Origin of the sequence: Rubellimicrobium mesophilum DSM 19309, assembly GCF_000600335.2 — a bacterium.
Classification (GTDB): Bacteria; Pseudomonadota; Alphaproteobacteria; order Rhodobacterales; family Rhodobacteraceae; genus Rubellimicrobium; species Rubellimicrobium mesophilum.
This window is the reverse complement of sequence record NZ_KK088564.1, coordinates 1-56,788: the sequence shown is the minus strand read 5'-3', so window position 1 is coordinate 56,788 and position 56,788 is coordinate 1. Positions and strand designations below refer to the sequence as shown.

Annotated in this window: 48 protein-coding genes and 2 pseudogenes (1 of these 50 cut by a window edge); 18 read left to right on the top strand and 32 right to left on the bottom strand. The window is 72.1% G+C overall.

Annotation, left to right across the window (positions count from 1 at the left end; translation table 11 throughout):
* The 4 genes from gmd to RUMESO_RS09005 form a co-directional block, all read left to right on the top strand.
* Positions 1 to 895, top strand: partial view of a GDP-mannose 4,6-dehydratase gene (gene gmd / locus RUMESO_RS09020; protein WP_037279753.1) — the 3' portion only. 224 nt of this gene lie to the left of the window's left edge; only the last 895 of its 1,119 coding nucleotides appear in the window; its start codon lies off the left edge, out of view; the stop codon is at positions 893 to 895.
* 20 nt (positions 896 to 915) lie between these two features.
* On the top strand, positions 916 to 1,875 hold the full coding sequence (gene fcl / locus RUMESO_RS09015; RefSeq protein WP_037279752.1) for a GDP-L-fucose synthase: 960 nt from the start codon (positions 916 to 918) through the stop codon (positions 1,873 to 1,875).
* Positions 1,866 to 3,335: a mannose-1-phosphate guanylyltransferase/mannose-6-phosphate isomerase gene (locus RUMESO_RS09010; RefSeq protein ID WP_051521161.1), complete on the top strand. Its 1,470-nt coding sequence runs from the start codon at positions 1,866 to 1,868 to the stop codon at positions 3,333 to 3,335. Before fcl ends, RUMESO_RS09010 begins: the two co-directional genes overlap by 10 nt.
* Positions 3,336 to 3,469: 134 nt before the next feature.
* Entirely contained in the window at positions 3,470 to 4,210 is a 741-nt protein-coding gene (locus RUMESO_RS09005; RefSeq protein WP_037279751.1) for a glycosyltransferase family 2 protein, read from the top strand.
* Positions 4,211 to 4,319: 109 nt separating this feature from the next.
* Here RUMESO_RS09005 and RUMESO_RS09000 read toward each other — a convergent pair whose 3' ends face one another.
* From RUMESO_RS09000 to RUMESO_RS08930, 16 genes are all read right to left on the bottom strand, one after another.
* Positions 4,320 to 4,850, bottom strand: coding sequence for an acyltransferase (locus RUMESO_RS09000; protein WP_051521160.1), 531 nt, complete (start codon positions 4,848 to 4,850; stop codon positions 4,320 to 4,322).
* Position 4,851: 1 nt separating this feature from the next.
* The gene (locus tag RUMESO_RS08995) at positions 4,852 to 5,916 is read right to left on the bottom strand and encodes a glycosyltransferase (protein WP_037279749.1); all 1,065 of its coding nucleotides are present in this window, start codon (positions 5,914 to 5,916) and stop codon (positions 4,852 to 4,854) included.
* 239 nt (positions 5,917 to 6,155) lie between these two features.
* On the bottom strand, positions 6,156 to 6,767 hold the full coding sequence (locus tag RUMESO_RS24065; protein ID WP_037279747.1) for a VanZ family protein: 612 nt from the start codon (positions 6,765 to 6,767) through the stop codon (positions 6,156 to 6,158).
* A gap of 24 nt (positions 6,768 to 6,791) precedes the next feature.
* A complete protein-coding gene (locus tag RUMESO_RS27780) occupies positions 6,792 to 7,310 on the bottom strand; it encodes a DapH/DapD/GlmU-related protein (RefSeq protein ID WP_051521159.1) in 519 nt (172 codons plus the stop codon).
* Positions 7,303 to 8,730: an O-antigen polysaccharide polymerase Wzy gene (wzy, locus tag RUMESO_RS25700; protein WP_037279745.1), complete on the bottom strand. Its 1,428-nt coding sequence runs from the start codon at positions 8,728 to 8,730 to the stop codon at positions 7,303 to 7,305. Before wzy ends, RUMESO_RS27780 begins: the two co-directional genes overlap by 8 nt.
* Positions 8,727 to 9,758, bottom strand: coding sequence for an MATE family efflux transporter (locus tag RUMESO_RS25695; protein WP_037279743.1), 1,032 nt, complete (start codon positions 9,756 to 9,758; stop codon positions 8,727 to 8,729). The genes wzy and RUMESO_RS25695 overlap by 4 nt, the downstream gene beginning before the upstream one ends.
* Positions 9,759 to 9,802: 44 nt before the next feature.
* Complete coding sequence (locus RUMESO_RS08970) at positions 9,803 to 10,201, bottom strand: hypothetical protein (protein WP_037279742.1); 399 nt, start codon at positions 10,199 to 10,201, stop codon at positions 9,803 to 9,805.
* 159 nt (positions 10,202 to 10,360) lie between these two features.
* On the bottom strand, positions 10,361 to 11,548 hold the full coding sequence (locus RUMESO_RS08965; RefSeq protein WP_037279741.1) for a glycosyltransferase family 4 protein: 1,188 nt from the start codon (positions 11,546 to 11,548) through the stop codon (positions 10,361 to 10,363).
* 305 nt (positions 11,549 to 11,853) lie between these two features.
* Positions 11,854 to 12,864: an NAD-dependent epimerase/dehydratase family protein gene (locus RUMESO_RS08960; protein WP_037279740.1), complete on the bottom strand. Its 1,011-nt coding sequence runs from the start codon at positions 12,862 to 12,864 to the stop codon at positions 11,854 to 11,856.
* Positions 12,865 to 13,152: 288 nt separating this feature from the next.
* Positions 13,153 to 13,593: a lasso peptide biosynthesis B2 protein gene (locus tag RUMESO_RS08955; protein ID WP_051521158.1), complete on the bottom strand. Its 441-nt coding sequence runs from the start codon at positions 13,591 to 13,593 to the stop codon at positions 13,153 to 13,155.
* A complete protein-coding gene (locus tag RUMESO_RS08950; RefSeq protein WP_051521157.1) occupies positions 13,586 to 13,864 on the bottom strand; it encodes a PqqD family protein in 279 nt (92 codons plus the stop codon). The genes RUMESO_RS08955 and RUMESO_RS08950 overlap by 8 nt, the downstream gene beginning before the upstream one ends.
* A 325-nt stretch (positions 13,865 to 14,189) precedes the next feature.
* Positions 14,190 to 14,345, bottom strand: a complete 156-nt coding sequence (locus RUMESO_RS25035) for a hypothetical protein (protein ID WP_156362788.1) — start codon at positions 14,343 to 14,345, stop codon at positions 14,190 to 14,192.
* A 183-nt stretch (positions 14,346 to 14,528) separates the two neighbouring features.
* Entirely contained in the window at positions 14,529 to 15,440 is a 912-nt protein-coding gene (locus tag RUMESO_RS08945; RefSeq protein WP_037279739.1) for a hypothetical protein, read from the bottom strand.
* Between the two features lie 4 nt (positions 15,441 to 15,444).
* Positions 15,445 to 17,364 (bottom strand): asparagine synthase-related protein, encoded by a 1,920-nt coding sequence (locus RUMESO_RS08940; RefSeq protein WP_037279738.1) that lies wholly within the window; start codon positions 17,362 to 17,364, stop codon positions 15,445 to 15,447.
* Positions 17,361 to 19,016, bottom strand: a complete 1,656-nt coding sequence (locus RUMESO_RS08935; RefSeq protein WP_051521156.1) for an ABC transporter ATP-binding protein — start codon at positions 19,014 to 19,016, stop codon at positions 17,361 to 17,363. Before RUMESO_RS08935 ends, RUMESO_RS08940 begins: the two co-directional genes overlap by 4 nt.
* On the bottom strand, positions 19,013 to 20,149 hold the full coding sequence (locus RUMESO_RS08930) for a nucleotidyltransferase family protein (protein WP_037279737.1): 1,137 nt from the start codon (positions 20,147 to 20,149) through the stop codon (positions 19,013 to 19,015). Before RUMESO_RS08930 ends, RUMESO_RS08935 begins: the two co-directional genes overlap by 4 nt.
* Positions 20,150 to 20,561: 412 nt before the next feature.
* Between RUMESO_RS08930 and RUMESO_RS08925 the strand changes: the two genes are divergently transcribed.
* The 4 genes from RUMESO_RS08925 (at position 20,562) to RUMESO_RS08910 (ending at position 26,700) form a co-directional block, all read left to right on the top strand.
* Complete coding sequence (locus RUMESO_RS08925) at positions 20,562 to 22,733, top strand: GumC family protein (protein ID WP_169791148.1); 2,172 nt, start codon at positions 20,562 to 20,564, stop codon at positions 22,731 to 22,733.
* A 328-nt stretch (positions 22,734 to 23,061) separates the two neighbouring features.
* Positions 23,062 to 23,322: a spike base protein, RCAP_Rcc01079 family gene (locus RUMESO_RS08920; RefSeq protein ID WP_037279735.1), complete on the top strand. Its 261-nt coding sequence runs from the start codon at positions 23,062 to 23,064 to the stop codon at positions 23,320 to 23,322.
* Positions 23,323 to 23,447: 125 nt separating this feature from the next.
* Entirely contained in the window at positions 23,448 to 25,562 is a 2,115-nt protein-coding gene (locus tag RUMESO_RS08915) for a right-handed parallel beta-helix repeat-containing protein (RefSeq protein ID WP_037279734.1), read from the top strand.
* 187 nt (positions 25,563 to 25,749) lie between these two features.
* Positions 25,750 to 26,700, top strand: coding sequence for an MYG1 family protein (locus RUMESO_RS08910; RefSeq protein WP_037279733.1), 951 nt, complete (start codon positions 25,750 to 25,752; stop codon positions 26,698 to 26,700).
* Between the two features lie 132 nt (positions 26,701 to 26,832).
* Here RUMESO_RS08910 and RUMESO_RS08905 read toward each other — a convergent pair whose 3' ends face one another.
* Complete coding sequence (locus tag RUMESO_RS08905) at positions 26,833 to 29,205, bottom strand: PAS domain-containing protein (protein ID WP_051521155.1); 2,373 nt, start codon at positions 29,203 to 29,205, stop codon at positions 26,833 to 26,835.
* Between the two features lie 4 nt (positions 29,206 to 29,209).
* Positions 29,210 to 30,691, bottom strand: a complete 1,482-nt coding sequence (locus tag RUMESO_RS08900; RefSeq protein ID WP_037279732.1) for an ATPase domain-containing protein — start codon at positions 30,689 to 30,691, stop codon at positions 29,210 to 29,212.
* A gap of 183 nt (positions 30,692 to 30,874) precedes the next feature.
* On the opposite strand from RUMESO_RS08900, the gene RUMESO_RS08895 reads away from it, so the two are divergent.
* From RUMESO_RS08895 to RUMESO_RS08880, 4 genes are all read left to right on the top strand, one after another.
* The gene (locus tag RUMESO_RS08895) at positions 30,875 to 32,353 is read left to right on the top strand and encodes a xylulokinase (protein ID WP_037279731.1); all 1,479 of its coding nucleotides are present in this window, start codon (positions 30,875 to 30,877) and stop codon (positions 32,351 to 32,353) included.
* Positions 32,354 to 32,440: 87 nt separating this feature from the next.
* Positions 32,441 to 33,364: a substrate-binding domain-containing protein gene (locus tag RUMESO_RS08890; RefSeq protein WP_037279730.1), complete on the top strand. Its 924-nt coding sequence runs from the start codon at positions 32,441 to 32,443 to the stop codon at positions 33,362 to 33,364.
* A 28-nt stretch (positions 33,365 to 33,392) separates the two neighbouring features.
* Positions 33,393 to 34,907 (top strand): sugar ABC transporter ATP-binding protein, encoded by a 1,515-nt coding sequence (locus RUMESO_RS08885; RefSeq protein ID WP_037279729.1) that lies wholly within the window; start codon positions 33,393 to 33,395, stop codon positions 34,905 to 34,907.
* Positions 34,904 to 35,848, top strand: a complete 945-nt coding sequence (locus RUMESO_RS08880) for an ABC transporter permease (protein ID WP_245639207.1) — start codon at positions 34,904 to 34,906, stop codon at positions 35,846 to 35,848. The genes RUMESO_RS08885 and RUMESO_RS08880 overlap by 4 nt, the downstream gene beginning before the upstream one ends.
* A gap of 134 nt (positions 35,849 to 35,982) precedes the next feature.
* On the opposite strand, the gene RUMESO_RS08875 is transcribed toward RUMESO_RS08880, so the two are convergent.
* The 3 genes from RUMESO_RS08875 to RUMESO_RS26235 all read right to left on the bottom strand — a co-directional run bounded on the left by RUMESO_RS08875 (position 35,983) and on the right by RUMESO_RS26235 (position 38,195).
* Entirely contained in the window at positions 35,983 to 36,747 is a 765-nt protein-coding gene (locus RUMESO_RS08875; protein WP_051521154.1) for an anti-sigma factor family protein, read from the bottom strand.
* Positions 36,744 to 37,658, bottom strand: a complete 915-nt coding sequence (locus RUMESO_RS27055; protein ID WP_082483508.1) for a sigma-70 family RNA polymerase sigma factor — start codon at positions 37,656 to 37,658, stop codon at positions 36,744 to 36,746. Before RUMESO_RS27055 ends, RUMESO_RS08875 begins: the two co-directional genes overlap by 4 nt.
* A gap of 135 nt (positions 37,659 to 37,793) precedes the next feature.
* On the bottom strand, positions 37,794 to 38,195 hold the full coding sequence (locus tag RUMESO_RS26235; protein ID WP_051521153.1) for a cupredoxin domain-containing protein: 402 nt from the start codon (positions 38,193 to 38,195) through the stop codon (positions 37,794 to 37,796).
* Between the two features lie 509 nt (positions 38,196 to 38,704).
* On the opposite strand from RUMESO_RS26235, the gene RUMESO_RS08855 reads away from it, so the two are divergent.
* From RUMESO_RS08855 to RUMESO_RS08845, 3 genes are read left to right on the top strand one after another with little or no spacing between them, the layout of a single operon-like run.
* Positions 38,705 to 38,968: a hypothetical protein gene (locus tag RUMESO_RS08855; RefSeq protein WP_037279773.1), complete on the top strand. Its 264-nt coding sequence runs from the start codon at positions 38,705 to 38,707 to the stop codon at positions 38,966 to 38,968.
* 38 nt (positions 38,969 to 39,006) lie between these two features.
* Positions 39,007 to 39,564 carry a YceI family protein gene (locus tag RUMESO_RS08850; protein WP_037279728.1) on the top strand — a complete coding sequence of 186 codons (558 nt, stop codon included), beginning with the start codon at positions 39,007 to 39,009 and terminating at the stop codon, positions 39,562 to 39,564.
* Positions 39,561 to 40,112 (top strand): cytochrome b, encoded by a 552-nt coding sequence (locus RUMESO_RS08845; RefSeq protein WP_082483506.1) that lies wholly within the window; start codon positions 39,561 to 39,563, stop codon positions 40,110 to 40,112. The genes RUMESO_RS08850 and RUMESO_RS08845 overlap by 4 nt, the downstream gene beginning before the upstream one ends.
* A 259-nt stretch (positions 40,113 to 40,371) precedes the next feature.
* Here RUMESO_RS08845 and RUMESO_RS27050 read toward each other — a convergent pair whose 3' ends face one another.
* The gene (locus RUMESO_RS27050; protein ID WP_281177549.1) at positions 40,372 to 40,863 is read right to left on the bottom strand and encodes a LysR substrate-binding domain-containing protein; all 492 of its coding nucleotides are present in this window, start codon (positions 40,861 to 40,863) and stop codon (positions 40,372 to 40,374) included.
* Positions 40,864 to 40,933: 70 nt separating this feature from the next.
* Positions 40,934 to 41,218, bottom strand: a pseudogene (locus tag RUMESO_RS28470) (LysR family transcriptional regulator); the annotation flags it as partial.
* A gap of 155 nt (positions 41,219 to 41,373) precedes the next feature.
* On the opposite strand from RUMESO_RS28470, the gene RUMESO_RS08835 reads away from it, so the two are divergent.
* Positions 41,374 to 42,249 (top strand): DMT family transporter, encoded by an 876-nt coding sequence (locus tag RUMESO_RS08835; RefSeq protein ID WP_037279726.1) that lies wholly within the window; start codon positions 41,374 to 41,376, stop codon positions 42,247 to 42,249.
* 271 nt (positions 42,250 to 42,520) lie between these two features.
* Here the strand turns inward: RUMESO_RS08835 and RUMESO_RS08830 are convergent, their stop codons facing one another.
* The gene (locus RUMESO_RS08830) at positions 42,521 to 43,777 is read right to left on the bottom strand and encodes a urate hydroxylase PuuD (RefSeq protein ID WP_037279725.1); all 1,257 of its coding nucleotides are present in this window, start codon (positions 43,775 to 43,777) and stop codon (positions 42,521 to 42,523) included.
* 95 nt (positions 43,778 to 43,872) lie between these two features.
* Between RUMESO_RS08830 and RUMESO_RS08825 the strand changes: the two genes are divergently transcribed.
* Entirely contained in the window at positions 43,873 to 44,790 is a 918-nt protein-coding gene (locus RUMESO_RS08825; protein WP_037279724.1) for a LysR family transcriptional regulator, read from the top strand.
* 284 nt (positions 44,791 to 45,074) lie between these two features.
* Here the strand turns inward: RUMESO_RS08825 and uraH are convergent, their stop codons facing one another.
* Entirely contained in the window at positions 45,075 to 45,428 is a 354-nt protein-coding gene (uraH, locus tag RUMESO_RS08820) for a hydroxyisourate hydrolase (protein ID WP_037279723.1), read from the bottom strand.
* Between the two features lie 143 nt (positions 45,429 to 45,571).
* On the opposite strand from uraH, the gene puuE reads away from it, so the two are divergent.
* A complete protein-coding gene (puuE, locus tag RUMESO_RS08815; RefSeq protein ID WP_037279722.1) occupies positions 45,572 to 46,984 on the top strand; it encodes an allantoinase PuuE in 1,413 nt (470 codons plus the stop codon).
* A gap of 92 nt (positions 46,985 to 47,076) precedes the next feature.
* Here puuE and RUMESO_RS08810 read toward each other — a convergent pair whose 3' ends face one another.
* The 7 genes and pseudogenes from RUMESO_RS08810 to RUMESO_RS08780 all read right to left on the bottom strand — a co-directional run.
* Positions 47,077 to 48,582, bottom strand: coding sequence for a nucleobase:cation symporter-2 family protein (locus RUMESO_RS08810; protein ID WP_051521152.1), 1,506 nt, complete (start codon positions 48,580 to 48,582; stop codon positions 47,077 to 47,079).
* Positions 48,583 to 48,634: 52 nt separating this feature from the next.
* Complete coding sequence (locus tag RUMESO_RS08805) at positions 48,635 to 50,908, bottom strand: NADP-dependent malic enzyme (protein ID WP_037279770.1); 2,274 nt, start codon at positions 50,906 to 50,908, stop codon at positions 48,635 to 48,637.
* Positions 50,909 to 50,999: 91 nt separating this feature from the next.
* Positions 51,000 to 51,866 (bottom strand): bifunctional allantoicase/(S)-ureidoglycine aminohydrolase, encoded by an 867-nt coding sequence (locus RUMESO_RS08800; RefSeq protein WP_051521151.1) that lies wholly within the window; start codon positions 51,864 to 51,866, stop codon positions 51,000 to 51,002.
* 229 nt (positions 51,867 to 52,095) lie between these two features.
* Positions 52,096 to 53,463, bottom strand: coding sequence for a guanine deaminase (gene guaD / locus RUMESO_RS08795; protein WP_082483504.1), 1,368 nt, complete (start codon positions 53,461 to 53,463; stop codon positions 52,096 to 52,098).
* Positions 53,460 to 54,248: a xanthine dehydrogenase accessory protein XdhC gene (xdhC, locus tag RUMESO_RS08790; RefSeq protein ID WP_082483502.1), complete on the bottom strand. Its 789-nt coding sequence runs from the start codon at positions 54,246 to 54,248 to the stop codon at positions 53,460 to 53,462. The genes guaD and xdhC overlap by 4 nt, the downstream gene beginning before the upstream one ends.
* Positions 54,245 to 56,569, bottom strand: coding sequence for a xanthine dehydrogenase molybdopterin binding subunit (gene xdhB / locus RUMESO_RS08785; protein WP_051521150.1), 2,325 nt, complete (start codon positions 56,567 to 56,569; stop codon positions 54,245 to 54,247). Before xdhB ends, xdhC begins: the two co-directional genes overlap by 4 nt.
* Position 56,570: 1 nt before the next feature.
* Positions 56,571 to 56,788: pseudogene (locus RUMESO_RS08780) on the bottom strand (xanthine dehydrogenase small subunit); the annotation flags it as partial.

Genomic DNA, 56,788 nt, shown 5'->3' with positions numbered 1-56,788 from the left:
CGAGGTGCGCCCCGACGAGGTCTACAACCTCGGCGCCCAGTCCCATGTCGCCGTGAGCTTCGAGGCCCCGGAATACACCGCCGACGTGGATGCGATCGGCACGCTGCGCCTCCTGGAGGCGATCCGCTTCCTGGGCCTCGAAAGGACCACCCGCTTCTACCAGGCCTCCACCTCCGAGCTCTACGGCCTCGTGCAGGAGACGCCGCAGACCGAGCGGACGCCCTTCCACCCGCGCAGCCCCTACGCCGTGGCCAAGATGTACGCCTACTGGATCACGGTGAACTACCGCGAAGCCTATGGGCTCTACGCCTGCAACGGCATCCTCTTCAACCACGAGAGCCCGCGCCGGGGCGAGACCTTCGTGACGCGCAAGATCACGCGCGGCCTCAGCCACATCGCCATGGGCCTCGAGCCCTGCCTCTACATGGGCAACATCGACTCGCTGCGCGACTGGGGCCACGCCAAGGACTACGTGCGGATGCAGTGGCTCATGCTCCAGCAGGACGAGCCCGAGGACTACGTCATCGCCACCGGCGTCCAGTACTCGGTGCGCGAGTTCATCACCTGGGCGGCCCAGGACCTCGGCATGACGCTGAGGTTCATGGGCGAGGGCGTGGACGAGGTCGCGGTGGTGGACCGCGTGGACGGCCACCTCGCGCCCATGGTCCGTGAAGGCCAGGTCGTGATGCGCATCGACCCGCGCTACTTCCGCCCCGCCGAGGTCGAGACGCTGCTCGGCAACCCCGCCAAGGCCAAGCAGAAGCTGGGCTGGACGCCGCAGGTCACCGCCCGCGAGATGTGCCGCGAGATGGTGGCGGCCGATCTCGTGGCCGCGCGCCGGCACGCGCTCCTGAAGTCGCACGGGCTCGACCTGCCGGTCAGCGTCGAGGCCTGAGCCGAGGGGACCTGAACCACATGGCACGCATCTTCCTGGCCGGGCACAACGGCATGGTCGGCGGCGCGATCCTGCGCCGCCTTCGGGCACGGGGGGCCGACGAGGTCCTGACGCGGACCCGGGCCGAGCTCGACCTCACCGACCAGGCCGCCGTGCGGGCCTTCCTCCAGACAGAGCGGCCCGACGCGGTGATCCTGGCGGCGGCGAAGGTGGGCGGCATCCATGCCAACGACGCCTACCCGGCGGACTTCATCTACGACAACCTCCTGATCGAGGCGAACGTCATCGGGCAGGCCCACGCGGCGGGGGTCCAGCGGCTCCTGTTCCTCGGGTCCTCCTGCATCTATCCGCGCCTCGCCCCGCAGCCCATGACCGAGGAGGCCCTCCTCACCGGGACCCTGGAGCCCACGAACGAGCCCTACGCCATCGCCAAGATCGCGGGCATCAAGCTCTGCGAAAGCTTCGCCCGTCAGCACGGCCGCGACTACCGCTCGGTGATGCCGACCAACCTCTACGGCCCCGGCGACAACTTCCACCCGCAGAACTCGCACGTCCTCCCCGCGCTGCTGCGCCGCTTCCACGAGGCCACGGCCGAGGGGCGCGAGGTGGTGACGATCTGGGGCACCGGCACGCCGCGCCGCGAGTTCCTGCACGTGGACGACATGGCCGAGGCCTCGCTCCACGTGATGGACCTTCCGCGTCCGGCCTACGAGGCGAACACCCGGCCCATGCTCTCCCACATCAACGTGGGCACCGGCGAGGACATCTCCATCGCCGATCTCGCGCGCCTGGTCGCCGAGGTCACGGGGTTCCGGGGCGACATCGCCTTCGACAGCTCCAAGCCCGACGGCACGCCGCGCAAGCTGATGGACGTGGGGCGCCTCGCCGCCCTGGGCTGGCGCGCCCGGATCGGGCTCCGGCAGGGACTCGAACAGACCTACGACTGGTTCAGGGCCGTGGAGGACCTCAGATGCTCGTGACGACTCCCTTCTCCGCGGACGCGGCCGGCACTCCGGCCCCGGCGATCCACCCCGTCCTGCTCTGCGGCGGCTCGGGCACCCGGCTCTGGCCCCTCTCGCGCAAGAGCTACCCGAAGCAGTTCGCGCCGCTCCTGGGCAAGGAGAGCCTCTTCCAGGCCTCGGTCCGGCGCCTGACCGGCCCCGCCTTCGCCCACCCCGTCGTGGTCACCACCGACGCCTTCCGCTTCATCGTGGCCGAGCAAGTCTCCGAGCTCGGCGTCGCCCCCGCCGCCCTCCTCATCGAGCCCGAGGGCCGGGACACGGCCCCCGCGATCCTCGCGGCCACCCTCCAGGCCGCCACGGGCGACCCCGCCGCGCTGGTCCTCGTCGCCCCCTCCGACCATGTGATCCCCGACGCCCAGAGCTTCCAAGGCACCGTGGCGGCGGCGGTCCCCGCGGCGCTCTCGGGCCGCATCGTCACCTTCGGCATCGCCCCCAGCCGTCCCGAGACCGGCTACGGCTATCTCGAGCTGGCCGAGGCTCCCGCCCCCGGCGCCGCCCCGACCGCCCTGCCCCTCCGCGCCTTCGTGGAGAAGCCCGACGCCACCCGCGCCCGCGCGATGGTCGAAGACGGCCGCCACCTCTGGAACGCCGGCATCTTCCTCTTCCGCGCCGACGTGATGGTCGAGGCCGCCCGCCGCCACGCCCCTGCCCTCCTCGCCGCCGTCGAGGCATCGCTGGCCCGGGCCAAGCGCGACCTCGGCTTCCACCGGCTCGATCCCGCCGCCTGGGCGCAGGCCCCGGCGATCTCCGTGGACTACGCGGTGATGGAGAAGGCCGACAACCTGTCCGTCGTCCCCTACGAGGGGCGCTGGTCCGATCTGGGCGACTGGGCGGCCGTCTGGCGCGAGACCCACGAGGAGGGCACCGCCGCCTCGGGGGCCGCCACCGCCATCGACTGCCAGGGCACGCTGCTGCGCTCCGAGGCGCCCGGCCAGCGCGTCGTCGGCATCGGCCTCACCGACATCGTGGCCGTCGCCATGCCCGACGCGGTGCTCGTCGCCCACCGCGACCGCGCCCAGGACGTGAAGGCCGTCGTCGCCACCCTCAAGGCCGAGGGCGCGCCCCAGGCCGAGACCTTCCCTCGCGACCACCGCCCCTGGGGCTGGTTCGAGAGCCTCGCCAAGGGCGACCGCTTCCAGGTCAAGCGCATCGTCGTCCATCCCGGCGCCGCGCTCAGCCTCCAGAGCCACCACCACCGCTCCGAGCACTGGATCGTCGTCCAGGGCACCGCGCGCGTGACCGTGGGCGACGAGGTCCGCCTCGTGACCGAGAACCAGTCCATCTACATCCCTCTCGGCGCGAAGCACCGGATGGAGAACCCCGGCAAGCTCCCCATGGTGCTGATCGAGGTCCAGACCGGCCCTTATCTCGGCGAGGACGACATCGTGCGATACGAGGACGTGTATGCCCGGCAGTGAGCGGGCGGCCCGAGGGATCGTCCCGCCCCCCGAGGCTCCGCCCCTGCGCCCGAGACCCTAGCCGAGGCCTGCGCCGCCGTGGCCCCCGCCCCCGACGGCACCGGACGCGACGGCCCGCCTCAAAGGAACCCGCCATGCTCATCTCCATCGTCACCGCCGTCTGGAACCGCGCCGACACCGTCGCCGAGGCCGTCCGGAGCCTCCATGCCCAGGACTGGTCCGAGTGGGAGCACGTCGTCCAGGACGGCGGCTCGACCGATGGCACCCTCGGCGTCCTCCAGGGCCTCGCGGACGACCGGACCCGCCTGGTCAGCGAGCGCGACGCGGGCCTCTACGACGCGATCAACCGGGGCCTCGCCCGCACCACGGGCGACGTCGTGGGCCTCCTCCATTCCGACGACCTCTACGCCGCCCCCGACATCCTCTCCTCCGTCGCCAAGGCCTTCGAGGACCCGGAGGTCGATGCCGTCTACGGCGACCTCCTCTACGTGTCGCGCGCCGACACCTCCAAGGTGATCCGCACCTGGCGGTCCCAGCCCTTCCGGCCCGCCCTCCTCCGGCGCGGCTGGATGCCCCCGCATCCCACCCTGTTCCTGCGCCGCCGCGTCCTCGACCGGCTGGGGGCCTTCGACACCAGCTACCGCATCGCCGCCGACTACGACGCCGTGCTGCGCTACTTCGGCCAGCCCGGCTTCCGCGCCGTCCACCTGCCCAAGACCTTCGTCCACATGCGCGTGGGAGGCGAGAGCAACCGCTCCCTCGGTCGCATCCTCAGGAAGAGCCGCGAGGACTTCCGGGCGCTGCGCCGCAACGGGGTCGGCGGGCTGCCGACCCTCGTCGCCAAGAACGCGAGCAAGATCGGCCAGTTCTTCTGAGCCTGGCCGGACCGGTCACGTCCCGCGCCATCCGCATGGGGCCGGTCGAGCTCGGCCCGGGCGGCCCTGTCCTGCCGGCGGTCGGATGCGCGCCCCGCCCGGACCCGGGTCATTTCGCGTCGACCTGAAGGCCGATCCCGGAGTCCTTGGGCGACCTCCACCGCATCGCCTTCTCGGTGAGCGTGCCGATCTGCACGGCCGGGTTCCCCATCACGATCGCGTTCGGCCCCACCGTCCCCCGGACGACGCTTCCCGCGCCGACGATCGTGTTCTCCAGCACCCTGGCGCCCGGCAGCAGCATGCTCCCCATCCCGATGAACACGTTGCTCTCGATCACGACCGGCCGCAGGAAGGCCTTGTCGGTCTCTGGCTGCTCGCCGATGGCGATGAGCCCCGTCGTGAGCGAGTAGTCGTGCGTGAGCAGCACCGTCCGGTCCGAGATCACGACCCGGTCGCCCAGCGAGATCAGGTGGAAGATGTCGAGCTTGCACCCCGGCGAGACGTAGCGCGGCGTGCCCGTCACCTTGACCCCGACGGCGCGCAGGAGCCGCAGGTAGATGCGCATGTAAAGCCTCGGGGATACGAAGTCGATCACCCGCAGTGGCCCCTTGGCGAGCCGGAAGACCGCACGAACCATCATGTCAGGCGTCCTCGCCCAGGGAACGGAAGATGCTCATGTACTGCCCTACGACGCGCTCGGGGCTCATCTCCCTCAGGCGCGCTTCGGCATGGTGGAGCGTCTGGCGACTCCAATCCTCCTGGGCCGCACGCTCAAGGACAGAGGCCACGGCCGTGGGATCGCCGTAGTCGGTGGCATAGAGGGGGTAGTCCTCTCCCAGGACCGCCACATGCTCCGGGATGCGCGAGGCCACGATCCGATTCCCGCAGGCGACGTTCTCGAGGATCGTGTTCGGGAGGCCCTCGTGGCGGCTCAGGTTGACGAAGGTCGGATTGCTCCGGAAGAGGCCCATGATGTTGGGGTCGTAGGACTCCAGGATCACGCGGCCCGACACGCCGTGCGAGGCGATGATCTCCAGGATCCGTCCCCGGAGGCCACCGTCCCCGACGATCCCGAACCTAAGATCCGGCCGGCGCGAGGCCAGGATGCAGAAGGCCTCGGCGAGGACCTCCACGTTCTTCTGGACTTCCAGGCGGCCCGCATAAAGGAAGTCGAACCGCCTCGCGGCCTGGGGAGCGCTCTCGATCCCGGGGGAGAGGACGTTGTTGGCGACGTGAACCCTCTCGCCCGGGTAGCCGGCTCCAAGCCAGTAGTGCCGCCCCTTCTCCGAGTTCGCGACGATCGCGTCGGCGTGCCGGCCGATGCGCCGCCGCAGCAGGTAGCGCCAGTTCCTGGGGTAGTTGGAGTCCCGCTCGGCGACGACCCATCTCGTCCCGCCCGGGAAGAAGGGCCTGGCCATGCCCACCACGACGTCCGTCGCATGCAGCCATGAAAAGACGACGCTCGGTCGCCTGGACCGAACGGCGCGCGCCACCTGGGTCACGTTGGCGAGGCTGTAGAGTGAGGACGTAGGCAAGCGGACGACCTCGACCTTCTCGGGGTTCACGAGGGGCAGGTTCTCGCCGTCGAGGAAGTGGAGCAGCCTCACCTCGATGTCGCCCTCTTCGGCCAAGGCATTCGCGAGCCAGGCGCATTGGCGCTGCGCGCCGCCTTGCCCGAAGCCCGCGATGATGATGTCGACCTTCATGGGATTAGGCTGCCGGAGTGAGCTGTCGGGTCGGTCGTCATGGGGCCGGATATCCTTGGAGCCTCGGGTCCGAGCGAGTCGGAGGCCGCGTTTTCGCCGCCGGCGGTTCCATAGACCAGGGGGGTTGTAAAGGGTGCCGGGCCCTCGGCCGGAGCCGGGGTCGCTCGGCATCCGGCGCGGGCGATCGCCCCTAGCAGGCGGCCGCTCCCCGGATGCCCTGGCCCGCCTCCCGCTCGGCATCAGGCTCGTCCGCATCGGCCCTCCGGCGTCGTGTCCCAGCCGCGCCGGGGCCCATGTCCTGTCGCCCAGCGCCTCGCGACCCAGAACCCCAGTGCGACCCCGACCGTGTTGAGGATCAGGTCGTCGACGTCGAACTTGCGATAGGCGCAGGGATAGAGTCCCCAGGTCCCGGTGAGCTGCGTGAGCTCCACCGCCAGGCTCAGGCCCAGGCCGAGCCCCGCCGCCGTCCGCAGGCGGATCGGATAGCCGGCCAGGAGCGCCCCGATGAGCGCGCCGACGATCAGGTTCATCGCGGCGCCGACGAAGCCGCTCTGGCTCGCCCAATGCGAGAGGTTCGGCGCGGTCTCCCAGACCCTCGCCATCCGCCCGAGAAGCGGGACGAAGGGAACCAGGCTCGGCTCGGCCGCGCGCAAGGGGCAGGCCAGCCGGTCGCGGTCGGGGAGCGGGAATTGGCTCAGGACGATCAAGTAGGTGCAGCCCGACAGCAGGAGGGTCCCTCGCCGCATCCGGCGCGTCGCCGCCCAGAGGCTCATGGCCCCGACGACGGCCAGGACCGCCGCGAGATAGGCCAGGGACCCGTCGATGTAGGCCCCGAGCGTGAGGGGCTTCATCCTCCGCCTCCCCCGCCAAGACCCCTACCGGCCATCGAAGGCGCGAAGGTAATAGGCCCTCTTGTCGGCCTCGCCCATGCCCTTGGTGTCGTGGGATTTCCCGAGCACGCCCGAGCGGTAGTCCTCCACCGACTTGATGATCCTCGCCGGCACCCCGGCCACCACGACGTCGGACGGCACGTCCTTGGTCACGACCGAGCCCGCGCCGACGACGACGTTGTTCCCGATGGTCACGCCCGGCATGATGATGCTGCCGTAGCCGATGAAGACGTCGTTCCCCACAGTGATCGGGCGGACCACGTCGATCCCGGGCATCTGGGGCCGGAAGACCCAGACCCCGCCGTCATGGGTCTCGAACCGCGTGGAGGTGGCGCTCACGCGGTCGCCGAGGGTGACCAGATAGGGCTCCGAGCTGAAGCGCACGTCGATCAGGCGGCAGCCTTCCCCGACCGTCACGCCGATGCTCCTCGCATGGCCGATCGGCGACAGCCGCCGATGCAGCGCGCCAAGAACCCGCCGGACCGCCCCGAATCCCCTAGGCATCGCCCCTCCTCAACTGCAATCGGCCGTGCGCCTTGCGGCGGCTCGCATCGACGAGCTTGGCGAACCACGCCAGGAGCAGGGCCCAGGCCACGATCCGCACCGGAAAGTCCGCCGCGTATCTCGGGAGCTCCGCGAAGAGCGCGACCGAGAGGCAATAGATCAGGGCCGGCGTCTCCGCGCGCGGGTTCCGCCGGGCGTATCTCTCCACCGCCCCCCCGATCCACCCGACGAGGAACAGCCCCAGGCCGACCCCGAGGATGCCGAAGTCCAGGTAGAAGTCCGATATGATGCCGGTGCCCACGCTCCAGCCCGCGTCCGGGGGAAGGACGAAGTCCGTCAGGGCCGCGGCCGTGGTGTCGTATTCCAGGCTGTCGCCGAAGATGATGCCCCGGACGAAGGGGACCGCCCCCAGCACGCCGACGAGCTTGTAGAGGCCGAGCGCGTAGTTGTGCTCGGCGGGCGCGAGGTCGAAGGTGGCCCGCAGCGCGATGGTGGTGATGTTGAAGCTCGACTCCCGGTCCGAGTCCTCCGCCTGCGACATGGCGAAGGCGTCGGACAGGCTCGCGCCCGGCTGCAGCGCCTGCTGCCGGTAGATCTCGACGGCGTTGTAGAGGACGAGCAGGGCGACGAAGCCGCCGACGAGCACGAGGCGCGACATCCTGAGGAGATAGGTCGAGGCGGCCACCGCCCCCGCCATCAGGATCAGGATGAACGAGTTCCGGTCGCCGAAGGACAGCAGCCGCAACGCCCACCACAGCGACAGCACGAGGCCCAGGGCCGTGAAGGGATCCAGGCGGCGCCTGGCGGCCAGGAGGATCACCGCGCGGGCCACGATCAGCATGCAGAGCATCAGGATCATCACCACGGCGCCGTCCGCCACGATCCCTCCGCTGGCCGTCTGCGTGTAGCTCCCCTCGCCCGAGCTGCGCCAGCCCATGGCGAAGTAGAGGCCCAGGAGCATCATCAGGAACGGGACCGCCACCCAGCTCAGCGTGGGGCTGATCCGCCAGCCCTCCCCGCCTGCGGGGGCGGAGGCCCGCCGCCGCGCGCTTCGGACCCCGCTGCAGAACGCCACGACCCCGATGGTCGCCGCGATGACCGCCAGGTTGCTGTTCTCCCGGAAGGTGTCGCGGACGTAGAAGCTGAAGCCGAGCCGATCGAGCCCGAGCACGTACTCCTGGTACGGCGAGAAGTAGAGCAGGTACGAGAAGGTCAGGAACCCCAACCGGAACGACAGGTAGGAGGGACGCCCGTCGACCACCGTCGTCGGCGAGACGAAGGCGAGCAGGAAATAGGCATAGAAGATCGCCAGGCAGATCCAGATCGTCAGGGGGTCGGCCCCGGGCTTGGCGAGGTAGAACCAGACGACCAGGCAGACGAGGAGGATCGTCTCGAGGATCAGATAGATCGAGACCTTCATCGCCGCAGCGACCTCCCGATGACGCGCCGAAGGGTGTCGGGCGAGGGAATCGCGACCAGGGCCGCCAGGGCCAAGCCGGTCATGCCGGCCACGGTGAGGACGAGGTTCCCGGTCTGCTGCAGATGACCGGAGGCGGCGACGGACAGCGCGACCACGGCGGCCGAGGCCAGCAGCGGCCTCATGGGATAGCCGAGGCCCGAGGGCTGCAGCCGGCCGACGAAGACCGGCAGGGCGAAGGACATGCCGAGGCGGCCGACGATCAGGCCGACGATCATCCACGGGACCCCGCCCGTCAGGAGGTAGGCCGAGGCCCCCGTCCCGATGGCCACCAGCGAGGACAGCAGGCCGATCCCGACCGCGCCCCGGATCGAGAGGCCGGATTCCAGGATCTGCGCGTCGCATCGGATCAGGGCGACCTGCAGGAAGGCGAGCGAGATGCAGACGTTCGCCCCCGGGCCGATGAACTGCTCGGGTCCGGCCCAGAGGGTCACGAAGGCGGCGTTGCCCAGGATGTTCATGCTGGCGGCCATCGTCGCGATGGTGAGCACCAGCTCGCGCGTGACCCGGATCAGCTCGGCGGCCTCGGCAGTCCGCCGCGCGCCCAGCGATGCCGCGATGGTGGGCGCGAGCGCGCTCGCGGTCATCAGGCACATCGACATGGCGAACTGCACGGCGAAGGCCGAGAAGGTGTACCTGGTGACCGCCTCCGGTCCGACCAGGACCGACAGCATGAGCACCTCGGTGGAGAGCATCAGGGTGGTGACGAACATCCAGCCGTTGATCCAGGCCCCATACCGGGCCACGTGCCGGACCTCGTCCCCCGTGGGCCTCGCGGGGCGCCACCATCCGACGGACCGCCGCACGGCCAGGAAGGTGACGACGCCCGTCAGGAGGCTTCCGCCGCAGGTCAGCAGCGCCATCGTGGCGAGGCCCATGCCGTAGGAGGCCGCGAGCACGATGCCCAGGTTCACCAGCGTCAGGCTGAGCGTCGTCACAAGCATCAGGACGTAGCCGCGGTTCACCGCCACCAGGATCGCGCTGGGAGTGTTGACGAGGGTCGTCAGGACCGCGTTCAGCGCGAGCAGGCCCCCGCGACGTAGACCTGAAGGGAATCCGCGGCCGAGACGTCCTTGATCGTGACGGGAAAGGTCGCGATCGCCAGGGCCAGCAGGAGGATCACGACCGGCGACCAGAGGAGCCAGACCATGGCGGCCGAGCCGATGGCGCGCTGCCTGTCCTCCGGCCGCGCGTCGTGGAGCCTGCCGGCGATGATCGACTTGAGCGCCTGCGCCGGCTTGCCGTCGAGCGAGGCGGCCACCTCCATGATGCGCTGCAGCGCCTTCCAGTGGCCGAAGGCGGCGGGGCCCAGGAAGGAGACGAGCAACGGGCTGGTCACGAGGGCGATGAGCGCCGCCGTGATGAAGTTGACATAGCCAAAGATGGCGTTCTTGCGGGCCGGGCCTAGCTTCACTTGGCGTTCGTCTCCATCCTCTGCGGGGGCGGCGTGGCGCGGGAGTTCAGCCGTTTGCTCTGCCGGCCTTCCCCTGTCCAGGGGAATGGGACCCGGAGGGGAGCGACCAATGGTCCCGCCGGACGGTCACGCGCGGCGCCCTCATCCTGCCCGGCCCGCTCAGCACGCCCGGCCCGGAGCCAGGCCGACCGGTTCCCTCCGCGCAGGGGACAGGAGAGCCTCCATCTCCCGGTCGAAGCGATCGGCCGAGAACCGCAGCCGGGCCTGGTCCGCCGCCTGGCGACGCCGTTCCGCGAAACCCCCCGCGCCGAGGCGCTTCTCCCGGTCCAGCCGCCTCAGCGCGTCCGCCAGGGACGCGACCGAGCGCAGCGGCACGTAGTCCGCCGGGTAGCCCGCGAGGGTGGCGCGCAGGGCCGGCGTGTCGCCGGCGACGATCGCCTTCCCGGCGCACATCGCCTCGATCAGCGCCAGCGGCTGGCACTCGCTCGAGTAGCGGGAGGGGAGCGCGACGGCATCCGCCCGGGCGACGATCTCGGCCGCGACCTCCGGGGCGACGCTGCCGTGGACGGTGATCCCCGGGTCGGGCACGAGCCTGGACACCCGTTCCCTCACCTCGGCCTCCGACAGCTCCTCGTCCCCGACCGGCCTGCCCAGGACGTGGAACTCGATGTCCAGGCCTTCGGCCCGCAACTCGCTCACGGCGGCATGGGTGTCGAAGAACCCCTTGCTCGCCATCAGGTTGGAGTTCCAGACCAGCCGCAGCGGGCCGCCCTGGTCCTGCGCCCCACGCTCCCGCGCGATGTGGAAGTTCTCGCAGACCCGCAGGTCGCGGACTCCCGCATCCCGAAGCTCCGGCCGCAGGTGCTCGGACGGGACCAGCAGGGCGGCGCGACGGTAGAGAAGCCGTGCCAGGGGCGACAGCGGCCGGCCGGTCAGGAGGTCCCCGATGTCCGACCCATGGGCATGGACGATCACCCTCGGGCCGGCTCGGGCGACAAGGAGGGCGGGTATGTCGCGGACGAAGCCGGCGTTGGAGCGGGAGCAGACCAGATACAGCGTCGCGACGCGCCCGCGCAGCACGTCCCGCCACAGGCGGAGCGACGCGGCGAGCCAGCCGGCGATGGCCCTCGGGCCGGACCCCGCGCCGAAGACATATTCGCGACGGCGCCCGAGGCGCGGCAGGACGTGCTCGGCGACGCGGCGCGTGACGATCGCCTGCCCGGTCCTCAGGCTGTAGTCGGCGGACCAGATGGCCACTCCCCCGTCGGAGCGGCCCGCTCCGTCCCGCCCGCCCAGGGCCGGGCCGTCCTGCGCCGTGATCGTGGCGGTGAGGGCACGTTTCGTCACGCGTCGGGACTCCGGTTGAGCATGGCGGGAGTGGCATCATGGCGGCCGCGCCGACGAGTGCCGGGTCGCCGCCGGAAAGGGGGCTGCGGGACTTCGATGATCGGATGCGCCTTGATTGCAGCCGCCTGTGGCACAGGTGCCTCCGACTGTCCACAGGCGGGTCGGGACATCTGCGCAAAGACCTGCCGAAGCGGTGGCGCCGGCGTTACGCCCCAGGCCCCGCCGTCGCCCGGACCGACGCGAGCCGGCCCCTCGACCCCGTGGGAGGCGGGCCGTCGGCCCCGGTCGGGACCTCGGGGCGCCGCCTACTTCCCCGAATAGTCGCGATACCAGTCCACGAACTCCTGGATGCCGTCGCGGACGTTCGTGGCGGGCCGGTAGCCGGTGAGGCGCTGGAGGAGCGAGGCGTCGGCCCAGGTCGCCGGGACGTCGCCGGGCTGCATCGGCATGTAGTTGCGGATGGCCTTGGTGCCGAGGCACTCCTCGATGGCGTCCACGAAGTCGAGAAGGCGCACCTTCTCGGAGTTGCCGATGTTGACGACGCGCCAGGGCGCCACGGGGGAGAGGCTGTCGCCCTCGGGAGCCGTGCCGTCCAGGGGACGCTCGGGCGGGACGTCGATCAGCAGGCGGATCGCGCGGACGAGGTCGCCCACGTAGGTGAAGTCGCGCCACATCTCGCCGTGGTTGTAGACGTCGATGGGCCGGCCCTCGAGGATGGCGTCCACGAACTTGTAGAGCGCGAGGTCCGGCCGCCCCCAGGGGCCGTAGACGGTGAAGAAGCGGAACATCGTCGTGGGCAGGTCGTAGAGATGCGCCCAGGCATGGGCCATGCTCTCGTTGGCCTTCTTCGAGGCGGCGTAGATGGTGAGCTGGCTGTCGGCCTTGTCGGTCTCGCGGAACGGCATCTCCGTGTTGGCGCCGTAGACCGAGGAGGTCGAGGCCATCAGCAGGTGGCGGACGCCGTGGCGACGGGCCGCCTCCATGACCGAGAGGGTGCCGATCACGTTGGACTCGAGGTAGGAGAGCGGCGCCTCGAGGCTGTAGCGGACGCCGGCCTGACCGGCGAGGTGGACGATCACCTCGGGCCTGAAGGCGTCGGCCATGCGGTCGAAGGCGGCACGGTCCTCGAGGAGCCCCTCGGCGGCGGCGAAGCCCGGGTGCTGGAGCAGCATCGCGTGCCGACGACGCTTGAGCGACACGTCGTAGTAGTCGGTCATCCCGTCGTAGCCCTGGACGGCGAAGCCCTCGGCCAGCAGCAGCCGGGACAGGTGGTAGCCGATGAAGCCGGCCGAGCCGGTGACAAGGACGCGGGTCACGGGGCGGGGTCCTCCTGAGGGGCGAGGGACAGGGCGGTGGGGGTCGTCGTGGCGCCCCTATCGGCGCTTGGCGCGGGGATCACAAGGGGCGGTCGGTCGGGCAGGCTGGCGAGGGGCATGGCGGCCTCTGGAGGTGGCGGATGCCGCAAGGGTGCCCGGCGGAGGTTAACGGATCGTTGCAGGCCCGAGCGTTGCATGGACCTCGAAAAGATCCAGCCGGATCAAGGGGCCAAAGGTTAACGGCCATCGACCTGCCGCCCGAAGGCCGGCGAATCGGCCTGCGCCGGGTCAGACCGGCGTGTCGGGCGTCACCAGGGGGACGAAGCCGCCGACCTCGCCGCCGGTGACGACCCGGCCGGACTGGGTGAGCCAGGCATGGGCCTCGAACCCGGGCGCGCGGTCCTGCCGCACGCCGATGTGGATGTCGCTGGCAAGGCCGGCGCGGGCGAGCCAGGCCTGCGCCGCCAGGGCCTGCACGAAGCAGTCGGCGCGCCAGGGGACATGCGCCGCAACGCGCCCGACGGCGAGAGCCACGCGGTCCACGACCGCCGAGGGATCGGCCGGGACCGCCCGAGACGTCGGCAGGGGCCGTTGCGAATGCCGGATCAGCTCGCGCGAGGGGTGCCGGCCCAGCCGCCAGCGGGCCAGCGCGAGCTCGAGGACGGCGCGAAGGAGGTCGGGCCAGGCGCGGGGCCCCAGCCGCAGGGCGCGGCGGAGCGGCCTAGCCATCCACGAGAAGGCCGTGGCGGAGGAGATCGTCGAGGAAGCGCCGCAGGTCGGCCTCCACGGTCGCGGCCGCGACGCCGTGCTGGGCGGCCAGACGGTCGCGGATCGCGGCGAGCGCGACACCCTCGCCGAGCATCGCCCAGATGCGCGTGCCCATGGGGTCGAGCCCGTAATAGGTGTCGTTGCCCAGGTGCAGGATCACCGTCTCCTCGCCGACCGGGCTCAGGAGCGCGTCGGCGGAAGGGATGAGGCGGCGCGAGAGGAGGTCGGTCATGCGCTGAACCTTCCAAGGGTCCGGCCAGGAGCGCGGCGGGAGGCTGTCGGTGGCGGGAGGCCCGGAACGCGAAAAGCGCCCCGTTCCGCGAGGGGCGCCCCGTTCCCGTTGCGGGAGAGACCCGAGGCTTCCCTCAGGGCCTGCGGCTGCTATCGGAGGACTGGTGGCCCTTGCCTTCCCTGCCCAGGCGCGAGCCGCTCGCGGTCAGCTCGACCATGCGGCCGAGGACGATCAGCCTCGGGGCGCGATAGGTCCGAAGACCGTCCCGCAGAGAATCCAGCCTGTTCGACATGGCCATCTGTCCGAAATCCGCGCCAGAAGCCTCTCAGGGCTTGCGCGTGTCGCCGATGGATTGCTGACCCTTGCCTTCCTTGCCGATCTTGGACCCGCTCGCGGTCAGCTCGACCACGCTGCCGAAGACCTTGAGGGTCGGAGCCCGGTAGGCCGACATCCCGCCCGTCGTGTTCACCGTATCCTTCATCGTCACCCTTCCCGCTTACGCCGCTGCTGGCCGGTCCCGCCGGGCGCGTGGCCGGCATCGTAGTCCCGAAGCGGATCGCTACAGCAGCCCCGAAGCATAGCAAGGAACATCGCTGAATCGATTGCATCCGTGCGAAAGAACTCCGATCTGTGGACGAACGGCCACAGCCCGGGCCTTGACGCCTCAGGCCGGGCCCGGGCCGTCCAGGCTCCCGAGGCGGCGCAGCACGGCCTCCGCCACCTCGGCCAGCAGCGCGTAGTCGCGGGGGTAGCTCAGGGCGAAGGCGGGCACCCGGGCGGCCAGCGCGCCGAAGCGCCCGAGCCGCCGGGCCCCCTGCGCGCGGTCCCCCGGGTCCAGCGCGAAGCTGTTGCGCAGCATCGCCATGCAGGCCTCCAGCGGGCTCAGCCGAGCGAGCTCGACCCGGCTGGCGGGGACGGGCGGGCGCAGGACCAGGATCATCGCCAGGGGGACCGGGCCGGGATCGTCCGGCGGCTCGACGGCGAGCCGGGCCTTGTCCGTGTATTCCGCCACCGGCGTGCCGCCCGTCCGGTCGAAGAGCGCGGCCAGGGAGTCCGGCAGGAGCCGCAGCCCGGCATAGACGGGCCGCGCTGAGGCCCCCGCCCCGGCCTCCTCGAGGATCATCGCGTCGTCGCTGAGGACGCGTCCGCCCGCCTGGCCCAGCCGCGCCGTCAGGGTGGACTTGCCCCAGCCCGAATCGCCCAGGACCAGCACCGCCCGGCCGTCCAGGACCACCCCGCCGGCATGGAGCACCAGCCGTCCCTCCTGCGCGAGCGCCCTCGGCAGGACCTGGTCGGCCAGGAGATGGACCACCGCCGCCGGCCCCAGCCGCCCGCCCTCGGGGCAGAGCCGGATGCGCCGGGCCTCCGGCTCGACCCAGGCGAAGTCCTCGCCGAAGAAGCGCAGGAGGAACGCCGCCGGGGTCCCGGTCCCCGCCCGCAGGACCTCGAGCGTGCCGGTCTGGTCCGTCCAGGCCGGCGCGGCCTCGGGCCCGGCGGAGGGCGGGTCGGTGGACAGGGACCAGCCGAAGGCCTCCAGAAGGCGGGCCGCGTCGTGGAGCGAGGGGGATTCCTGCATGGGGTCAGCCGGTTCGGGCCGCCGGATCGGCGGCGGCTGCGGTGGGCCCGTGGCGGTCGAGCCAGAGCGCGAGGAAGAGCGCCTCCCACTGGTCCTCGGCCATGGCCGAGCCGACGAGGCCCGGCGCCCCGCCGTCCGAGGCGAACAGCGCCGGATGGACGTAGCGCCCGAGGGCGGGCCGGGCCTCGGCCAGCCGGTCGGGCCAGCCCGGCCAGGCGGCGAGGACGGCCGAGGTCGTCGCGAAGCCCAGATGCTCCTTGCCGCGCCGCCAGACGACCTCGTCCGGCAGGAGCCCGGCCATGGCGCGGCGCAGGACGATCTTGGGCCAGCCGCCCGCCCTGCGCTGCCCTGGCGGCAGGCTCAGGCAGAGGTCGATCACCCGCCGGTCGAGGAAGGGGTCGCGCGGCTCGACGGCGAGGGCCGAGGCGATGCGGTCGTAGCGCTCGCGCGCCGCCGTCAGGTAGGCGCGCCCGATCGTGTGGGCCAGGACCTCCGAGGGCGGGGGCCAGCCGTCGATCTCCTGCGCGAGGTCCCGCGCCTGCCGTTCGGCGAGGCCGATCCGGGCGGCGAACTCGGGCGACAGCAGGCCGAGGGTCGGGCGGCCGGGCGGCAGGGGACGCAGGGCGCGCTTCAGGCGCCGGGCCCAGGCCGGGGTGGCGGCCTGCCTCAGATGCGCGGCGAGGCTCCGCCAGGCGGGCGGCCGCGCGGGGTGGAGCCTCCGCTCCGCGGCGGCCTCGCCCCAGGCCTCGCGCCAGCGCAGCCGCCGGACCAGCTCCATGATCCGCCCGCCGTCCGCGAGGACGATGTCCCCCCCGACGCCGTCGAGCACGACCCTGACCCCGGCCCGATGCGCCATCGCATAGACCCCCCGCACGAGGTTCGCGTGGCCGTCGAAGGGCTCGTCCATGTCCCGCAGCAGCCCCAGGATCTCCTCCCGCCAGGGCCCGGGCTCGGACCAGTCCAGGAGGTGCGGGTCGAGGTTCGGCATCGTCAGGGCGGCGCGGATGGCGCGCGTCTCCGGGCAGGTCGCCGGGTCCGGGCCCAGGACCGAGAAGGTCGGCAGCGGCCCGCGCCCCTCGGCCGCCAGGAGCCGCGAGGCGACGGCGGCGACCGCGCCCGAGTCCATCCCCCCCGACAGCATGGACCCCACCGGCCCCGCGCTCCGCAGCCGGCAGCGGACGGCCTCGGTCAGGACCTCGCGGAAGGCCTCGGCATAGGCGGCGTCGCCGGGCAGGCGCAGCTCGGGCCGGGGCTCGGGCGCCCAGAAGCGGCGGAGCCGCAGGCCGCCCATGTCCACGGTCAGGGCATGGGCCGGGGGAAGCCGCAGCACGCCCTGGAAGAAGGTCGAGGTGAAGTCGATCCCCTCGAGCTCGCCTTCGAGGAAGTCGGCGATCCGCCCCTCGTCGAGGTGGGCCGGCACGCCCGGCGCGGCGAGGACGGCGCGGACCTCGGTCGCGAAGGCGAAGAGGCGGCCCGGCCGGTGCGCGTAGACGAGCGGCCGCATCCCCATCGGGTCGCGCGCCGCGAAGAGCCGCCTCGCGCGGGGGTCCCAGATCGCGAAGGCGAAGTCGCCCAGCAGGCGCCCGGGCGCGCCCTCCCCCCAGGCGAGCCAGGCGCGGAGGATCAGCTCGCCATCGCCCATCCCGCGGCCGGCCGGGCCGAGGTCCAGGGCGGCGATCAACTCGTCCCGGTTGTCGAGCCGGACATCGGCGGTGATCGTGCAGCCCGTGGCGGGGTCGGTGAGCGGCAGCCTCTCGCGCAGCGCCTCGGGCGTGGTGGCCAGCAGCGCGTGGCCGAGCGCGACGGCGCCGTCCTCCCACAGGCGGGTGCCGTCCGGCCCGCGTCGCTCGAGGAGCGCCGCGATGGCGGAGGCCCCCCCGGCGGGCCCGCCGTCGAGCCGCCAGAGGCCGCAGATGCCGCTCACGCCGCGTCCCGCTGCGCGACGATGCGCCCCGCCTCCAGCGTCACGATCCGGTCGGCGAGCGCCAGCGTCGCGGGCCGGTGCGTGATGAGGATCACCGTGCGTCCCCGGAAGGCGGTGGCGGCCGCGGCCACGAAGGCGCTCTCGCCGTCGAGATCGAACATCGAGGTCGCCTCGTCGAGGACCAGGATCGGCGGGTCCTTGAGCAGCGCCCGGGCCAGCGCGATCCGCTGGCCCTGCCCCCCCGAGAGCCGCACCCCATGCTCGCCGATCAGGGTCGCGTAGCCCTCGGGCAGCGTCCCGATGAAGTCGTGGGCCTGGGCCAGGCGGGCGGCGGCCTCGATCTCGGCGTCGGTCGCCCCCTCGCGGCCGAAGCCGATGTTGTCCCGCACCGTCCCGTCGAAGAGGAGCGGCCGCTGCGGCACGAGGCCGATCTGGCGGCGCAGGTCCGCGAGGCGCAGCTCCCGCAGGTCGAGGCCGTCGAGCCGCACGATGCCGGCCTGGGGGTCCATGAGGCGCAGGAGCAGCGCCATGAGCGTGCTCTTGCCCGCGCCGTTGGGCCCCGTGAGCGCGACGGCCTCGCCGGGCCGGATCGCGAGGGAGAGCCCGCGCAGGGCCGAGTCGCGCCCGGGATAGGCGAAGCGGACCTCCTCGAAGGCGATCGCGCCCTGCGCGCGGGACAGGCGGCGGGGGGCGTCGCGGCCGGGCTCGGGCGCCAGGTCGAGGATGCGGCCGAGCCGGGCCAGCGTCCCGCGCGTGGACTGCACGGCGCCGTAGACCTGCGCCAGCCTGGCCACCGGCTGCGTGAGGAGCGCGGCGTAGAGCAGGAAGCTCACCATCTCGCCGGGCGTCAGGGCGCCCTCCCGCAGGCCCTTCCCCGCGAGGGCCAGGAGGGCCACCGCGCCCAGCCCGGTGACGAGGCCCACCGCCGGCTGGAGGACCGCCTGGATCGCGTAGTCCCGGATGGCGAGGTCTCGGGCCCGGGCGGCGCGGCCGGCGAAGCGGCGCGCGGCCTCCTCCTCGCGGGTGAAGGCCTTGGTCGCGGGCAGCATGGCGAGATCCTCGGCGGCGGCGGCGACCAGGGCGGCCTCGGCCTCCTGGAGGGCGATCGCGAGGGCTCGCAGGCGCCGGCCGATGACCTTGAGGCCGAGGAAGAAGGCCGGGACGAGGACGGGGACGACCAGCGCCAGCGCCGGGTCGATCCGCGCCATCAGGACCACCGCGCCGGCGGCGGTCAGGAGCTGGGCGGGCAGCATGGCCAGCGTCGTGGTCAGGAAGCTGCCTAGCCGGTCGATCTCGAGGGTGGAGAGGGCGAGGAGGTCGCCCTGCGTGTGGGCCTGGTGGACCGAGAGGGGCAGCGCCTGGAGGTGGTCGTGGACCCGCATCCTGAGCTCCGCGAGGAGGCCGAGCGAGGTCCGGGCCGAGATGACCCCCTGCGCGGCCCGCAGCACGGCCAGGGCCACCAGGACCAGCACGAGAAGGCCGAGGACGGGCCCGAGCGAAGGTCCCGCGAGGGCCAGGACCGAGGCCGCCATGCGGCCGCCGAGCGCGGGCACGGCCAGCAGGGCGACCGACTCGGCCAGGGTGAGGGCCGCCAGCAGGAGCAGGGCGCGGCGATGCGGCCGGGCCAGGGCCAGGAGGCGGAGGAAGGTCAACCCCGCCCCCCGCGCAACTGGGCCGCCACGAACTCCGCGACGCGGCGGAGATGGAGGAGCGGCAGCGGGCGCCCGGCCAGGGCGGGATACTTGGACCGCATGTGGGCGGCGTTGGGGAACAGGCCCGCGCGCAGGTAGGCCGCGCGGCCGGCGAGCCCCCGGGTGGCGAGCAGGTCCCGCCACATCCGCGCCACCCGCCCGCCCGACCGCAGGTAGCGGTCGGCGGCGGCCGGGGGGCTCCGGGACAGGTCGGCCAGCACCCGCGGCGGGACGGGGGTCTCCAGCCGCCCGGCGGCCCGGAGGAGGCCGTCGAGGCAGGCGCCGGCGACGCCGCTGGTCCGGGCGGTCGCCACCACGCGGTCCCAGTCGCCCGGCCCGAGAGCGCGCGCGAGGAGGTCGATGTCGAGGAGCCAGACGAGGCGGTCGCCGCCATGATGCGCCCGCCCGCCGACGTAGTAGGGGCTCACCAGGTGGACGGCCCGATGCACGCAGGCCAGCACCAGCGCCAGGTCGAGCGGCAGCCCCCGCGCGCCGGGGCCGAGCCGGGGCAGCGGCCGAGCGCGGGCCCAGGCGTCCACGAAGGGGATAACGTCGGACAGGGCCGGGGCGTTCAGCGCCTGCCAGTGGAGGTCGATGTCGTGCTCCAGCCCGTCGGGCGTCCGCAGCGACCAGCCCTCCTCCCGCCGCGTGGCGGCGTCCGCATCAGGATCGGCCAGCCCGCAGGCCAGCCCCTCCGCCCCGAGCAGCCGGCGCGCGGCAGGCAGGTCGGCGGGGGCCACGAGGAGGTCGCTGTCCCCCCGCGCGCGCTCATGCGGGCGGTCGTAGAGGTCGTAGGCCAGGGCCGAGCCCTTGAGGACCAGGACCCGCAGGCCCTCCGCCTCGAAGCGGCGGAGGAGCGCCGCCAGGACCTGATGGTGCCGCATCTCCCACATAGCCTGCGCCCTGGCGGCCCGGCGCAGGGGCTCGGCGGCCTCGGCCGGCCAGTCGCCGCAGCACCCGGCCAGCGCGCCGGCGACGCCGTGGTCGAGGGCGCGCGCGACCACCCGCCCGGGGTCGAGCCCGGGGGGCCAGGGGGCGGCCCCGCGCAGGGCTCCCGCCAGGAACTCGTCCGCCTCCGCCTCGGACGAGGTCATGGCACCCCGACCCAAGGCCCGGAGGAGGCCTCCGGCGGCCACGCCGCGACTCCGCGCCCGCCGTGGAGCGGGGCGGCACAACCTCTCCGGCCCGCCTCGCGCCGCCCGGCGGAGCGCGGCCCCGGGACTCCGGAAACGACAGCACACATCGCTGGCTGCCTGCCATGGCCGGCCGGCCCTGTCCATACGGAGGCGTCGCCGCGCGGCAGCGCGTCGCCACCGGCCCTCCCCCCGGGGGCGCCGGCCGCGAAAGTGGGGGCCGGACCCCGGGGCGGGGATTTCCGCGCATGGCGCGGCCCGCCCGCGGGAATGTCATGGTCGGGCCACGATTTCCACCTTATCCACACCCTTCTTCTCGTCTATAGGGCCGCGAACGAGGCGGACCAGAGGTCGATCCCCGATGCAGCAGCGCATGCCAGCCCAGGACTTCCGGCCGCCCGCGACCGGGACGACCGAGGCGTCGGACGAGATCGACCTCCTCGAGATCCTGCGGACGCTCTGGCGCGGCAAGCTCTGGATCGCGCTCTGCGCGCTGCTCGTGCTGACGCTGGGCTGGTACCGGGGCGTCGCCACCGCCGTGCCGCTCTACACGGCCACGGCGCAGATGGCGCTGCAGCTCGACAACCAGCCCAACATCGACCTCAGCACCATCGTCTCGGGCTTCTCGGGCGACGAGGCCAGCATCAACACCGAGATGGCGATCATCCAGTCCGACGAGGTGATCGGCCGCCTCGTGGACGAGCTGCGCCTCCAGGACGACCCCGAGTTCAACGCCTACCTGCCGGACCCCGATGCGGCCGGCCCCGGCGTGGTGCAGCGGGTCCGCTCGGCCCTCGGCGCGGCCGTCCGCGCGGTCCTGCCCGGCGGCGAGGATGACCCGGCCGAGGCCGAGGCCCCGCCCACGCCCGAGGAGATCCGGCGCGACGTGATCGACTCCGTGCGGGGCACCGTCGACACCGACAGCAACTACGACACCTACGTCTTCTCCATCTCGGTCACGACCGAGGACCCCGACAAGTCCACCCGGCTCGCCAACGCCCTGGCCGGGTTCTACCGCGACGACCAGATCCGCACCAAGGTCGAGACGACCGAGCGCATGGCCACCTGGCTCTCCGAGCGGGTGGGCGAGCTCCGGGCCGAGCTCGACGCCAAGCAGAACGAGATCGCCGACCTCCAGGCCCAGAGCGCCCTCGTCAGCGACGAGAGCCTCCAGGCCCTCAACGAGCGGGCGATCGACCTGCGCAGCCAGCTCAGCCAGGTCCAGAGCGACCTCGCGCGCACCGAGGAGCGCCTCTCCGCCCTCGCCGCCGCCGAGGCGTCGGGCGACGTGGAGGCCATCCTCGCGGCGGCGGACGACGGCCAGCTCGAGGCGGCCGCCACCGCCATGGCCCGCTCGCAGCCCGGGGCCCGGGCCCGCTTCGACCGCCGCCTCGCCCAGGTCCGCCTCCAGGTCGAGGCCGAGCGGGACCGCGCGCGGCAGAGCGCCCAAGACCTCCAGCGCGGCATCGACGAGCTCTCGTCCCAGTTCGAGGGCCAGTCCAGCGACCTGCGCGCCCTGCAGCAGCTCCGGCAGGAGGCCGAGGCGACCCAGGCGCTCTACGACACCTTCCTCACCCGCCTGAAGGAGGCCACCGTCCAGCAGAGCGCCTACGAGGCGGACAGCCGCATCCTGACCGAGGCGCGCGAAGGCGACCAGGTGGCGCCCCGCCGGACGCGGATCCTGGCCCTCTCGCTGATCCTCGGCCTCGTGCTGGGCGGCGGGCTCGTGCTCGGGCGCGAGTTCCTCCAGAACACCTTCCGCACTGCCGAGGACCTGGAGCGCAAGACCGGCCGCCCCGTGCTGGGCCAGATCCCCCGCATCCCGGCGCGCCAGCGCGGCGACGTGATCCGCTATCTCCGCGACAAGCCCACCTCGGCCGCCGCCGAGGCCGTGCGCAACCTCCGCACCTCGCTGCTGCTGTCGAACGTGGACCGCCCGCCCCAGGTCGTCATGGCCACCTCCTCGGTCCCGAACGAGGGCAAGACCACCATCACCATCGCCTTGGCGCAGAACTTCGCCGGGCTCGACAAGCGGGTGCTGCTCATCGAGGGCGACGTGCGGCGCCGGACCTTCGCCGCCTACTTCCAGCAGAAGGACGGCAAGGGCGGCCTGATCTCGGTGATCTCGGGCAAGACGGCGCTCGAGGACGCGGTCCTGCGGCCCGAGGGGCTCGACTTCGACGTGCTGGTGGGCGAGCGATCCACGACCAACGCCGCCGACCTCTTCTCCTCGCAGCGGTTCCATCAGGTCGTCGAGGAGGCGCGCAGCCTCTACGACGTGGTCATCATCGACACGCCGCCGGTGCTCGTGGTGCCCGACGCGCGGGTGATCGCGCAGCACGTCGACGCCGTGGTCTACGTCGTCCGCTGGGACCGCACCACCGGCCACCAGGTCGAGGAGGGGCTGAAGCAGCTCCGCTCCCTCCACCTGCCGGTGACCGGGGTCGTGCTGTCGCAGGTCGATCCCAAGGGGATGCGGCGCTACGGCTACGGCGGACGCTACGGGGCCTATTCCCGCTACGCGCGCGGCTACTACGAGGCCTGAGCCGAGCCGCCCTGCCCTCCCGGGGCCGGGCTCCGTCGATCGCCACCGGGCGCCGGCAGGCGCCGGATTCCTATCCTCACGAGCCGACGCCCTGGCGGTGGGGTGGCCTGCCCCCCGCGACTCCCGGCGTCGCGAATCACGAACGACGTCCCTGGCCGCGCTCGCTCCGAGGGGGCGACGCAACACCCCCCGGATCGCGCAAGATGCTGGCCCGCCACGACAAACGGCCGGGGTGTTGCGTCGCCCCACCCCCCACCGAACGCCCGGGTAACCATTCGTTAACCCGGTCCTGGGACCCTCCTCCCTGTCAGCCACAGGAGGAATCCCCATGCCCACCGACAACTTCGAATCCCACCAGCGCGGGCTCGAAAGCCCCGCCGACCGCCATCAGTCCATCGTGCCCTCGGACGGCGCGCCGGTCGATCCGCGCCCGCGCGCGCTCTACTGCCAGACGGCGGGCGACGTCGCGCTCGAGGACCGCTGGGGCACCGTCCTGACCTACGCCGTGCAGGCCGGCCAGGTGCTGCCCTTCCGCGCCGCCAAGGTCCGGGCCACCGGCACCACCGCCACCGTCTACGGCTGGGACTGAGCCATGATCTCCCTCGCCCTCGGCCTCCTCGCCTCCGCGTCGCGGGGACGTCCCTGGCCGCTGTTCCTCATCACCCCCTCGACCGTCATCACCCCTTCCACCGTCATCCGCGGAGTCTGAGACCCATGACCCTCGCCGTCCTGCCCTCGCCGAACTACACGGGCCCCGACCTCGCCCTCCGCGTCAACGCCGCGCTCACCGAGCTGCGCGCCGCCCGCCGCTTCGCCACCGTCGCCGCGCTGCTCGCGGACACGTCCCTGGCCTACGGCAACGGCTCGCGCGCCGTCGCGGCCGGAGACCTGATCGAGGCCGAGGGCTTCCGCTACCAGGTCGCCGCCTCGGGCGCCGCCGACCACAACCTGACCACCGCCGGGGGCGTGAAGCTCCAGGTCCGGCCCGGGCCGGAGGGCTGCAACGCCAGGGCCTTCGGGGCCAGGCTCGACGGCACCACCGACGACAGCGCCGCCGTCCTGGCCGCGCTCGCCGCCGCCGTCGCCGCGTCCGTGCCGCTCATCATCGCCGGGAACGCCAACCTCGCGGGCTGGTCCACCCCGACGCACGCCGGCAAGGTCGTCCTGCGCGGCGCCGGCAAGGGCCTCGCGACCCTGACCGGCGCGGCGGGCAAGGCGCTGGTGACCCTCGCCGGGGGCGGCTCCTTCTCCGCCAGGGGGCTGGGCTTCTCGACCTGGGAGAGCGTCTGCAGGCTCGCCGACAACGCCTCGACGGGCGCCTTCGACCTCCTGGAGATGGACGACTGCCGCCTCACCGGCATCCTCGTCTCCGCCATCTCGGACGCGGGGACCTACGCGCCCGGCGGCATCACCGAGCTGCGCTTCACCGGCAACACCGCCACGGCCTGCGGCCGGACCACCGCCAACGCCGCCGCGCTGCGGCTCGACTGCGCCGCCATCGCCTCGGCCTTCGTCCACGACAACGAGATCCGGGGGATCGGCGGGGCGACCTGGGCGGGCCAGAAGGACGGCATCTCGCTCGGCGCCGTCAGCCGGACGGCCAGCCAGTCCATCATCGTCACCGGCAACCGCATCCACGACGTCCAGAACAGCGACGCGGCGCACATCAGCGGCATCACGGCCTTCGGCCCCAACGTCCACGTCCGCGGCAACACGGTGCACACTGTCAGGTCGGCCGCCGCCGGCAACGTGGACCAGTACGCCATCTACGTGAAGGCCACCCACTCGCTCATCGACGGCAACACCTGCACCGACGCGGGCGGCAACGCGGCCTGCATCATGTCGAAGGGCGCCCCGAACGATGCCTTCGGGCCCTCCCTCAGCACGGACGACTTCGACAACATCGTCAGCCGCAACGTGGTCGTGGTCGCCACGCGCTCGGGGACCCTGAAGTACACCGGCATCACCGTCTACAACGGCGGCCATCTGGTCGAGGGCAACCTCGTCAAGGGCACGACCGAGGGCATCGTCGAGATCCCGCCCCTCTACGCGGCGGTCGCGCACAACGTCATCCGGGGCAACAAGATCAAGGGCCTGTCCGGCGCCTCGGGGCAGAACGCCATCGGCATCCAGACCAAGAGCCCGAGCTGCACGACCATCGAGGGCAACGAGATCGTGGGCGTGGGCTCCGGCGTCGAGACGACCGCCTACGGCATCTACATGCTCAACGACGCGGAGGGGGCGTTCGGCTCGCCCTTCGGCGGCCTGACGATCCGGGGCAACACCATCCGCATCGGCTCGGCGGCCTCCGCGTCCAACGCCCGCGCCATCATGCTCGGGTTCCACGCGAGCGGCTCCTACGCGGGCCTGGTCGTGGAGGGCAACGTCGTCGAGGGGTTCGGGCGGGGGCTGCAGGCCTCCTATGGTGGCACGGTCTCGGGGGTGGAGATCGCCCGCAACCGCTTCCGCAACTGCTCGGTCGCGGCCTATGGCTATTCGGGGACGGCCCCGGCCGACGGCGTGGTGGACGGCAACACGGTGGCTGGCCTGCCCTACCTGACGGCGGCCGCCGGAGCCACGACGCCCGACGTGAGCGGCATCAACCACCTGCGCACGGCGAACGCCGCGGCCACGACGATCGCCAACCTGACGGGCGGCTCCGGCAACCAGCGGGTCCTCCTCGAGATCGCCGACGCCTTCACCACGGTGGCGAACAACGCGAACATCAGGCTGGCCGGCGGCGTCAGTTGGACCCCGGCCAACGGCGGCCTCCTCCATCTCGTCCGCATGGGCGGCGTCTGGAAGGAGGCCGGTCGGACGGCCTACTGATGGCAGCCCCGATCCATCCGATCGGGGCGCTCCTCCAGCCAGGGGCGCCACGGCTCGGCCCGGGCCTTGCCGCGATGCGGGCCCTCCGGCCTTCGCCGGGCGCTCCACCGGACCGATCCACCGTCTCGGGCCCGTTGACGCGGCCTCGCGGGAGCGGCACCAGACGAGACCTCGACCAGGAGAGACCATGACCGGCCTTGCGGCTCACACGCTCATCACCCATTCTGGCAGCTTCCACGCCGACGACCTCCTGGCGTTCGTGCTGCTCCGCACGCTCCAGCCCGAGGCAGGCCTGCTCCGCACGCGGGACGCGGCGCGGATCGAGGCGGCGGACGCCGGCACCGTCGTCTTCGACGTCGGCATGGCCTATGCACCTGAGGGCCTGCGCTACGACCACCACCAGCCCAGCCGCGCCCGCCGCCCCGAGGGCCTGGCCTATTCGGCCTTCGGCCTGGTCTGGCGCCACCACGGCCAGGCCTACGTCGCCCGGGTCCTGGGCCTCGATCCCGCCGCCGATGCGCCCCGGATCGGGGCCATCCACGCCCGGCTCGACGCCACGCTGGTGCGCGACATCGACGCCGTCGACAACGGCGAGCTCCAGCCCGACCAGACGGCGCTCATGCATCCGCTGTCGCTGCCCAACCTCCTCATGGCCTTCCGCCCCGCCTTCGACGACGACGCGCCGGGCGCGCAGGACCAGGCCTTCCTGCGCGCCGCGAGCGTCGCCGACCCGCTCCTGCGCGCCCAGGTCGAGAGCACGGACGCGGCGCTGCGGGCCCGGACCATCGTGGAGGACGCCATCGCCACCCGCGCCGATCCCCGCTGGATCGAGCTGCCGCGCAAGCTGGACTACCTCGAGACCATCCTGGCCCTGGGGTCCCGGCACGACGCCGACCGGATCCGGTTCGTGGTGGCGCCGGCCCCGGGCGAGTGGCAGCTCAACACGGTGAACCGGACGCTCGACGGCTTCGCCGCCCGCCAGGACCTGCCCGCCGCCTGGGCGGGCCTGCGGGGCGAGGCGCTCGCCGCCGCGACGGGCGTCCCCGACGCCACCTTCTGCCACGCCAAGCGCTTCATCGCCATCGCCCAAAGCCGCCACGGCGCCCTGGCGCTGCTCGAGCAGGCGCTGGCAGCCTGAGGCCGACGGGGTCATGTCGCAGGCGAGCCGAGCTCAGGCGCGTCGTCCCGCGGACCGGCAGGTCCGACCGGAGACCCACGACGACGATCGACCTCCCCGCCGTCATCGGCTCGCGATGAACCTCGATGGGACCTAGAGCAGCTTCGCGATCTCCTTGGCGAGATCGGTTTCCCGGAAGGGCTTGGCGAGCCGTGGAGTGTCCGTGGTCTCCTCGTCGCTCAGGTCGGCGTAGCCCGTCACCAGCAGGGCCGGAAGGGCAGGTCGAAGCTTGCGCGCCTCGCGGATCAGCCGCGTGCCCCTCATCCCGGGCATCAGGTGATCCGAGATCAGGAGATCGAAATGCGCGCTCGACCGCAACATTCCCAAGGCCGCGGCCGGCGTGCTCGCATCCACCACCTCGTGATCGAGGTTGCGCAGCATGTCCGCGGTCGCCGAGCGGACGATGTCGTCGTCGTCCACGAGGAGGACCACGGCAGGACGCGTCTGCGGGATCTCCCCGGGACGATCGTCTGCGGCCAGGCGGACGCCGTCGGGGCTGACGGGCAGCCACAGCTCGGCCGTCGTGCCCCGGCCGGGCCCGCTCTCGAGACGGAGGGCGCCGCCGGACTGAGCCGCGAGGCCGTGGATCATCGAGAGGCCCAGGCCGGTGCCCTTCCCCGGCTCCTTGGTCGTGAAGAACGGCTCCACGGCCCGGGCGAGCGTGGCGGCGTCCATCCCCTGCCCCGTATCCGCGACCGTGAGCCGGACGTAGCGCCCGGATCTCAGGCCGTCGGCCGCATCCGCGCCCACCACGCGCTCCGCCACGTCCACCGTGAGGGTCCCGCCCTCGCCCATGGCATCCCGCGCGTTCACCGCGAGGTTGAGAACCGCGAGCTCGAGCTGGTTCGGATCGATCTGCGCAGGGGGCAGGTCCGGGGCGACGGTCAGGCCGACCTGGATGTGGGACCCGATGGAGCGCCGGATGAGATCCTCCATGCCGCGCACGAGCTCGCCCACGTCGACGGCCCGCGTCTCCAGGTGCTGCCGGCGCGCGAACATGAGCAGGCGCTGCACCAGGAGCGTGGCCCGCTCGGCGCCCTGCACGGCCCCTTCGATCAGCCGCTGGGTGCGCTGATCTCCCCGATGCTGCCGACGCAGGATGTCGAGCGCGCCCACGATGGGCGTGAGCAGGTTGTTGAAGTCGTGCGCGACCCCGCCGGTGAGCTGGCCCAGCGTCTCGAGCTTGGCCATCTCGTGGACCCGGGCCGTCGCCTCGGCCAGCCGCTCCTGATCGCGCAGCCGTTCGGTGACGTCGTGCACGAACTCGTAGGCGCCGATGACCTCGCCCCTGGGATCGCGCAGGACGTTGAACCTCATCTCGTAAGCCCGTCGGTCGCGCGAGGGGTCGCCGAACTCCTCGACCAAGGTGAACTCCTCGCCTGCCAGCGCGCGGCTCCAGATGGCGTGGAGGGCCTCGCGCTGCGCGGGCAGATGGTCGAGGAGATCGAGGAGCGAGGCGCCGATCCGGGGACGCCGGCCGAAGACGCGCTCGAATTCCGCCTTGGCGGCCCTATTGATCGCAAGCCACCGGAAGTCGCGATCGAGGACCTGGACCATCGCGTCGGTCCCTTCCACGAGGTCGGCGAACAGCCGGCGTTCCGCCAGGGCCTCGGCCACCCGGCGCTCGAGCGTCTCGTTGAGCTCGCGAAGGCGCTGCTCCGCGAGCCGCCGGGCGGTGACGTCCTGGAACAGTACGGCCACCTGCCGACGGCTCGCCGGCTCCACGCGAAAGGCCGAGAGCTCAAGGTAGCGGTGCGTCGCCACCAGCTCCTGCTCGAAGCGGATCGGCGTGCCGGTCCGCAGGACCTCGCCGTAGCGGGCGACCCAGCTTTCGGCCTCGTCGGGCACCATCTCGCGCACCCTCCGCCCCACGACGTTCGGAATGCCGGCATGGCGCTCGTAGGCGGGGTTGGCGGCGACATGGACGTAGTCGCCGAGCGGCCCCTCGGGCCCGTCGAGGAACTCGATGACGCAGAAGCCCTCGTCGATGGATTCGAAGAGCATGCGGTAGCGCTCCTCGCTGGCGCGCAGCGCCGCGCGCTCCTTGGCCAGATCGGCGATGTGACGTTCCGCCTCGTGCTGCCGCGCCCTTGCCCGAAGGGCCGCCCTTGCCGCGGTCACGAGGCTGACCGGATGGAGGGGGCGCTCCAGGATCGTGACGTTGCCGAGCCGGGCCGCGGCGCCGGCCTGCAGCGTCGCCGTGCCGTTGCGCATCGTCAGGAGAAGGATCGGGAGGTCGGACCATGGCGGCTGATCCGCGAGCCAGCCCTCGAGCCTGGCGAGCGATTCGGCCGTGAAGGCCTCTTCCGACGCCATCAGCGCGCCGATCCGCACGGCGGCCAGGTCCGCGATCACCTGCTCCATCGTGTCGCAGATCCGCGAGGCGAGGCCGGCGCCCTGGAGGATCCCCGCGATCACCGTCGCGTCACGGCCCTTGGGCGCGAGAATGCCCACGCACTGCGCCATCGGCTCAATCCCCGATGCGGTCCGCGAGGAGTTCCTCGATGCGCCCGTTGTAGGTCGGCACACCGGTCAGCACGCCCGTGAACGCCCGAAGCGGGAGGCCCACCCGGATGCCGCCGTCATCGATCCGGTATTCCCGGATGCTCGGCTCATGCCCCCCGGTGCGCTTCTTGGTGATGGAAATGGCGCGCCGGAGCTGGCCGCCCGCCTCGAAGAAGCGCAGCAGGAGGACCGTGTCGGACAGATAGGTGAGATCCACCGGCGTCTGCATATGGCCCACGAGCCCGTGCTGGGCGAGAACGAGGATCGTCAGGACGCCCTGCTGGTTGAGGTAGGTCAGGAGCTCGTGCATCTGGAGCATCATGTGCTGCTCCTCGGGCATGGCGTGCTGGTAGCCCGACAGGCTGTCGAGCACCACGATGCGCGCGCCCTCGCGCTCCACGTTGTGACGCACGAGGCCGATGAGCTCCCCGGGGGAGAGCTCGGCCGGGTCCACCTGCCGGAACCGGAAGCGGTCCTCGAAGGCGACGAGATCGATGCCCAGGCCGTCGGCCCGCCTGTGGAAGTTGCGCCGGGTCTCGTCGAAGCTCACGAAGAGGGCGCGCTCGCCGCGCCGCAGCCCCGCGACGACGAACTGCAGCGCGAGGGTCGACTTGCCCGACCCGGCGGGTCCCATGATGAGGGAACTGGTCCCGCGGTCGAGGCCGCCGCCGAGCATCCGGTCGAGCTCGGCCACCCCGCTCGCCACGTAGTCCTCGTTGTGAAAGCCGTCGTTGTGATCGGCGGCCACGAGGCGGGGGAAGATGCGCAGGCCACCCCTGCGGATGACGTAGTCGTGGAAGCCGCCCTGGAACGCGCGGCCACGCATCTTGAACACGCGCAGGCGACGGCGTTCGGCTCCGTAGCTGATGGTGATCTGCTCGAGCCGGATCACGCCATGGACGAGGCTGTGGAGGTTGGCGTCGTCCATCTCCTCGGTAAGGTCGTCGATGAAGAGGGTCGTGCAGCCCTTGAGCGTGAAGTAGTGCTTGAGCGTGAGCACCTGTCGCCGATACCGCAGCGCCGTTCCGGCCAGGAGGCGGATGTCGGACAGGCTGTCGAAGACCACGCAGGTGGGCGCCAGCCGCTCCACCTCGTCCATCACGAGGCGCACCGTCTCGCCGAGCTCGAGGTCCGAGGAGTAGACGATGGACTGCTCCCGCCCGGGATCGAGGCTGAACTCCGGCGGCACGAGCTCGTAGATGCCGATCCCGTCCAGGTCCCAGCCGTGGGTCGCGGCGGCCTCCAGGAGCTCGTCGCGACCCTCGGAGAGGGTGACGTAGAGCGTGCGCTCGCCTCGGTCGCGCGCAGCCATCAGGAACTGCAGCGCCAGCGTCGTCTTGCCCGAGCCGGGGCGGCCCTCGATCAGATGCACCCGTGCCGGGGCATAGCCGCCGGCAAGGATGCCATCGAGTTCGGCACTCCCGGTCGAGATGGCATGGTCGGGCACCCTGGAGCCTCGCTGGGGTAGTCTTCATCCGGTCCTGCGACGACTTAGCAGCCTTTCCGGCCCGCGCCCATACCGCTGTCGGAAGTTGCCTTCCTGGCGGGGCCCCCTTCCGGTCGCCCCGGTTGACAGCGGGACGGGCCCGCCGTCCTGCTTGGGACCGGGAGAGGACAGGGGAGTGTCATCGTGGCGACTGCGGCTGAGCTGGTGCTGGGCATCGACATCGGGACCACGTCGGTCAAGGCGGCGGTCTTCGACCTTCGCGGCCGGACGCATCACGCCTTCGCGGCCCGGGTCCCGACCTTGCGGACGGAGGGCGATGTCGTCGAGCAGGACCCCGCCGACTGGATCGAGGGCATCCGGGCGGCCATCGGCAGCATCGGGGCGGCCGGGCTCCTTCCGGGGATCGGGGCGGTCGGCGTCACCTCCCAGGTGAACACCCATGTCTTCGTGGACGGGAGCGGTCGCCCCCTCGCACCGGCGATCGTCTGGCAGGACGGTCGCGCGGCCTCCGAAGCCAGGGAGATCGACGCCCGCATCGTGGCCGAGGACCGGCTCCGCTGGTGGGGCGCGCCCATGGGTATCGATGCGAGCCACGCGCTTGCCCGGATGGCCTGGATGGCCCGCCACCGGCCCGGTGTCTGGGAGCGCACCGGGGCCGTGCTCCTGCCCAAGGACTTCGTGGTCCGGACCCTGGCCGGAGCCCGCGTGAGCGACCCGATGTCGAACATCGGCCTCGTCGGCCCCGACCTCGCCTACGTCGAGGACCTGCTCCTCCTCCTTCCGGGGGCGGCCGAGCGGCTGCCCCGTCTGGTCCCCGCCCCGTCGGAAGCCGGCCGTATGTCCCTGGCACCCGGAGGACCGAGCGTCCCGGTCGCCGTCGGGATCATGGATGCCTGGGCGGGCTTCCTTGGAGTGGGGCTGCGGGCCGAGGGAGACGCGGCCTACCTGAGCGGCACGAGCGAGGTCCTGGCCGCCGCCTCGGAGGCGGCCACCGGCGAGCCTGGCATCCTGGTCTTCCCGCGCCTGGACGAGCTTCGGGTGCACGCCGGGCCCACGCAGTCCGGCGGCGCCTCGGTCGATTGGTTCTGCGGCGCCTTCGGAACGACTCCCGAGGCCATGGCCGCCGAGGTCGAGGCGGCCGGCCCCGACCTGCGCGCGCCCCTGTTCCTCCCCCATCTCGCGGGCGAGCGGGCGCCGCTGTGGGATCCCTCGGCGCGTGGCGCCTTCCTTGGCCTCGAGGCCGGGATGGGCCGAGCCGCACTCGCGCGTGCAGTGCTGGAGGGCGTCTCGCTCTCGGCCCGCCTGCTGGCCGAGGCGCTCGACCGCTCGACGGGCCGGCGCATCGAGGCATTCCTCTGCGGAGGGGGCGGCTTCCGCTCCGACACATGGAACCAGATCCGGGCCGACGCGACCGGGCGGGTCCTGAGGCGCGCGGCCGTGCCGGACACCGGGACCCTGGGCGCCGCCGCGCTCGGCGCCGTGGCGGCGGGCCTTCAGCCGGACCTGCCCACGGCCCTCGCCGACCTCGTGACCCACGACCGCACCTACGAGCCCGACCCGCGCCGGGCCGCGCGATACGACGATCTCTTCGGGCTCTACCGTCCGGCCTACGAGGCGCTCGGGCCGATCAGCCGGGCGCTGGCGGACCGTCGCCTCCCATGACCCTCTGGCGTTCCGCGACGCGCTGGATACAGTCACTCGCGGCAGACCGATCTCCGGGCTATCCGGCGATCTCACAGGGGGACGAACATGGCACGGCACGGAGCCTTTCTGAGCGCGGGTGCTCTCGCTCTTCTCGCCGGGATGGCGACGGCGCAGGACGCGCAACGAGTCACGGTCATCACGCCCTATCTGGCGCAGCCGGGCACGCAGTTCTATCTCGACGGCTTCCAGGCCGAGGCCGAGGCGCGCGGCTGGGAGGTCAACGTAGTGGACACCGCGGGCGACATCCCCGCGGTGATCTCGCGCCTCGAGGACGCCGCGACGCAGCAGGTGGACGCCATCGTCATCAACGTGGACCCCGCCCAGGTCGAGGCCGGGCTTGCCCAGGCCCAGGCGGCGGGCATTCCCGTCATCGGCATGGACGCGGGCAGCAGCGCGCTGCTCGCGACCAACGTGACCTCCAACGGCTACGCCATGGCGGCGGAGACGGCGGCCTATGTCGTCAACCGCCTGCGCGGCGAGGGGCGCGTGGTCATGTTCACCTTCGACCCCTTCCCGCCCGTCCAGCAGCGCGGGATCATCGCCGACGCGATCTTCGGCAACAACCCGGACATCGAGGTCGTCGACCGCGTGACGCCCGACGTGCAGGACGGCGGCATCGCCGACTCGCGCGCCAAGATGGAGGCGATCCTCGCCGCCAACCCCGAGCCCGGCTCCATCGACGCCGTCTGGGCCGCCTGGGACCAGCCCGCGCTCGGCGCGCTCCAGGCCATCGAGGACGCGGGCCGGGCGGAGGAGGGCATCGTCATCACCGGCATCGACGCCAACCCCCAGGCGCGCGAGGCCATCGCGGCGGGAGGCCCCTTCGAGGCCTCGGTGGCGCAGGACTTCGAAGGCATCGGCAAGGCGACGGCCGAGGCCGTGGGCCGGGCCCTCGCGGGCGAGGAGATCAGGGAGCCCGTGATCTACGTGCCGACGACCCTGGTCACGCAGGCCAACGCCGCCCAATGAACCAGGGACGGGCCCCGGCCCGACCGCCATGGCCCTCCTCTCGATCCGCGAACTCCACAAGAGCTACGGCGGCGCCCCGGTCCTGTCGGGCGTCTCGCTCGACCTTCGGGCGGGCGAGGTGCACGCCCTCATGGGCGAGAACGGGGCCGGCAAGTCCACCCTGATCCGCATCCTGGCGGGCGTGACCGTCGCCGACCGGGTCGAGGCCCGGCTCGACGGCGCGTCGCTGGGCCTTGGCACCCCCGCCGAGGCCGACCGCGCGGGCTTCCGCTTCGTCCACCAGGAGCTCAACATCGTCCCCGCCCTGTCGGTGGCCGAGAACATCTTCCTGGGGCACCCGATGCCCCGCCGCTTCGGCGCCGCCGTGGATTGGAAACGGCTCAACGCACGCGCGGCCGAGGCCCTGGCCCGGTTCGGCGTCCGCCACATCGACCCGCGGGCGAAGGCCGGACGGCTGGGCGTCGGCGACCGGATGCTGATCCGCCTCGCCTCCATGCTCGTGGGCGGAGCCTCGCCCGCCCGCCTCTTCGTTCTCGACGAGCCCACGGCCGCCCTGACGCACGCCGAATCCGACCGTCTCTTCCGTGTCATAGACGAGCTTGCACGCGGGGGAGCGGCGATCCTCTACGTCTCGCACCGGATCGACGAGGTCATGGCTCTGGCGAGCCGCGTCACCGTCCTCCGCGACGGCAAGGTCGCCCTCTCGGCGCCGACCGCGGAGACGAGCCGCGCGGCGCTGATCCGCGCCATGACCGGCCGGGAGATCGCCGAGGGCCACCCCCCGCGCCTTGCGACCCCCCGCCCCTCGGTCGTGTGCCGCCTGGAGGACCTGTCCTCGGGTCGCCTCTCCGGCCTCCGCTTCGACCTTCGGGCGGGAGAGGTGCTGGGCGTCGTGGGCCTGGACAACGCGGGCCAGTCCGACCTCCTCCGCCTGCTCCTGGGCGAGGGCGCCCCTGCGGGAGGTCGGGCCGAGGTCGCCGGCCGATCCCTGCCGCGCTCGCCGGCCGAGGCGTGGCGACGCGGCATCGCCTACGTCCCCCGCGAGCGGCGCAAGGAGGGCCTGATGTCTGGCCGGACCATCACCGCCAACACCGTCCTGCCGCACCTCTCGCGCCTCTCGCGCCATGGCCTCGCCCGCCCGCGGCGCGAGGCGGCCGAGGCCCGCCGCGTGGCCGAACGGCTCCGGCTTCGCTTCCAGCACCTGTCCCAGCCCGTCCGCACCCTCTCGGGGGGCAACCAGCAGAAGGTCGTCCTCGGCCGCGCGACCCTCGCCACCCCGCGCCTGCTCCTCCTCGAGGAACCCACGCGCGGCGTGGACGTGGGCGCCCGCCAGGACATCTACGCCGCCCTGCGCGGTCTCGCCGCCGAGGGCTGCGCCATCGTCCTGGCCTCCACCGACCTGCCCGAGGTCCTGGGCCTCGCCGACCGCATCCTGATCCTGCGGGACGGCCGGCAAGCCGCGATCGTCGGGGCCGCCGGCCTCGATCCCTCCTCCCTCCTCGCCCTCATCTACGGGGACGAGGAGCCGGTTCCCGCATCATGACCCTGCTTCGCCGCTATGCCACGCTGATCGGCTTCGCCGCCATCCTCCTGTTCTTCGCGATCAGCCTGCCGGACACCTTCCTCACGTCCCAGAACCTCATCAACATCTCGCAGCAGGTGAGCATGCTCGCCGTGGTCGCCTTCGCGATGACCGTGGTGATGGCGATGGGCGACTTCGACCTTTCGGTGGGCTCGATGGCCAGCCTGTCGGGCGTGGTCGCGGCCACGCTCTTCGTCGCGGGCTGGTCCGTCCCGGCGGGCATCGCCGCGGCGCTGGCGGTCGGCCTCCTGGGCGGGCTCTTCAACGGCCTCCTCGTGGCCGGGCTCGGCATCCTGCCCTTCGTCGCCACGCTGGGCACGCTGACCATGTTCTCCGGGATCGCCTTCACCATCAGCGACGGCCGCACGATCTTCGGCCGCGACATCCCCGAGGGCTTCGGCACCTTCGCCCGGGACGCGCTGGAGCTGGGCTCCCTTCGCATCCCCTCCCTCACGCTCGTCGCCCTTGCCGTCCTCGCCGTCGTCTGGTTCGTGCTCGAGCACACAAGCTACGGCCGTCGCCTCTACGCCATCGGCGGGAACATGGAGGCCGCGCGGCTGGCCGGGGTCAACGTCCGCAGGCTCCGGGCGTCGGCCTTCGCGATCACGGGACTCGGCGCCGCTGGGGCGGGCCTCATGGTGGCGAGCCGCGTGGCCTCCGCCAACCCGACCCAGGGCGCCGGCCTCATGCTCGACGCCATCGCCGCCGTCTTCCTGGGCATGACCATGAGCGAGGAGGCCGAGCCGCGCGTCCTGGCGACCCTGGTCGGCGTCCTGATCCTCGCCGTGCTGGACAACGGGCTCACCCAGCTCGCGGTGGACAGCTACGTGCGGGAGATCCTCGTCGGCGGCATCATCCTGGCCGCCGTCGCCTCGGCCCGGATCGGGCTGGGGCGCGGGTAGCGGGGCGCTCGGCCTCTGCTATCGCAGGCGACCCGCGAGCCGCAGTGACCGGCAAGCCGATCCCGAGGGGGCTTGGCCAAGCCGCTCGCGAGCCGTCTCGTGCGGCGGGGCCCTGCGGCGGCTGCCCCATCGCGTCATCCGAACGGACCCAACTGGTCGTAGGTCGCTTGGGAGATGTCCCGCAGGATGGCCCGGGGCAATTCGCCCACGACCGCGCAAGCCAATCCATCGTCGCTCCACCAGAGGCTGCCCAGGCCGTTCTCCCTGGCGTAGCGGAAGCCCGTCTCGTCGTCGCTCGCCGCTCGCGCCACGAGGATGGTGAGACGGCTTCCCTGCTCGTCCTCATACATCAGGAGCGCGGCGGGACCGTTGTCCGCCGGCACGATCCGGCCGCCGACGAGGCGATAGCCGAAGGCGTCGAGCCGGGGCGGGCGGATCGCCTGCCCCAGCCGGCGGGACAGCCAAGTCGAGAGCTCCGCCTCGTCGGACACCTCGACCGGATGCAGGACCTCGGGCGCGAAGGTGGCGTGGGCGCGAAAGGCCTCCACGGCGAGCTCCGTGGTCCCGAGCTCGGGCGCCAGGAGGTGCGAGGCGGACCAGCCGACCAGGGCGCCCAGGGCGACAAGGGCCACCGCGGCCACGGCCGCCCTCCGCCAAGGTCCGAGTCCGCGTTCCGGCCCGCTCGCGCCCCGCACGGCGTCCAGGTGCCGCCAGGGCAAGGGCTCTCCGGCGATCGGACCATAGAGTGCGCGGATGGCGTCGTCCTGGCGATCCCATTCCAGCAGGCGCTGCCGAACCGTGGCATCCCCGTCGGCGAGCGCGGCCAGCTCCGCCCGCCTTTCCGGGCCGCCGTGGCGCAGCCGAACCAGCTCCTCGCTATCGACCTCTTGACGGCTCATCCCGCGAGCTCCCTCCGGCCCCGTGGCGTCCCGCCATCGCGCCCCGTCAGCTCTCGGAGCGCCACGCGGGCCCGGGCGATGCGCGACGCGAGCGTGCCTTCCGGGATCCCGAGCACCTGGGCCGCCTCCTCGATGGTCATTCCTTCCAGCGCCACCAGCAGCAGGGCCGTGCGCTGGTCGGACGGCAGGCGCTTCAGGGCCTCCTCCACTTCCCTCAGGGCCAGGCGCTCGTCCTGCCCGCCGGAGCCGGACGGCTCCCTCGGCCTGTCGACCACGACGAGGTGCCTGAGGGCATCCGCGCCGCGATGGCCGTCACGGAAGCGGTTGAGGAGGATGCGGAAGAGCCAGGCGCGCACGGGACCGTCTCCCCGCCATCGGGCGCGGCCGGCGACCGCGCGCTCGAGGCAGTCCTGGACGAGGTCGTCGGCCGCATCGCGGTTGCGGACCAGCGCGTGCGCGTAGCGCCGCAGCGCGGGAATGCAGGCCTCGATCTCGTCCAGGACGGTCATCTCGTCGGCATCAGTCGGGTTGGCCACGTGCCAGACGCCGTTGACGCCGTCGCCGGTCACGTCGCCCGGAGCCTTGTCGTTGATCCAGAGATACAGCGGCTTGCCGTCGTAGGTCCATTGCATGGTGCCGTCGGTGCGCTGGACGAGGCCGTACTCGCCCTCGGCCGCGGCGCCCTCGGCCGCCACGAGCGGCGGCCAGTTGGCGGCGCATTGGTCGTAGCAGGCGGGCAAGCCATCCTCGTCCCTGTCGAAGACGTAGAGCGTCATGCCATTCCCGTCGGTGAGCACGGGGCCCAGACTGCTGTCGCCGGTCTTGATGCCCGTATCGGCCCAGGCGGCGGAGCCGGCCAGGACGAGGGTCGCGGCCAGGGCGGGCAAGCGGGCAAGGTGGGGGATCGTCATCAGGTCTCTCCGTTGATCCGGAACGTCGGTGAGCACGCGCCTCGGGGGAGGACGCGAGGACAATGACGGAGCCGGCTCAGGTTTTATCCGTTCCGGCCGCGATCGTCCGGTGGTCCGCAGGCGCGCCGCGACCGCTCAGGCGATGGTCAAGGTCCCCGTCATCATCGGGTGGATCTCGCAGTGGTAGGCATAGGTCCCCGGGGCCGGGAAGGTGAGCCGCACCGCGCGGCCCGGCGTCATGTCCTCCACGTCGAAGGCGCCGTCGTCGGCGGTGATCGTGTGGGTGACGCCATCCTCGTTGACGAAGCGCACTGGCTGGCCAACCGCCACGGTCAGGCTGGGCGGGTTGAACGCCCTGTCGCGGATCGTCACCGTGGCCACGGACGCCATGTCCCCCTGGACCGATGCGTCCTGGCCCGAGGCGGTGCCGGCCCGCCCGTCGCCGCCCATCTGGCCATAGCCCTGGGCCAGGGCCGGCAGGGCGGCGGCGCCCAGGAGACCTTGGACGAGAAGGACGCGACGCGTGAGGCTGGACATTTCCGGCTCCCATGGTTGGACCGACATCAGGCCCAGATCCCATCGACCTGGCCCGGCGGAAGCGATGGAAAGGACGGAAAAAGGCCGAAGCTTGTCCCCGACGGTCATGGACATCACACGGTCGTGTCGCACGCCGGGATTTCGCGACCTCATGAAGGTCTTGGCCCCTGGGTCGGAGGTGCTCCGGCCCACTCCGCTCGCCTTTGGCATCCCCATCGACGGCGGCATCCGCGTGCGCGTCCGGCCCGCTGCGCGTCCGGCGGCTCCTGGTCGCAGTGCGGCGAGTCTGCGTCCGCTCCGTCGCACGGTCGCGCAAGAGGCGATGCGCGGGAGGCCGGCGCCAAGGAGCACGGCGCATGGCGCCCGCACGAATGCGTGAGCGCCCGGGCAGAAGGACAAAACCGCGTCCGGTCCCGTCACTCTCCTGCATGATCCAACGAGCCTTCACCGCGACCGTGATCGTCCTGCCTGCGGACGGCGTCGGTCGCTCCCAGTCCGGGGAGCACCACATGAGACACCACCACCTCCTCCTCGCGCTCGCCCTTGCCGCCCTGGCGCTTGCTCCAGTCGCAGGTCGGGCCGACGACCACCTCTTCGAGGCGACCCGGCATGGGCTCAGCCCCGACAGCCAGCCGTTCCAGGTCAATCCCGCCGGCCACGGCGGGGACCTCGCGCCCGGTCAGGGCAGTCCCTTCACGGGCGACGACCGGCAGACCCCGGCGACCGACACGGATGCGGCGAACGCCCATGCGCGCCTCAGGCCCCGGGGCTGACACCGATCCCGCCCCATTTCGCCGCGCGAGCCGCTCCCATGTCGCCTCTCCGCCTGCTTCCCCTCCTTCTCGCCCTCGCCGGGCCTGCGACCGCCGCTCCCCAGCCCTATGTCCTCGACGGCGGCGCCTCCCGCGTCGCGTTCACCTGGACCTTCGGCGCGGACCCCGTGCGAGGTCGGATGGCCGTCGCGGGCGCCAGCCTGTCCCTGGACCTCGATGACGTCGGCGCCTCGCAAGTGAGCGTCGCGGTGGACGTGACCCGCGCCGATGCCGGCCACCCCCTGGCCACCCAGGCCATGACGGGCCCTCGCGTGCTCGATGCGGCCGACTACCCGACGATCACCTTCCAGAGCCGCCGCGTTACCCTGGTGGGCGATGGACAGGCCCGGATCGACGGCGACATCGTCATCCGGGGCGTGACCCGCCCCATCACGCTCGACGCTCGCCTGACCAGCAGCACCCCGGACCTGTCACGCCTGACGGTGACGCTGAACGGCCTGATCCACCGGTCCGACTTCGGCGCGACCGGCTGGTCGGACCTCGTGGGCGACGATGTCCGCCTCGACATCGTGGCGGCGCTTCGGGCCGCGGGATGATGCGGGCGCGGAACGGACCGGAGACCTGGGGCCTCGTGAGCCGCGCGCTGCACTGGCTCATGGCGGCGGGTCTCCTTGCGATGCTGCCGTTCGGTCTCTGGCTCGCCCGCACCCAGCCGAGCCTCGGGACGCTCTGGCTCTACGGGCTGCACAAGAGCCTCGGGGTCATGCTCCTCGTGCTCGTTCTCCTGCGGCTCGTGTGGCACCGGCTCAGCCCTCCGCCCGTCATGCTGTCCGAGGGGGTGGCGCCCTGGCAGCTTCGGCTTGCCGCCACGTCCCATCGGGCTCTCTATGCCCTGATGCTGGCGGTTCCGCTCGCGGGATGGTCGGCCTCCTCGGCCACCGGCATCGACACGGTCCTCTTCGGTCGCTGGACGTTGCCGCGCATCGCGCCGGTCTCCGAGGCCTGGGACCGCCGGGGCTTCGCCCTGCACCTCTGGCTCTCCGTCGCGCTCGCGGTCCTCGTCGCCATCCACGTCGCGGGTGCGCTCTGGCGGCACTGGGGCCATCGGGATGCCACCCTGCGTCGGATGCTGGGGTGGGCCTGACGAGCCAAGGCGCGGCAGGTCGCCGGCGAACAGGCCGGATGGGCCGGCCTGCGGCCGCCCCCGCCCGGGATGCCGGCTTCGATCCGACAAGGAGCCGGCTTCGCCTCACTTCATCGCGGAAGGTCCCGCATCCCCTCGACGGGGCGGATGTCGCGAACGGCCCCGCCGGCCAGCAGGGCCTTCGGGCGGAACTCCCGACGGCATGCGAGCTTGGCGCACCTGCGATGGACCTGGGAGACGACAGGCACGGATCGACCCGCTAGGGCTGGAAGCCCTGCATTGCTTGCCCGCCTTCGGCATCCTCGCGGCTCAACTCCCGCAGGAGGAAGCCGTGCAGCCGCGCCGCGAGGCGGCTGGGCTCCCCCGGTCCGGGGACGAGGCTGAGGTCGAACATGGGCAAGGGCGGCAGGCCCTCGGGCTCGCTCAGCCGCATCAGCCCGGGAGGGACGGAGGCCTCGACCAAGCCCACCACCGCCAGCCCCGCCTGCGCGGCGGCGATGACGCCGAGCAGGCTCGCGCTGGAGCAGACCACCCGGTAGTCGCGCTCGGCCCGCTGCAAGGCCTCCACCGCATGACGGCGCGCGATGTCGCCCGGCACGAAGAGCGCCACGGGAAGCGGCTCGCGCAGCCAGGCTCCGTGCTCGGGCGTGGCGGCCCAGACGAAGCGCTCGCGGCGCAGCACCGCGAAGGGCTGGTGAGGCTGGCGCGTCACCAGCGCGAGGTCGAGCCGGCCGGCCTCGAGGTGCCGCAGCAGGGCCGGCGAGGGGATCGCAGGAGAGCTCGATGTCCACCAGGGGGTGCTCCTGCGCGAAGCGCGCCAGCACCGGCGGCAGCAGGAAGGCGGCGTAGTCCTCGGGGACGCCCAGGCGCACCAGCCCGGCCTCTTCGGGTCGGCGCAGGCTCGCCAGGGCCTCGTGGGACAGGCGCAGGAGCCGGCGCGCGTGGAGGAGAAGCTCCTCGCCGGCCGGGTTGGGCCGGAGCGTCCGGCCGTCGCGGTGGAACAGCGACCGGCCGATCTCCTCCTCGAGCCGCTGCATCTGCATGCTCACCGCCGACTGGCTGCGCCCGACGCGGGAGGCCGCGTGCAGGACGCTCCCGCATTCCACGACGGCGACGAAGCTGCGGAGCAGGGCGAGGTCGAGAGGTTCAGGCACGACCTATCAGCCAGGCTGAGATGACGCCTCAGATCTATTCGTTTGATTGACCCCCGGTGCAAGCCTTACCTGAATGGGGCTTTCCCACAGGACGACGTGCGAGACGGATGATGCGATACGGAACGGGCATGGCGCTGGTGCTGGTGGCTGGGGTGCTGTGGTCGTTCCAGGGGCTCATCATCCGGCAGATCGCGGAGGCGGGGTCCTGGGCCGTCCTCTTCTGGCGCTCGCTCGGCATGGTGCCGGTGCTCCTGGGCTTCCTCGTCTGGCGCGCGGGCGGCTCGCCCTGGCCCGCGATCCGCAAGGTCGGGCTCGCCGGCGTCCTCGGCGGCCTGGGCCTCATCGGTGCCTTCGGCGGGGCGATCTATGCCATCCAGGCCACGAGCATCGCCAACGCGGTCTTCCTCTTCGCCGCCTCGCCCTTCCTGGCCGCCCTCCTGGGCTGGGCCGTCCTGCGCGAGCGCGTCGCCTCCCAGACCTGGGCCGCCATCGCCGTCGCGCTGGTCGGCATCTTCGTCATGGTGCGCGAGGGACTGGAGGGCGGGGCCCTGGCCGGGAACGTCGCCGCGCTCCTCTCCTCGCTGGGCTTCGCCCTCTTCACCATCACGCTGCGCTGGCGCAGGCTCGACGACACGCTGCCGGTGGTGCTGCTGGGCAGCCTCTTCTCCATCGTCGCGGGCGCCCTCCTCGCCGGTCAGATCGGGCAGCCGCTGGCCGTGCCGGTGACGGACGCGCTCTGGTCCATGTTCATGGGCGCGGTCACGCTCTCGGGCGGCATGATCCTCTATACCCTGGGCAGCAAGGTGGTGCCGGCGGCCGAGCTCACGCTCCTCTCCAACACCGAGGTGATGCTGGCCCCCGTCTGGGTCTGGCTCCTCCTGGGCGAGACGGCGAGCGTCGGCACCCTCCTCGGCGGCGCGATCCTGCTCATGGCGATGGTCTTCAACGGGCTCTCCGGCGCGAGGCGGCTCGCGCAGGCCTGACGGAAGGCCGCTCCGATGGCAGCGCCGGCGGAGGGATCAGGGCACTGTCCGAAGACCCGAGCCAACGATCGGCGGACGGCCCGAGGGCCGCCTCGGCCGAGCCGGCTCCTTCGCGAGCCCTTGGGGCTGGCCAAGGCCGGCCTGACCGAGAGGGCCACGCAGACGCTTCGGCCCGCCCACATGGGAGTCGCCCGACGGCCTCGGCCCGTGGTCCGGTCCATGCCGGACAGGAGACGGCTCCCCTGTCCGACCCTTCCGTTCGGCCCCCGCCTCAATTCAGGGCGAGTTCGGCCAGGCCCTCGGGACGGCTGCGGTACCAGGCCACGATCTTCTCCCGCTCCTCGTCCTCCATGCCGCTCACGTTCGCGGGCGGCATGGCGTGGGTAACGCCGGCCTGGATGAATATCTCGGAGGCGGCGCGGGCCACGTCGGCCTCGGTCTCGAGGTAGAGGCCCCGGGGCGCCCAGAGGAAGCCCTCCTGGAACGGCTCGCGCGAGTGGCACATGGAGCAGCGCCCGGCGACGATGCTGTGGACCTCCTCGAAGCCCGGCGCCTGCGTGAGCTGGAGCTCGGATTCGGTCAGCGGGCGCGCCTCGGCTTGCTCGATGTCGCCGTCGCGAAGCGGTGCGGTGCTCAGCCACATCACGGCGACGAAGAGCATCGCGGTCGCGGCCCAGGTCCAGGTCGGGCTGCCCTTGCGGGCGTGCCGGGTGTTGAACCAGTGGCGGATGGTGACGCCCATCAGGAAGATCAGCGCGGCGATGATCCAGGCGTAGTGGGTCGAGGTCGCCAGCGGGTAGTGGTTCGACAGCATCAGGAACAGCACCGGCAGCGTCAGGTAGTTGTTGTGCGTGCTGCGCAGCTTGGCGATCTTGCCGTACTTCGGGTCCGGCGTGCGCCCGGCCATCAGGTCCGCGACGACAATCTTCTGGTTCGGGATGATGACCAGGAAGACGTTGGCCGACATGATCGTCGCCGTGAAGGCGCCCAGGTGCAGCATCGCGGCGCGGCCGGTGAAGACCTGATGATAGCCCCATGACATCGCCACCAGCAGCGCGAAGAGCACCAGCATGAGCCCGGTCGGCTGGTTGCCCAGGGGCGACTTGCAGAGCCGGTCGTAGGCGAGCCAGCCGATGGTCAGCGACCCGGCCGAGATCAGGATGCCCTGGAACGGGGAAAGGTCGGTCTTGGACGGGTCCACGAGGAAGAGCTCGGCCCCCGCCCAGTAGACGATCATCAGCAGCGTCGCGCCCGAGAGCCAGGTCGCGTAGCTCTCCCACTTGAACCAGGTCAGGTGATCCGGCATCTGCTCGGGCGCCACGAGGTATTTCTGGATGTGGTAGAAGCCACCTCCGTGGACCTGCCACTCCTCGCCGTGGGCGCCCACGGGCAGATGCGGCGCCTTCCGCAGGCCGAGGTCGAGGGCGACGAAGTAGAAGCTCGACCCGATCCAGGCGATGGCGCAGATGACGTGCAGCCAGCGGACCGCGAAGGCCAGCCAGTCCCACATGATGGCAAAGTCGTGCATGGCTCGTTCTCCTCCAGGACCGGGCCATGCTATGCGTTCATACCGGGACTGCGTATCGTCGGCGGAAACCAAGCAGCGTCAAACAAAACCGAAGAATGTCCTACTTCGAGAACATCCGCACCTTCGTGCGCGTCTACGAGCTGGGCAGCATGTCGGCCGCCGCGCGGGACCAGCGGATCTCGCCCGCCGTGGCCTCGGCGCGCATCTCCCAACTCGAGGAGCATCTGGGGGTCCGGCTGTTCCAGAGGACGACGCGGAGCCTCGCGCCCACCGAGCAGGGGCGCATCTTCTACGACGGCGCAAGGCGGGTGCTGGAGGCCGTCGAGGAGGCCGAGGCGGGGGTCGGGGACGTCACCCAGAACCCGAGGGGGACGCTCTTCGTCGCGGCCCCGCTGGGCGTGGGGCGGCGGCTGATCGCGCCGCTGGTGCCGGAGTTCGGGGCGCGCTATCCGATGATCGACGTGCGGCTGCGCCTGAGCGACCGCAAGATCGACATCACCACCGAGGGGCTCGACATCGCCTTCTTCCTCGGGACCCCCGAGGACTCGACGCTCCGCATCCGGCACATCGCCGATTGCCGGCGCGTCCTCTGCGCGAGTTCCGCCTATGTCGAGCGGCACGGCGCCCCGGAGACCGGCGCCGACCTCGCGGGGGGGCGGCACGAATGCCTGAACCTGCGCTTTCCCGGCGCCGCGGAGTTCCAGTGGACGCTGATGTCCGAGGACGGCCCCAAGCGCTACGCGGTGCGGGGGCGGTTCGAGTCCGACGACGGCGACGTGCTGACGGACTGGGCGCTGGCCGGGCATGGGATCGTGATGAAGCCGCTGTTCGAGGTGGCGGACCACCTGCGGAGCGGCGCGCTGGTCCGGGTGGCCGAGGCGACCCCGCCGCTGCCGGTGCAGATGGCCTGCCTCTTCACCCATCGCCGCCACCAGGACCCCAAGGCGCGGCTGTTCATGGAGTTCATGATCGAGCGGATCACCTCCGCCTTGCGGCAGACCGACGAGGGTTAGGGCGGCCCCTGATCCCGGTCGGGCGGCCCCGGCGGAGGACGCAGCTCCCCCTACCCCGCCGGGCGGCGACCCAGGGACGGGACCACCATGGCAGGGAAAGATTTAGGAATGGTTAACGGCCGGAAGGAAAATTGGGGCGGGAGCGATATTCGATCCGGCTGCGGCGTGGCAACGAGAGGCACGCCGTAGGGTGTGCTTCAGCGCACCGTGCCACGGCTGCGGATGGCGAGAGCCGGTGCGCTGAAGCGCACCCTACGGCCACGGCCACCCGATCGGATTCCGCTCTAGCTCCCCCGGTAGGTGGAGTAGCCGAAGGGCGAGAGCAGCAGGGGGACGTGGTAGTGCGCCGCCTTGGACATCCCGAAGCGGATCGGCACGATGCCTAGGAAGCGGGGGCTCTCGGGCGGCGCGCCGGTGCGGTCGAGGTAGTCGCCCGCGTGGAAGACGAGCTCGTAGTCGCCGGTGCGGAACTCCTCGGCGGGGAGGATGTGGGCGTCGGTCCGGCCGTCGACGTTGGTCGCGAGGGTCCGCAGGTGGGTCCGCGCCTCGCCGTCGAGGCGGAAGAGGTCGATCCTCAGGCCCTCGGCCGGGCAGCCCCGCGCCGTGTCCAGGACATGGGTCGTCAGGTAGCCCGCCATCACCGCCTCCTCTGCCGCGTTCCGTCATGACTGCCCTGTTCGCGGTCCGGCGGGAAGGGAGGCGGTCCTGCAGCACCTTCAAGAAATCCCCGAAAAACGGGGGCGGGGTCCTGTCCTAGGAGGGAGGCGAAGGAGGACCCACGATGACCCGATATCCCCGCGACCTGCACGGGCATGGCCCGACCCCACCCCATGCGAACTGGCCGGACGGAGCCAGGATCGCCGTCCAGATCGTCCTGAACTACGAGGAGGGGGGCGAGAACTGCGTCCTCCACGGCGACGCCAGCTCGGAGGCCTTCCTGTCCGAGATCGTGGGCGCCCAGCCCTGGCCCGGGCAACGGCACTGGAACATGGAGTCGATCTACGAGTATGGCGCGCGCGCCGGCTTCTGGCGGCTCCATCGGCTGCTGAGGGACCTGCCGGTGACGGTCTATGGGGTTGCCACGGCGCTCGCCCGGTCGCCCGCGCAGGTGCAGGCCATGACGGAGGCCGGCTGGGAGATCGCCTCGCACGGGCTCAAGTGGGTCGAGCACAAGGACATGGCCGAGGCGGAGGAGCGCGCCCAGATCAGGGAGGCGATCCGGCTCCACACGGAGGTCACGGGCGAGAAGCCGCGCGGCTGGTACACTGGGCGGTGCTCGGTGAACACGGTGCGGATCGCGGCCGAGGAGGGCGGCTTCGACTACCTGGCCGACAGCTACGCCGACGACCTGCCCTACTGGATGCGGGTCGGCGGGCGCGACCAGTTGATCGTGCCCTACACGCTCGACGCCAACGACATGCGCTTCGCCACGCCGGCGGGCTTCGCCAATGGCGAGCAGTTCGAGAGCTACCTGCGTGACAGCTTCGATTGCCTCTATGCCGAGGGCGTGGCAGGGAGTCCCAAGATGCTGTCCATCGGGCTCCATTGCCGGCTGGCCGGGCGGCCGGGGCGGGCGCTGGCGCTCCGGCGGTTTCTCGACCATGCGCGGCGGCACGAGGGCGTCTGGTTCGCCACGCGGCTCCAGATCGCCGAGCATTGGGCGCGGGAGCATCCCCCGGTCCCGCGCGAGCGGCCGTCCGAGATGGACGCGGAGCGCTTCGTTGCGGCCTTCGGCGGCGTCTTCGAGCATTCGGCCTGGGTCGCGGAGCGCGCCCATGCGGCGGAGATGGGGCACGCCCACGACACCGCTGGGGGCCTTCACGCGGCGCTCGTCCGCGCCTTCCGGTCCGCCTCGGAGGAGGAACGGATGGGGGTGCTGGTCGCGCACCCGGACCTTGCCGGGAAGCTCGCGCTGGCGAAGCGGCTGACGGCCGAGAGCACCTCGGAGCAGGCCTCGGCGGGGCTCGACGCGCTGACGGACGAGGAGCGGGAAGCCTTCGGGCGGCTCAACGCGGCCTATGTCGGGACGCACGGCTTTCCCTTCATCATCGCCGTGCGGGATCACGACAAGGCGGGCATCCTGCGGGCCTTCGAGCGGCGGATCGGCAACGACCGGGCGACCGAGCTCGCGGAGGCCTGCCGGCAGGTGGAGCGCATCGCGGAGCTGCGGCTCGGGGCGTTGCTGCCGTCCTGACGCGCCGGAACGGAACGTCCCGGGGAGTTGGGAATCCCCCCGGGGCGCCAAGGTCATGAGGGGCCGCTCTCCTCGGGAGCGGCCCCGTTCTCTCAGTGCGCCTCGGCGGCGAGGGCCGCGTCGCGGATGTCGCCCTCGTTGGCCTGGCGCGCGCCGTTGAAGAAGGCGTTGAGCGCCACCGCCGCGATCGAGGCGAGAAGGATGCCCGAGTCGATCAGCGGGTGGATCGCGTGGGGCATCCACATCTTGAAGTCGGGGGCGACGAGCGGGATCATCCCGAAGCCCAGGGAGATCGCCACCACGAAGAGGTTGAAGCGGTTCCCCTTGAAGTCCACGGCGGAGAGGATGCGGACGCCGGTCGCCGCGACCATGCCGAACATCACGAGGCCCGCGCCGCCCAGCACGGCCACAGGGAGCGATTCCACCAGCGCCGCCATCTTGGGGATCAGGCCGAGGACGACCAGGATCAGCCCGCCCGCCACGCAGACGAAGCGCGAGCGCACGCCTGTCACGCCGACCAGCCCGACGTTCTGGCTGAACGAGGTGTAGGGGAAGGTGTTGAAGATGCCGCCGATCAACGTGCCGAGGCCGTCGGTCCGCAGGCCCGCCGACAGGGACGCGCGGTCGATCCTGCGCCCGCACATCTCGCCCAGCGCGAGGAACATGCCGGTGGACTCGATCATCACGACGATCATGACGAGGGTCATGGTCAGGATCAGGATGGGATCGAAGATCGGCATCCCGAAGTGGAAGGGCGTCACGAGCTCGAACCAGCCGGCGCCGGCGACCTTGTCGAAGGGCATCTTGCCCATCATCGCCGCCACGACGCCGCCCACCACGATGCCCACGAGCACCGCGATGTTGGACAGGAAGCCCTTGGCGTAGCGCGCGACCAGCAGCACCGTCAGCAGCACGAGGACCGAGATGGCGATGTTGGACGGCGCGGCATAGGCCACGTTCGGCGCGGTCGGCGCCAGGGCGAGGCCCTCGGGGATCGGCGGGACGCCGGCCCCGGCGCCGAGCGCCTTGACCGCATCGAGCCAAGCGGTGTGGTCGGGGTTGACCAGCTTGGGCGCGGTCGGGCCGACGGGGTTGCCGAAGATCCAGTTGATGCCGATCCGCATGAGCGACACGCCGATCACGAGGATGATGGTGCCGGTCACCACGGGCGGGAAGAAGCGCAGCATCCGGCTGACCAGCGGGGCGATCAGCATCCCGATGATGCCCGCCCCGATGATCGAACCGAAGATCATCCGGGCGCCCTCGACGCCGGGGTTGGCCACCGCGATCGAGACCATCGGCCCGACCGAGGCGAAGGTCACGCCCATCATCACCGGCAGGCGGATGCCGAAATACGGCGAGGCCCCGAAGGACTGGATCACCGACACGATGCCGCAGACGAAGAGGTCGGCGGCGATCAGGAAGGCCACGTCCTGGGCCTCCAGGCCCAGGGCACGCCCGACGATCAGCGGCACCGCCACGGCGCCCGCATACATCACCAGCACGTGCTGAAGACCTAGGGTGAAGAGCTTGGCCCCCGGAAGGACCTCGTCCACCTGGTCTCGCGGTCGCGCTCCGACCGCCTCGAATGTCGTCATGTCTGTTCCTCCTCCCTGGAGCGTCGTGCCCGTGTTCGGGCCTTCTTGCGTCTCAGCCGTAGCTCGAGACCGGCATCGCGGCGAGCGCCGCCATGTTCAGGAGGCCCCTCACCGTGACCGAGGGGGTCACGATGTGGGCCCGGTTGCCCATCCCCATGAGGATGGGCCCTACTTCGAGTCCGTCACCCACGGACTTCAAAAGGTTGCGAGCGGCGCCGGCGGCGTCGGTGCTGGTGTAGACCAGCACGTTGGCCTTGCCGGTCAGGCGTCCGCCGGGGAAGAGCCGCTCGCGCAGGTCGGGGTCGAGCGCGGCGTCGGTGTGCATCTCGCCCTCGTATTCGAAGCCGGGCACGACCTCGTCGAGGATCGCCAGCGCCTCGCGCGCCACGCGGCCCGAGCGGCTGTCGAGGTTGCCGAACTGCGAGCCCGAGCAGAGCGCCAGCTTGGGTATGAGCCCGAAGCGGCGGACGTGGCGGGCGGCAGCGATCATGGTCTCGGCGAGTTGCGCGCCGGTGGGCTCGGTATGGACATGGGTGTCGGCCACGAAGAGCGGACCCTTGTCGAGGATGACCAGGGACAGCGCCCCCGCCGGGTGCAGGCCGTCGCGCGCCAGGACCTCGCGGAGATAGCGGAGGTGCCAGAGGTATTGGCCGACGGTGCCGCAGATGAGGGATTCGGCCTCGCCCCGGTGCACCATGACGGCGGCGATGGCGGTGGTGTTGGTGCGGAGCGTCGCCTTGGCGAGGTCGGGCGAGACGCCCTTCCTCCGCATCAGGTCGAAGTAGCTGCCCCAGTAGTCACGGAAGCGGGCGTCGCTTTCCGGGTTCACCAACTCGAAGTCGGTGCCAGGCCGCAGCGGCAGGGCCTCGCGCTCGATCCGGGTCTCGACCACCTCGGGGCGGCCGATGAGGATGGGGCGGGCGCCGGTCTCCTCGATCATCGCCTGGACGGCGCGCAGGACGCGGGGGTCCTCGCCTTCGGCGAAGACGATGCGGCGGGCGGTGCCGCGCGCGGCCTCGAACACGGGCCGCATGACGAGGGCGGAGCGGTAGACCTGGCCCTCCAGGCCGCGGCGGTAGGCGTCGAGGTCGAGAGGGCGGGTGGCGACGCCGCTCTCCATCGCGGCGCGGGCGACGGCCACGGCCACGGTGGGGAGGAGGCGCGGGTCGAAGGGCTTGGGGATCAGGTAGTCGGGGCCGAAGGCGAGGCGCTCGCCCTGGTAGGCGGCGCCCAATTCGGCCGAGGCGGGGACGCGGGCGAGGCCGGCGATGGCCTCGACGCAGGCGAGCTTCATCGCTTCGTTGATCTGGGTGGCCCCCACGTCGAGCGCGCCCCGGAAGATGAAGGGGAAGCAGAGGACGTTGTTGACCTGGTTGGGATAGTCCGAGCGCCCCGTGGCGATCAGCGCATCGGGCGCGGCGCAGCGGGCCTCTTCGGGCATGATCTCGGGCGTGGGGTTGGCGAGGGCGAAGACGATGGGCGTGTCGGCCATGCGCGCCACCATCTCGCCGGTGAGGAGGCCGGGGCCGGAGACGCCGAGGAAGAGGTCGGCGCCGTCGAGCGCCTCCTCGATGGTACGGAGGGCCGTGTCCTGCGCGAACTCGCGCTTCTCGGGAGTAAGGTCGTTGCGCCCGGCATGGACCACGCCCTTGCTGTCGAGCATCAGGATGTGCTCGCGCGGGGCGCCCATGGCCATGAGCATCCTCAAGCAGGCGATCCCCGCCGCGCCGGCGCCGAGGGCGACGATGCGGATGTCCTCGATGCACTTGCCGGCGATCCGCAGGGCGTTGGTGGCCGCCGCCGCCGCGACGATGGCGGTCCCGTGCTGGTCGTCGTGGAAGACCGGGATGCCCATGCGCTCGCGGCAGATGCGCTCCACGGTGAAGCAGTCGGGGGCCTTGATGTCCTCGAGGTTGATCGCGCCGAAGGTGGGCTCGAGCCGGCAGATCAGGTCGGCGAGGCGCTCGGGGTCGGGCTCGTTCACCTCGATGTCGAAGCAGTCCACCCCGGCGAACTTCTTGAAGAGGACGGCCTTGCCCTCCATCACGGGCTTGGAGGCCTGCGCGCCGATGTTGCCCAAGCCCAGGACCGCCGTGCCGTTGGAGATGACGGCGACGAGGTTGCCCTTGGAGGTGTAGCGCCGGGCGTCGGCGGGGGTGGCGGCGATCTCCAGGCAGGCCTCGGCCACGCCGGGGGAGTAGGCGCGGGAAAGGTCGCGTCCCGTCGCCATGGGCTTGGTCGCCCGGATCTCCAGCTTCCCGGGCCTCGGGAACTCGTGGTAGTCGAGCGCGGCCTGGCGGTCCGAGACCAGCCGGGTTTCGTCCAGCGACATGAATCGTCTCCTCCGTGTCGGGAGCGGCCCTCTCCGGGGCCGCGTCCATCGTTCCGTCGTGGAGCCCCCGCGCGGGGGCGTGCGCCTACTCCGCCGCGAGCCGCTGGATGAGGCCCGTCTCCGCCACTGTCCGGCGCAGGGCGGCGTGGCGGTTCACGTCCTTGTAGAGCAGGTAGCGGAAGGGGCCGGGGCCGCCGGCGTAGCAGGCCTGCGGGCAGAAGGCGCGCAGCCACATGTAGTCGCCGGCCTCGACCTCGACCCAGTCCTGGTTCAGCCGGTAGACGGCCTTGCCCTGGAGGACGTAGAGGCCGTGCTCCATCACGTGCGTCTCGGCGAAGGGGATCACCGCGCCGGGCTGGAAGGTGACGACCGTCACGTGCATGTCATGGCGCAGGTCGGCAGGGTCCATGAAGCGGGTGGTGGCCCAGGCGCCGTCGGTGCCGGGCATCGGGGTGGGCTCGACCTCGGCGTCGGAGGTCACGAAGGGCTCGGGGAGGGCAAGGCCCGGGACGGGCTCGTAGGCCTTGCGGATCCAGTGGAAGCGGGCGGGTTCCTCGCCCGTGGCGCGCAGGCGCCAGCGGCAGCCGGGAGGCAGGTAGGCGAAACCGCCGGGGGCGAGGTCGTGGGCGCGGCCCTCGATGGTCAGCGCGACCTCCCCCGTCAGCAAGAACAGCGCGCCTTCCGCGCCCTCGTCGAGCTCGGGCCGGTCGCTGCCGCCGCCGGGGGCGACTTCCATGAGGTATTGCGAGAAGGTCTCGGCGAAGCCGGAGAGCGGGCGGGAGAGGACCCAGAGGCGCGTCCCCTCCCAGAAGGGCAGCGCGCTGGTGACGATGTCGCGCATCGTGCCCCGGGGGATCACGGCATAGGCTTCGGTGAAGACGGCGCGGTCGGTCAGGAGCTGCGTCTGCGGGGGGTGCCCGCCTTCGGGGGCGTGGTAGCGGCGTCCGGTCATGCGGGGCTCCTCGGCGACGTGACCCGCGCAGTTGGCCGTCATCAGGCCGAGTTGGGAACGTGGAAACCGGCGCAAGGACCTTTCGGGATTTCCGGCAAATGGGGGCGGACGACGCCAGGGCGGTGCGTGGACGGCGCGCCCCGCGAAGAGGTGGAGACGGCCAGCCCGGCCGGACGATCGCTCGGTGGGGCGGGAGCCCCACCCTACAGGGCCAGGCGGCCTTGTGCTCTCAGGCCGTAGGTTCGCGGGCCGGGGCGGCGGCGGGCGCGGCGGCCCGCGTCTGGCCGGCATCCCAGAAGGCGCCGCCGCAGCGGCCCGGGCGGCTCTTCATCGGGCGGCCGGCGACGTAGGTCTCGGCGATGGCGCGGTCGTCGCCCAGGGTCTGGAGCAGGAACAGCTCCTCGGCCAGTGTCTCGACCGTCTCTAGCCTCATCGCCATGGCCGGGGTCGCGCGCGCGTCCAGCACGACGAGGTCGGCGTCGCGGCCGGGCTCGAGGGTGCCGATCCGGTCCTCCAGGCCCAGGGCGATGGCGTTACCGCGCGTGGCCCAGTGGAAGGCGGCGAGGGGATGCAGCTTGCAGCCCCGGAGCTGCGCCGCCTTGTAGGCGGCGTCGAGGGTCTGGAGCATCGAGTAGCTGGTCCCCGCGCCCACGTCCGTGGCGACGCCGAGGGGGACGCCGGAGGCCCGCAGGCCCTCCGCGTCCAGGAGGCCGGAGCCCAGGAACATGTTGGACGTCGGGCAGTGGATGGCGCGGGTGCCCGTCTCGGCCATGCGGGCGACCTCGCGCGGGGACAGGTGGATGGCGTGGCCCATGAGGCTGTGCGGGCCCAGGAGGCCGTAGCCGTCGTAGACGTCGAGGTAGTCGCGGGCGCCGGGATAGAGGGAGAGGGTGTAGTCGATCTCGTCCCGGTTCTCGCTGAGGTGCGTCTGGACATGGAGGCCCGGGTGCTCGTCCGCGAGCGCGCCGGCGGCCTGCATCTGCTCGGGCGTCGAGGTGATGGCGAAGCGGGGCGAGATGGCGTAGCGCAGCCGCCCGCGCCCGTGCCAGCGCGCGATCAGGGCCTTGGTCTCGTCGTAACCGCGCTGGGGGGTGTCGCTCAGGCTTTCGGGGGCGTTGCGGTCCATCATCACCTTGCCGGCGACCATGGCCATGCCGCGCGCCTCGGCGGCGGCGAAGAGGGCGTCGGCGCTTTGGGGGTGGACCGAGCAGAAGGCGCTGGCGGTGGTCGTGCCGTGGTCGATCAGCAGGTCGAGGAAGGCGTTGGCCATGCGGATGGCATGGGATTCGTCGGCGAAGCGGGATTCGGCGGGGAAGGTGTAGCCGTTCAGCCAGTCGAGGAGCTGGGCGCCCCAACTCGCGATCACCTGAACCTGGGGGAAGTGGATGTGCGGGTCGATGAAGCCGGGCAGGATGAGGTGTGGGCGGTGGTCGATCTCGCGCAGGCCCTCGGCGCGGAGGGCGGCGTAGTCGCCGACGGCGGAGATGCGGCCCCCGTCGATGACGACGGCGCCGTCCTCGATGTAGCGGTGGTTGTCGGCGGTTTCGGACGGGTCGGCGTGAAAACTCAATACCCGGCCGCGAAGAAGGGTCTTCATGGGATCGCTCCTGCAAGGGGTCGGTCGGAGAGGCGGGCCGGCTGCGGACGGCCGATGCGGGAGCCCACGGGAGGGGCGTCCAGCATCCGGGTCAAGAGCTCGGCGGCGGTGAAGGCGGCGATGACCTCCGGGCGCTTGTCGCCGGGGAAGCCGGCGCCGATGGGGCAGACCAGGGGTGTCGCGTCCGCACCGTGCTCGCGGGCGAGGCGGGTGAAGGTGGCGCGCTTGCTGCGGCTGCCGATCATGCCGACGTAGGCGGCGTCGGGGCGGGCCAGCGCCTCCAGGGCCAGGAGGAAGTCGAGCGCGTGGTCGTGGGTGAGGATGACGTAGGCCGCGCCGGGCGGGGCCTTGCGGACCTCGTTCTCCGGGAGCGGCGTCAGAGTCGTGGGCATGCCGAGTGGGGCCAATGCCAACTCCTCTGGGCGCTGGTCGATCAGGCGGGGGGAGAGCGGCAGGGGAAGGAGCGCGGCGGCGAGGGCACGGCCGACATGGCCCGCGCCGAAGATCAGGACCGGGGGGCCGGGGTCGCGCGGGGCGGGCCCGGCGCGGTCGAGGCGGAGCTCGACGCGGCCGCCGCAGCACTGGCCGATCTCGGGGCCGAGGGGGACGTCCATGGTGGCCTCGGCCTCGCCGTGGCGGAGCATCTGCCGGGCGCGGTCGATGGCGAGGTATTCGAGCTGGCCGCCGCCGATGGTGCCGACGGTCCGGTCGGGACCGACGAACATCTCGGCCCCCTCCTCGCGCGGGGTCGAGCCCCGGGCGCGGGCGACGCGGACGCGGATCATGCGGCCCCCCGCAGGCGCTCGATGGCCATGAGGACACGCTCGGGCGTGGCGGGGGCGTCGAGGCGGGGGGCGATGCGGTAGCCCGCGACCGAGGCGACGGCGTGGCCGATGGCCTCGAAGACCGAGATGCCGAGCATGAAGGGCGGCTCGCCCACGGCCTTGGACCGCTTGATCGTGCGCTCCTTGTTCACGGACCAGTCGGCGAGGCGGACGTCGAAGTGCTTGGGCCGGTCCGAGGCGAGTGGGATCTTGTAGGTGGAGGGAGCGTAGGTGCGCAGGCGCCCTTTCGCGTCCCACCAGAGTTCCTCGGAGGTGAGCCAGCCCATGCCCTGGACGAAGGCGCCTTCCACTTGGCCCCTGTCGAGCGCGGGGTTGAGGGAGCGGCCGACATCGTGGAGCACGTCGGCGCGCTCGACGACGTATTCGCCAGTCAGGGTGTCCACCGAGACCTCGGCGCAGGCGGCGCCGTAGGCGTAGTAGTAGAAGGGGCGGCCCTGGCCCTTGGCGCGGTTCCAGTGGATCTTGGGCGTGGCGTAGAAGCCGGCGGCCGAGAGCTGGACCCGCGCCATGTAGGCCATGTGGACGACCTGGGCGAAGGGAATGGCCTCGCCCTGGACGAAGACGTGGTCGGGGACGAAGCGGACCTCGTCGGGCGTGGCGTCCCTGGCCTCGCAGAGGAAGGCGATCAGGCGAGCCTTGATCTGCTCGCAGGCGTTCAGCGCCGCCATGCCGTTGAGGTCGGTGCCCGACGAGGCGGCGGTGGCGGAGGTGTTGGGGACCTTCTCGGTCGTGGTCTTGGTGACCTTGATGCGGGAGAGGCTCACCTGGAAGGCGTCGGCCACGACCTGCGCGATCTTGGTGTGGAGTCCCTGCCCCATCTCGCAGCCGCCGTGGTTGAGGTGGATCGAGCCGTCCGAGTAGACGTGCACCAGCGCCCCGGCCTGGTTGTAGTGGGTCGCGGTGAAGCTGATGCCGAACTTCACCGGAGTCAGCGCGAGGCCGCGCCGGAGGGGGCCGCCCCGGGCCTCCATGTCGGCGTTGAAGTCGAGGACCGACTGGCGGCGGGCGGCGTAGGCGGAGGTCTCCTCCAGCTCGGCGACGAGGCGGGGGAGGATCATGTCCTCGACGGTCTGGTGGTAGGGGGTGAGGTCGCCGTTGCGGTAGAAGTTGGCCTTGCGGACGGCGAGCGTGTCCTGGCCGGTGGCGTAGGCGATCTCCTCCATCAGGCGCTCGGCCACGATGACGCCCTGAGGGCCGCCGAAGCCCCGGAAGGCGGTGTTGGAGACGGTGTTGGTCTTGAGCGGATGCGAGCGGAGCTCGACCGCCGGGTAGAAGTAGGCGTTGTCGGCGTGGAAGAGGGCGCGGTCCGTCACGGGGCCGCTGAGGTCGGCGGAGAAGCCGCAGCGGGCGTACCAGTCGCCCTCAACGGCGAGGATCTTGCCCGCGTCGTCGAAGCCGACCGCGTAGTCCACCACGAAGTCGTGGCGCTTGCCGGTGGCGGTCATGTCGTCGTCGCGGTCGGGGCGGAGCTTGACGGCGCGGCCCCACCTCTTGGCGGCGATGGCGGCGACGCAAGCGAAGAGGTTCATCTGCGTTTCCTTGCCGCCGAAGCCGCCGCCCATGCGGCGGACGTTGACGACGACGGCGTTCGCGGGGACGCCCAGCGCCTGGGCGACTATATGCTGCACCTCGGAGGGGTGCTGGGTGGAGGTGAAGATCGTCACCTCGTCGTCCTCGCCGGGGATGGCGAGCGCGATCTGGCCTTCGAGGTAGAAGTGGTCCTGGCCGCCGATGGCCATGCGGCCCGTGAGGCGGCGGGGCGCCTGGGGCATCGCCTCCTCGGGCGCGCCACGGCGCAGGGTCATCCCTTCGGTGACAAGGCCCATGCCGGAGTCGCGGGCCGCGATGGGGTCGAGCGCGAAGGGCAGCTCCTCGTAGTCGATGCGCGCGAGGGCGGCGGCGCGGCGGGCCCGGTCGCGGGTCTCGGCCAGGACGGCGAAGAGGGGCTGGCCGTGGAACTGCACCAAGTCGTCCGCGAAGATGGGGTCGTCGTGCTTGTGGACGGGGCTCACGTCGTTGGGGCCGGGGATGTCGGCGGCGGTCAGCACGTCCACGACACCCGGCGCAGCGCGAACGGCGCCGAGGTCCATGGAGCGGATGCGCCCGTGCGCGACCCTGGACAGGCCGAGATAGGCGTGGAGCGTGCCCTGCGGGACGGCGAGGTCGTCGGTGTAGTCGGCGCGGCCGGTGACGTGCTTCTCGGCAGAGTCGTGCGTCGTCTCGACGGGCGTCGCGGTGGCGGCGATGTCCTGGTGCTTCATGTCACTCTCCCACGGCGCGGGTCAGGCGGAGGGGCAGGTCGGCCCCGGACTGCTCCAGCCAGAAGCGGCGGAGGAGGTTCGCGGCGATGGCCTGGCGGTAGTCGGCGCTGGCCCGCCAGTCGGTGAGCGGGGTGAAGTCGCCGCGCACGGCGCGGGCGGCGGCCTCGAACGCCTCGCGCGAGAAGGGGCGGCCCCGGAGGGCGGCCTCGGCGGCGGGGG

Bases quoted from the DNA above. Each gene is read 5' to 3' on its own strand.
- fcl (WP_037279752.1), top strand. From the start codon at position 916: ATGGCACGCATCTTCCTGGCCGGGCACAACGGCATGGTCGGCGGCGCG.
- RUMESO_RS09010 (WP_051521161.1), top strand. From the start codon at position 1,866: ATGCTCGTGACGACTCCCTTCTCCGCGGACGCGGCCGGCACTCCGGCC.
- RUMESO_RS09005 (WP_037279751.1), top strand. From the start codon at position 3,470: ATGCTCATCTCCATCGTCACCGCCGTCTGGAACCGCGCCGACACCGTC.
- RUMESO_RS09000 (WP_051521160.1), bottom strand. From the start codon at position 4,850: ATGATGGTTCGTGCGGTCTTCCGGCTCGCCAAGGGGCCACTGCGGGTG.
- RUMESO_RS08995 (WP_037279749.1), bottom strand. From the start codon at position 5,916: ATGAAGGTCGACATCATCATCGCGGGCTTCGGGCAAGGCGGCGCGCAG.
- RUMESO_RS24065 (WP_037279747.1), bottom strand. From the start codon at position 6,767: ATGAAGCCCCTCACGCTCGGGGCCTACATCGACGGGTCCCTGGCCTAT.
- RUMESO_RS27780 (WP_051521159.1), bottom strand. From the start codon at position 7,310: ATGCCTAGGGGATTCGGGGCGGTCCGGCGGGTTCTTGGCGCGCTGCAT.
- wzy (WP_037279745.1), bottom strand. From the start codon at position 8,730: ATGAAGGTCTCGATCTATCTGATCCTCGAGACGATCCTCCTCGTCTGC.
- RUMESO_RS08955 (WP_051521158.1), bottom strand. From the start codon at position 13,593: ATGGCTAGGCCGCTCCGCCGCGCCCTGCGGCTGGGGCCCCGCGCCTGG.
- RUMESO_RS08950 (WP_051521157.1), bottom strand. From the start codon at position 13,864: ATGACCGACCTCCTCTCGCGCCGCCTCATCCCTTCCGCCGACGCGCTC.
- RUMESO_RS25035 (WP_156362788.1), bottom strand. From the start codon at position 14,345: ATGAAGGATACGGTGAACACGACGGGCGGGATGTCGGCCTACCGGGCT.
- RUMESO_RS08945 (WP_037279739.1), bottom strand. From the start codon at position 15,440: ATGCAGGAATCCCCCTCGCTCCACGACGCGGCCCGCCTTCTGGAGGCC.
- RUMESO_RS08930 (WP_037279737.1), bottom strand. From the start codon at position 20,149: ATGACCTCGTCCGAGGCGGAGGCGGACGAGTTCCTGGCGGGAGCCCTG.
- RUMESO_RS08925 (WP_169791148.1), top strand. From the start codon at position 20,562: ATGCCAGCCCAGGACTTCCGGCCGCCCGCGACCGGGACGACCGAGGCG.
- RUMESO_RS08920 (WP_037279735.1), top strand. From the start codon at position 23,062: ATGCCCACCGACAACTTCGAATCCCACCAGCGCGGGCTCGAAAGCCCC.
- RUMESO_RS08915 (WP_037279734.1), top strand. From the start codon at position 23,448: ATGACCCTCGCCGTCCTGCCCTCGCCGAACTACACGGGCCCCGACCTC.
- RUMESO_RS08910 (WP_037279733.1), top strand. From the start codon at position 25,750: ATGACCGGCCTTGCGGCTCACACGCTCATCACCCATTCTGGCAGCTTC.
- RUMESO_RS08905 (WP_051521155.1), bottom strand. From the start codon at position 29,205: ATGGCGCAGTGCGTGGGCATTCTCGCGCCCAAGGGCCGTGACGCGACG.
- RUMESO_RS08890 (WP_037279730.1), top strand. From the start codon at position 32,441: ATGGCACGGCACGGAGCCTTTCTGAGCGCGGGTGCTCTCGCTCTTCTC.
- RUMESO_RS08885 (WP_037279729.1), top strand. From the start codon at position 33,393: ATGGCCCTCCTCTCGATCCGCGAACTCCACAAGAGCTACGGCGGCGCC.
- RUMESO_RS08880 (WP_245639207.1), top strand. From the start codon at position 34,904: ATGACCCTGCTTCGCCGCTATGCCACGCTGATCGGCTTCGCCGCCATC.
- RUMESO_RS08875 (WP_051521154.1), bottom strand. From the start codon at position 36,747: ATGAGCCGTCAAGAGGTCGATAGCGAGGAGCTGGTTCGGCTGCGCCAC.
- RUMESO_RS27055 (WP_082483508.1), bottom strand. From the start codon at position 37,658: ATGACGATCCCCCACCTTGCCCGCTTGCCCGCCCTGGCCGCGACCCTC.
- RUMESO_RS26235 (WP_051521153.1), bottom strand. From the start codon at position 38,195: ATGTCCAGCCTCACGCGTCGCGTCCTTCTCGTCCAAGGTCTCCTGGGC.
- RUMESO_RS08855 (WP_037279773.1), top strand. From the start codon at position 38,705: ATGAGACACCACCACCTCCTCCTCGCGCTCGCCCTTGCCGCCCTGGCG.
- RUMESO_RS08850 (WP_037279728.1), top strand. From the start codon at position 39,007: ATGTCGCCTCTCCGCCTGCTTCCCCTCCTTCTCGCCCTCGCCGGGCCT.
- RUMESO_RS08845 (WP_082483506.1), top strand. From the start codon at position 39,561: ATGATGCGGGCGCGGAACGGACCGGAGACCTGGGGCCTCGTGAGCCGC.
- RUMESO_RS08835 (WP_037279726.1), top strand. From the start codon at position 41,374: ATGATGCGATACGGAACGGGCATGGCGCTGGTGCTGGTGGCTGGGGTG.
- RUMESO_RS08830 (WP_037279725.1), bottom strand. From the start codon at position 43,777: ATGCACGACTTTGCCATCATGTGGGACTGGCTGGCCTTCGCGGTCCGC.
- RUMESO_RS08825 (WP_037279724.1), top strand. From the start codon at position 43,873: ATGTCCTACTTCGAGAACATCCGCACCTTCGTGCGCGTCTACGAGCTG.
- uraH (WP_037279723.1), bottom strand. From the start codon at position 45,428: ATGGCGGGCTACCTGACGACCCATGTCCTGGACACGGCGCGGGGCTGC.
- puuE (WP_037279722.1), top strand. From the start codon at position 45,572: ATGACCCGATATCCCCGCGACCTGCACGGGCATGGCCCGACCCCACCC.
- RUMESO_RS08810 (WP_051521152.1), bottom strand. From the start codon at position 48,582: ATGACGACATTCGAGGCGGTCGGAGCGCGACCGCGAGACCAGGTGGAC.
- RUMESO_RS08800 (WP_051521151.1), bottom strand. From the start codon at position 51,866: ATGACCGGACGCCGCTACCACGCCCCCGAAGGCGGGCACCCCCCGCAG.
- guaD (WP_082483504.1), bottom strand. From the start codon at position 53,463: ATGAAGACCCTTCTTCGCGGCCGGGTATTGAGTTTTCACGCCGACCCG.
- xdhC (WP_082483502.1), bottom strand. From the start codon at position 54,248: ATGATCCGCGTCCGCGTCGCCCGCGCCCGGGGCTCGACCCCGCGCGAG.
- xdhB (WP_051521150.1), bottom strand. From the start codon at position 56,569: ATGAAGCACCAGGACATCGCCGCCACCGCGACGCCCGTCGAGACGACG.